Below are 54,155 nucleotides of genomic sequence, written 5' to 3' on the forward strand. Positions count from 1 at the left end.
GGGTGGGAAGCGGCTGTCCGCCTTGGCGGCCTGGAGGCGCGGGGCCGCTAGCCGATCCCGAAATCGCCCCAACTGAAGTCATTGACGTAGATGTTGATCGAGTAGCCAGGCGAGTCGCCTTCAAGGGTCAGATCTTCCTGATAGAAGTAGGTGATGTGGGCCGATGTGATGCCGTCATTGTCATCGTCGTCAGTCACAACGAGGCTCAACCGCCAATACTCGACGCCCGAACCATGTACCGACCATGAGTGCCTCTCCAAGATGCCGGGTTCCTCGGAGAAATTGTAGTCGCCCACGCCGCACAGCCAGTTTACATTCTGACCCATGTGACCGTCGATGAGGCTCTCGAAACCGCTCACGGTCACGTCCCACGGACCAAAGCCATTGTTCCTTTCCTGAAGGGAGAGAACCTCGGTCTCGAACACGACGATGTCGGAGCCGCTGCCGCCGACGAAGTCATAGGAACCGACATTGTCCTCGTGAGGCGTCGCCACGGTTACTGTGTCGTCGCCGTCGTGGCCATAGACCGTGCCCTCCTGATCCCCCGCGTAGTAAATGAGGTCGTCCGCCACCGTGGAAACCAATGCTTCGAAGTCGACGTAGTCGTAGTAGTTGTTGGCACGGCCCTCGATGAAGATTTGGTCGTAGCCTTCGCCGCCGCTGACGCCAGCGTTGGGGCCGCCCCCGACCGACATGAACTGGCCGAAATCGGCCTCGACGGGGGGCCTGATCGTACCGTCAGGAATGTAGGCGTCGGTATTGAGGTTCGAAGGTACCGTGGTGCTGCCGAACAGATAGAGGCTGGTAACCGACTCAACCGTCAGGACTTCACCGGGCATCGAATCCTGCATCGTCTGTCGTGCAAACGGACCCATCGTCGCGGACACCGAAATGCCGGACGTCCGGCTCCGACGCGATGGTGTTTTCAGCTGTGCGGTAGCGCCGGTCCCAACTCATCGTGACCTCGACGGCCTGGCCCCAAGTCACGCACTCCGGAATAATGTTCGATGGGCGAGCGCGGCCAACCGTGCAGCAACCCGGGTTCTCCGCCAGCAATCGAGCACCGTTGCCGTACGGAACGACCGGGTGATATTGCAGCTCGGTGTCGCCATTGGGCTTACGAACCACGACCTGAACCGTATGATCGTTGTGAGCGACGTAGTCCGCGACCGTGTCTATATAGAACTGATCTGGATGCCTCGGTTGGGCACGGCATGACGCCAGCAGGACCGCGGCCAGCAGGGCCAAGGGCAGTATCGGTCGCTTTCGAAGCACACCCATGCCACCCACCATATGACTACGGTGACGATCACTCGGGCGAGGAAGCCGGTCAAGACCGATTGATGATTAACGAGGGTCGCCGCCCAAACTGACCGTCCAGTAGCCGGGCGAAGGGGGGCAAGCGAATACACGGCCGCCGGAGACCTGCCGGAACGTCCGCTACGGGTCGGGAGCCGACAGTCGCCTTTGGGTGGAAGGCGGTCACTCGTCCGCCAGGGGCTGCCGGTTCGACGCATTGACGTTCGCGAACCACCACATGAGCACGCGATCCCCCGCCAGCGGCCTCACGCTTGCGGAGGTTGACGGTGGCTGGAGGAACTCTGCTGACAGCCGGATGTCGAGGGCTACCAGTGCGACATCTTCTCCGACCGCCCCGTTGCAGGTTTCGGCCGGATTGACGCGGTTGTAGGCTTCAATGCGGGCCCGATGCGTCAGCGCGGGCTCGTCGAAAACGACGGGCGGTCCCGCCAGGCGGCGGACCGTCAGCATTCCGCACTCGCCCTCGAAGACGATCAATTCGCCCCGAACGGTCATGCGGCTATCTGCGTCAAACCCGGAGACGTGATCGACCAGGAATGGATCAACGGCAGGCGGAGCTTGCCAGTCTCGATAGTCGTAGGGCCGCGCCCCTACGCGCCCGGAGAGGCCGAGGGCCAAGGCTCCGCCAACTGCCAACACGCTGAAGCATCCAGATGAGCCGTGCATCGAATCGAGCTTATGCCCCTCGATGTTCCGTCCGCAACGGGTCGGGAGCGGACACCGCTTCAGGGCCGCCTTGCGAGCCTGGCCCGCGCGGTCGCTGATTGGCATGCGGCCTTTTCGCGGTTCGGGCCTATGATCACGAGGACGCCCCCGGTCACCCGCCCTTCCGGCGGCCGGCGTCGCGGGATGACGGTCATGGCCAAGGGTCAAGCACGCAGCAACAAGGAAATCCGCAAGCCGAAGGCGGAGAAGCCGAAGCCGGCGGTGGCGGTGGGGAGCTCGCCGTTCACCCAGGTTCCGGGGAAGAAGTAGGCGCCAGCCTGCCGGCCGCTCAGTCGCCGGCGGCGGCGACCAGCCGCGCCTCGCACTCGGCGACGCCCGCCGCCACTCCTTCGGCGGCGTAGAGGTCGCGGGCCTCGGTCCAGACGGCGAGCGCCTGGTCGGGACGCCGCAGCTCGTCGAGCGCGAGGCCCTTGAGGCGCACGGCGTTCGCCAGGTCCAGCGGCTCGCCCTTCGCCCGATAGACGGACGCGGCCTGCTCCGCGTGGGCGAGGGCCTCGGACGGCCGCCCGGCCTCGCGGTCAATGTCGGAGAGATGGCGCAGGGCGTGAGCCTGAAGCAGCGGCAGGCGGGCCTCGCGGCTCAGCGCCGCCGCCCGGGCGTAGCCGTCGCGGGAGTCGGAGGTCCTGCCCTCCTCGCGCGCCCGGCGGGCCAGGGCGAGATGGGTCTCGATGGCTTGGGTCATGGCCGCCTCCGCAAGCGGCCGATGTAACACGTTCCGACATCCGCCGCGCGCCGGATCGCATGGGATCCTCCACCCCTCCACCGCTTCGCGGTCCCCCTCCCCATTCGCTTCGCGAACAGGGAGGAGACAGGGTCTAGTAGGCGTGGCTCTCGGCCGGGCGTTCTTCCAGATGGCCGTCCTTGAGGGCGAAGACGCGGTCCATGTGACCGGCCAGCTCCATGTTGTGGGTGGCGATCAGGGCGGCGACGCCGGTGTCCTTGACCAGGCGGTGCAGGGCCTCGAACACCGTCTGGCTGGTGGCGGGATCGAGATTGCCGGTGGGTTCGTCGGCCAGCAGCAGGCGCGGGCGGTTGGCCAGGGCCCGGGCGACGGCGACGCGCTGCTGCTCTCCGCCCGACATCTGGGCCGGCTGGTGGGTCAGGCGTTCGCCGAGGCCGAGGGCGGTGAGGACCTCGGAGGCGCGGGCGCGGGCGTCGGCCTGGCTGTAGCCGGCGATGCGCAGCGGCAGGGCGACGTTGTCGCGGGCGTCGAACTCGGCCAGCAGGTGGTGGAACTGGTAGACGAAGCCGATGCGCTGCAGCCGCAGGTGGGTGCGGGCGCGCTCGGGCAGGTCGCCGACCGGTTCGCCGTCGATGCGGATCTCGCCCGAGGTCGGGTGCTCCAGCAGGCCGGCGGCGTGCAGCAGGGACGACTTGCCGGAACCCGACGGGCCGATCAGGCCGACCACCTCGCCCGGCATGACGTCGAGGTCGACGCCCTTGAGCACGGTCAGGGGACCGGCGGCGGAGTCATAGGTGCGGGTGACGCCGCGGACCGAGAGGACGGGGGTCCCCTGCCCTTTGGCGGCGGTCTTGCGGAGGGCCTTACTCATAGCGGAGGGCCTCCACCGGATCCATTTTCGCCGCGCGCCACGAGGGCAGCAGGCTGGCCACGCAGGACATGAAGACGGACCAAAGGGTGACCCAGATCACGTCGGCCGGGTCGACCTCGGCCGGGATGGCGTCGAGCATATAGACCTCGGCGTCGAACAGCTTCACGCCGAACAGGCCCTCGAGGAAATGCTGGATGTCGGCGATGTTCAGACAGAACAGCAGGCCGAGGACCAGGCCGGTGACGGTGCCGGCCACGCCGATGGCCGCGCCCGCGATGAAGAAGATGCGCAGCATCGACGACTGGCTGGCCCCGACCGTGCGCAGGATGGCGATGTCCTTCGTCTTGTTCTTCACCAGCATGACGATGCCGGAGATGATGTTCAGGGCGGCGATGGCGACGACGAGGCCGAGGATGATGCTCATGGCCACGCGCTCGACCTTCAGCGCGCCCCAGAAGGCGGCCATGCGGTCGCGCCAGTCGCTGACGATGGCCCCGGAGCCGGCAGCCCGCATGACGGGGGCGCGCAGGAGCTCGACGCGGTCGGGCTCGGCCACCTTCAGCTCGATGGCGTCCCAGGCGGACTCGCGGCCGAAGAAGAGCTGCGACTGCTCCAGCGGCATGAAGATGAACAGCTGGTCGAAGTCGGTGGTGCCGGAGGTGAAGACGCCGCCGATGCGGTAGGTCTTCTCCAGCCCGCCGAGGTTGCCGAAGGCGCTGGTGGCGCCGGTCGGGGAATAGAGGGTCAGGGGATCGCCGACGCGCAGGCCCATCATCTCCGCCAGCGCCTTGCCGACGAGGATGTTCTCGCCGCCGTAGGGGCCCTGGCCGAAGGAGCGCTTCGCCTCTTCCGACAGGCTGGCGTAGACATAGGTGTTGGCGGCGAGGTCCTCGGGACGGACGCCGCGCACGGCGGCGGGGTTGGTCTGGCCGGCGCCGCGGACGAGGCTGTAGCTGGTCATCACCGGCACGGCGCTGTCGACGCCGGGGACGGCGCGGATGCGCTGCAGGGCCTGGTCGCGCTCGGGGGTGTCGAGCAGCTGGCCCTGGACGAACATGTGGCCGTTGAAGGACAGCATCCGGTCGAGCAGGGTCGAGCGGAAGCCGGCCATGATGCTCATGACCGTGATCAGGGCCATGACCGCCAGGGCGATGGCGACGTAGGAGATGATGGCGATCAGGGCGATGCCGCCCTCGCGCCGCCGCGCCCGCAGGTAGCGCAGGGCGAGGCCGAACTCCCAGGCGGAGAAGGGACCGGCGGGTTTGACCGGCTTCACCGCGGCTGCCGGGGCCAAGGACGGGGCGTCCGTCATGCAGTCAGCCTCGCCATGGCTTCGTCGAGGGGCACGGAGACCTTTTCGCCGGTGGCGCGGCGCTTGAGCTCGACGACGCCGTCGGCGAGGCCCTTGGGCCCGATGGTCAGCTGCCAGGGCACGCCGATCAGGTCCGCCGTTGCGAACTTGCCGCCCGGGCGCTCGTCGGTGTCGTCGTAGAGGACGTCCCTGCCGGCGGCCTCGAGCCTGGCGACGGCATCCTCGCAGGCGGCGGAACAGGCTTGATCGTTGGCGCGCAGGTTGATGACGACGACGTCGAAGGGGGCGACGGCGTCGGGCCAGATGATGCCGCCCTCGTCATGGCTGGCCTCGATGATGGCCCCGAGCAGACGCGAGACGCCGACGCCGTAGGAGCCCATGTGGACGGGCGCGTCCTTGCCGTCGGGACCGGCGACGAAGGCCTTCATCGGGGCGGAGTATTTGGTCCCGAAATAGAAGATGTGGCCGACCTCGATGCCGCGCGCGGAGAGGCGGTCGCCTTCGGCGGTCTCGCTCTCGAAGCGGGCGGCGTCGTGCATCTCTTCCGTGGCCGCATAGAGGGAGGTGCGGCCGTCGACGATGGCCTGCAGGTCGTCCCAGTCGACGTCGGCGCCGGGGGCGGGCATCTCGACCAGCTTGCGGTCGCAGAAGACGGCGCTCTCGCCGGTGTCGGCGAGGACGATGAACTCATGGGACAGGTCGCCGCCGATCGGGCCGGTGTCGGCGCGCATCGGCACGGCCTTCAGCCCCATGCGGGCGAAGGTGTTCAGATAGGCCACGAACATGCGGTTGTAGGCGCGGCGGGCCGAGGCCTCGTCGATGTCGAAGCTGTAGGCGTCCTTCATCAGGAATTCGCGGCCGCGCATGACGCCGAAGCGCGGACGGCGCTCGTCGCGGAACTTCCACTGGATGTGGAAGAGGTTGAGCGGCAGCGATTTGTAGCTCTTCACGAAGCCGCGGAAGATGTCGGTGATCATCTCCTCGTTGGTGGGTCCGTAGAGCAGCTCGCGCTCGTGCCGGTCGGTGATGCGCAGCATCTCGGGGCCGTAGGCGTCGTAGCGGCCCGACTCGCGCCACAGGTCGGCGAGCTGGAGGGTCGGCATCAGCAGCTCGACGGCCCCTGCCCGCTCCTGCTCCTCGCGCACGATCTGCTCGATCTTCTTCAGCACCCGCAGGCCCAGCGGCAGCCAGGCGTAGATGCCGGCGGCCTCCTGTTTGATCAGGCCGGCGCGCAGCATCAGCTGGTGCGAGACGATCTGGGCGTCCGAGGGCGCCTCCTTGAGGGTGGGCAGAAAATAGCGCGACAGGCGCATGGGTCAGAATCCGGCGTGGGAGGCGTGGGACACGAGCTTTAGCCGGGACGGCGGGGCGAAAGCTAGGCGGTCGGCGTCAAACGCGCGGATTGGCCTACGGATGCGGCAGTCCGATGCCGTAGCGGGCCGCGAGGTAGGGGACGATGGCGTGGTCCTGGAGGAAGCGGCGGCCGGTGGCCTCGCTGGTCCGGGCCTCGGGCCAGTCGAAGGTCTCGTCCAGCACCAGCAGCGGGCACGACTGATTGTCCTCCCCGACGAGATCGATCACGGGCAGACGGGGGCGCGAGAAGCCGAGCCGGGTGATCTCCAGCTGATCCCCGAGCGCGGGATAGAAGGCCAGAACCCCCTCGATGAAGGCTCCGGCCGGGCAGAACCAGGGGCCGCCGAGATCGTCGTGCCAGCTCGGGTCGATGAGGAACAGGCGGTCGGTCATGGCGGCGTCCTCAGGCCGGCGGCGCCAGGTTCGGCAGAGGCATCCAGCCGATGTAGACCAGGACCATGATCAGCAGCCAGACGAGCCCCGCCACCCAGCTGGTGGTGATGAATTTGCGCTTCAGGTCGGGCTTGAGCGGCGCGCCCCACTGGCCGCCGTCGGTCGGCCGCTCCTGGTCGGCCTGGTTCATGCCCAGCGGAAGGATCGCGAACAGCGAGACCCACCAGCAGACGATATAGACCGCCAGCATGGTGACGGGACCGATCGGCATGCCCATCAGTGGCCCCCTTCCTTCGGCGTTTCCATCAGTTCGACCAGCACCCCGCCCATGTCCTTCGGATGGACGAAGATGATCGGCGTGCCGTGGGCGCCGATGCGCGGCTCGCCCGTGCCGAGGATGGTCGCGCCCTTCGCCCGCAGGGCGTCGCGGGCCGCGAGGATGTCCTCGACCTCGAAACAGACGTGGTGCTGCCCGCCCTTCGGATTCTTCGCGAGGAAGCCGTGGATCGGCGACCCGTCGCCGAGCGGCTCGATCAGCTCGATCTGGCTGTTCGGCAGGTCGACGAAGCAGACCCGGACGCCCTGGGCCGGGAGGTCGAACGGGTCGTGCGCCTTCGTGGCGCCGAGCAGGTCGCGGTACATCGCGACGCTGGCCTCGATGGACGGCGTGGCGACACCGACGTGGTTCAGTCTTCCGATCATGGGCAGGACTTAGCCGGTCTGGCGGCCCGGGAGAAGGCCGCCCCGGCGCGACCTTCAGTCCTGAACCTGTCCGAACGCCGACCGGTCGCCCGGGCCGGTCTCGACGGTCCGGCCTGCGACGGTCCAGCGCAGCGCCCGCACCTGCAGGCCGACGGCCCCGGCGGGCAGGCGGGCCTGCAGGTCCAGCCCGGCTCCGGGATCGAGCCGGCCGGCGCGTGCGCTGACCGGCGCCCCGACCGGCCGTCCCTCGCGATCGTGGAAGCGGAGGCGGACCGCCACGTCGAGGTACAGGGCGTCGGCGGCGTTGGTGAGGACGCCGCGCCAGGTGCGGCCGCCCAGCGGCTCCCTGATCGCCTCATTTCGGGTGAGCAGGATGCGGACCCGATCGGCGGCCATCAGAACGGCCGCCGTCCGGACGGGCGTCCGGGAGGGATGGCGCGCATGGACCAGCCCTGCGATCCCGGCGATATTGTCCATTGCCTTGCCTCCATGCATCGGTGAGGCTCGCACCCTGCCTGCGCGCCCGGTGAGCGGCATGAGCAACTCCTGAGGTCTTGCTGAAAGATGGCGCCCGGACGCTTCCGCTTCGAACGCTTCGCCCTTGACGTCCGCAACCGCCAGCTGAAGCGGGACGGCGCCCCGGTGGAGCTGAACGGCCGGTATTTCGACGCCCTGGCCCTGCTGGTGAGCGAGCACGGCAGGCTGGTCTCGAAGGACCGATTCCTCGAGGAGGTCTGGCGCGGCGTGCCGGTGACCGACGAGGCCCTGACGCAGTGCGTCAGGACGTTGCGGCGGCAGCTGGGCGACGAGGCCGCGCATCCGCGCTTCATCGAGACCGTGCCCAAGCACGGCTACCGGTTCATCGCGGCGGTGGAACAGGAGGAGCCGGACGCGGCGAGGCCGGGCGCGATCCGGGCGACACCGACGGAACCGCCAACCGCCGGGACCGCCCCCTGGTCGCGCTTCGGCCTGCTGGGCGGCGCGGGGATGGCCGGCGGCGGTCTCGCCGGCGTCTTCATCGGCCTGTTCTACGGGTTCGGCGCCGCGCCCGGGCCGCTGCAGACCGGCGCCGGGGCGGCGTCGGTGCTGCTGGTGCTGGTCTGCCTGTGCATCATCCTCGGGCTGATCGCGGGCGCGGGGGTCGGGTTCGGCATCGCCGCGGCGGGGTTCGCCCCGGGCCGGTCATGGCGTTGGACCATCGTCGGCGGCGCGGCCGGAGGGCTGCTGACCGGTGCGTTCGGGAAGCTGATCGGGCTCGACGCCTTCAACCTGCTGTTCGGCCATTCGCCCGGCGCGATCACCGGGGCGGCCGAGGGGGCGTTGATCGGGGGCGGGCTCGGACTGGGGGCGTGGCTGGCGAGCCTCGTCCCGGGTCCGCCGAGGCTGGCGCCCGGCTTCGCCGCGGGCGGACTGGCCGGCGCCGCCGCGGGGGCGGCCGTTCCCCTGCTGGGCGGGCGGCTGATGGGCGGCAGCCTCGACCTGCTGGCCCGCCGCTTCCCCGAGTCCCGGCTGAGCCTCGACCAGATCGGCGCGGTGTTCGGCGAGGCGGGCTTCGGACCGGTCAGCCAGGTGGTCACCGGCGGGATCGAGGGCCTGCTGTTCGGCGGCTGCGTGGTCGGCGCCATGATGCTGGCGCGGCGTCTGATGGCGGGCGGCGGCGCGACGCGGCCCTAGGGTTCCACGTCGCCCGGACCGACCGCGTCCGCGACCAGCCGGCGCCAGACGGGGTCGGTGTCGTCGACCAGGTCCACGTCCTCGAGCAGGGCCACGGCCCCGCCGCCGTCGGGAAGGATCAGGCCCAGCACCTCCATGTCCTCGCCGTCGGGGCCGAGATGACTTTCGGCCTGCACAGCCACCGCGGCCTGCTCGCCGTCGGCCTCCCACCAGATCACGGGCTGGGGCAGTTCCATCTGGATGGTGCGCGGATCGTCGGTTTCGGCGAGGGCGAAGATCGCCCGCTTCGCCTGGACGTCGTCGAGCGTGGCGACGGCGCCGGTGAACGCCTTGAGCCGGGACCAGTCGTCGACGTCGAAGCCGCCGCCGTCCTCGTCCGAAAGATCGTCATCCCCGCTCATGGAAGTCTCCTCTTGCCCGGGAACGTCCGCATACGAGAAAGGGGCCGGCGACCCAAGCCGCCGGCCCCCCGATTTCCTGTCCCGAGGGACGACGCCTTACTGGCCGCCGGTCATCTGGGCGACTTCGGTGGCGAAGTCCGGGCCCTCGACCTTCTCGACGCCTTCGCCGAGGGCGAGGCGGACGAAGCCGGCCAGGTGCAGGCCGGGCGCGCCCAGTTCCTTGCCGGTGTCGGCGACCAGCTGTTCGATGGTCACGTCCGGGTTCATCACGAACGGCTGCTTGGTCAGCACCACGTCCTTCTGGAATTTGGCGATCTGGCCGTCGACGATCTTGGCGATCATCGCTTCCGGACGGCCTTCTTCCTTGGCCTTCTCGGTCAGGACTTCGCGTTCCTTCTCGATGGCGGCCGGGTCCAGATCGTCGGTGTTCAGCGACAGCGGCGCCGTCGCGGCCACGTGCATGGCGATCTTGCGGCCCAGCTCGCGCAGGGCGGCCTTGTCGCCGCCGCCGTGCAGGGCGACGAGCACGCCGATGCGGCCGAGGCCCGGCGACACGGCGTTGTGGACGTAGGAGGCGACCACGCCCTCGTCGACCGACAGGCGGGCGGCGCGGCGCAGCTGCATGTTCTCGCCGACGGTGGCGATCAGCTGGGTGACCTCGTCCTGGACCGTCTTGCCGGCTTCCAGTTCGGCGCCGTGCAGGCCCTCGACCGTGGCGTGCTCGAGGCCCAGTTCGGCGAACTTCTTGGCGGCGTTCTGGAACAGCTCGTTGCGGGCGACGAAGTCGGTCTCGGCGTTGAACTCGATGGCGGCGCCGATCTCGCCGGCCCCGACTTCCTTCGAGGCGACGGCGACCAGGCCTTCGGCGGCGACGCGATCAGCCTTCTTGGCGGCCTTGGACAGGCCCTTGGCGCGCAGCCAGTCGATGGCGGCGTTGATGTCGCCACCGGTTTCCTGGAGGGCCTTCTTGCAGTCCATCATGCCGACGCCGGACTTGGCGCGCAGTTCCATCACGAGGGCGGCGGTGATCTCGGCCATGGGTAGTCTCCTTGGGTATGCGTATGCGGGAACGGCCGGGCTCCGCTGAGCCCGGCCGCATAGTCAGTTCGCCGTCGAGAGGCGGAGGTCGATCAGACCTGGGCCGGCTCGGATTCGACGGCGTCGTTGGCTTCCGAGGTCGCTTCCTGGGCGGCTTCGTCGGCGACGGCCGGTTCGGCGGCGGCGATCATTTCCTCGGCGACGGCTTCCGTGCCGGCCGGGGCGGCCTCTTCAGCCTTGGCCTTGGAGGCCTTGGCTTCGCGCAGCATCGGCTCGTCCGGGTTGACCGCGGCGCCGAGGTCGACGCCCGAGGCCGAAGCGCCGGCCGCCAGACCGTCGAGGACGGCGTCGGCGATCAGGTCGCAGTAGGTCTGGATGGCGCGGGCGGCGTCGTCGTTGCCCGGGATCGGATAGGTGATGCCGTCCGGGTCCGAGTTGGTGTCGAGGATGGCGATGATCGGGATGTTCAGCTTGCGGGCCTCAAGGATGGCGATGGCCTCCTTGTTGGTGTCGATCACGAACATGATGTCGGGGATGCCGCCCATGTCCTTGATGCCGCCCAGCGACAGCTCGAGCTTGTCCTTCTCGCGCTGCAGGTTCAGCAGCTCCTTCTTGACCCGGCCCTCGCCGCCCGACTCGAGCAGGCCTTCCAGCTCGCGCAGGCGGGCGATCGAGCCCGACACGGTGCGCCAGTTGGTCAGGGTGCCGCCGAGCCAGCGGTTGTTCATATAGTACTGGGCGCAGCGCTGGGCGGCCTCGGCGACCGGATCGGCGGCCTGGCGCTTGGTGCCGACGAACAGGACGCGGCCGCCCTTGGCGGCGACGTCGCGCACGGCGACCAGGGCCTGGTGCAGCAGCGGGATGGTCTGCGACAGGTCGATGATGTGGATGTTCGAGCGCGAGCCGAAGATGTAGCGCTCCATCTTCGGGTTCCAGCGGTGCGTCTGGTGACCGAAGTGCGCGCCGGCTTCGAGCAGCGAACGCATGGAGAATTCAGGCAGAGCCATGAGGGGTAGTCCTTTATCCGATTGATCCGCCGCAGGCGCTGTAAAGGCCGGAGCCCTCGGATCGGAGCGAACAGGATTTCTCCCTGACCGCGCCACGCCTGCGTGTGAAGTGGGCGGGCTTCTAGGCGGGTTGGATGCAAAAGGCAAGCGGCGCGGTCACAGCGAAGCCAGCCAGCCGGCGAGGCCGGCCGCCAGCAGGACAAGCGGCGGCGCGTACCCGCCCTTGAGCCAGTAGAGGGCCGCGAGCGACGCCGCGGCGATGGCGAAGGGCAGAACCGACGGAACGGCGGGGTCGTAGAGGCCGGCGGCGAGGGTGACGACGGTGGCGGCGATGATCCCGACCACGGCCGCGGCCACGCCGTCCAGCGCCACCCGCACCGCCGGATCGGCCACCATGGCCTCGAGCCTGTCGTAGAACACCATTGAGAAGGCGAAGGCCGGGAGGAAGACGCCGGCGGTCATGGCCAGGGCGCCCGGCAGGCCGCCGGCCGCATAGCCGGCGAAGGTGGCGAAGATGATCAGCGGCGCAGGCAGCACATTGGCGAGGGCGACCCCGTCGAGGAAGGTCCCGTCGCCGATCCGGCCGCCTCCGACCAGATCCTGCCGTACGAAGGGAATGGCGGTGTAGGCGCCGCCGAAGGTGAGCAGGCCGGCCTTCAGCCCCGAACCGAACAGGGCGAACCAGCCGCCGTCCGCCGCAGCCGCCATCGCCGGGGCGAGCGGCCGCAGCCATGGTCCATCCCGAAGGATCCAGACCGCCAGGGCCGCCACGGCGCAGAGCAGCAGGGTCGCCGCCAGGCGGGGCCGCCGCGCCCTGACGAGACCGTACAGGACGGCGCCGGCGGGGAGCACGATCCAGAACGGCGCCGCCAGGAGGGTGGCCGCCGCCGCCGCCGCGCCGATGATCCACAGCCACGGCTCGACCAGCACATGCCGGCCGATGCGGTGGGTCGCCCGGACGATCAGCGCGACCACGGCCGCCTGCGCACCGGCGAGGACCACGCCCGCCGCGCCCCGGTCCACGCCGAAGCGGAAATAGGCCCAGGCGCAGAGCAGCATAAGGACCAGCCCCGGCAGCATGAAACCGAGCCCGGCCAGCAAGCCGCCCAGACGCCCCCTGGCGCGGATGCCGAGGTGGACGCACAGCTCATGCGCCTCGGGCCCGGGCAGGGCCTGCATCACGGCCAGCAGCCGGTTGAAGGCGGCGCCGGAAATCCAGCGCTCCCGCTCCACGAGTTCGCGCCTGACCATGGCGATCTGGGCGACCGGGCCGCCGAACGCGGCGAACCCGAAGCGGAGAAAGCGCAGGAACAGCGCGCCGTGGGTCATCGGCGGCGGTCGGATGTCATCGTCCTCGGCCATCGAACGACGATGCCCGCGTTCGACGCCGACGTCATCCGCCACCCTCGCCACGATCGCATAACAGCGCTATTGTTCCGCTTGGGAGGGACTTCGCATGAGCATCCGGAACCACGCGTTCGCCGGGGGCGTGATCGCGGTGGCGGCCATGGCCGGCGTCGCCACCTCGCAACAACAGCCGCCGTCGCCGGTCGCCGCCACCCAGGTCAGCCTGCCCCGATCGCGCGTCGACAACGCCGCGCTGGCGCAGGCGCGGCAGGATCCCGTGGCGGCCCGGCTGCGCGGCGTGCTGGCGCAGAGCAAGGCTCCCGACTTCATGCAGCGGGTGAACGCGTCGGCTGTGCCGGTGCTGGCGCCCGCCGATCCGGCCCTGCTGGCCACGGCGGAGTTCAGCGGCGGCGACCGCTTCTACATGCTGACGGTCCAGCGCGGGGAGCAGATCGTCGAGATCTACGGCACGACCAAGGCGTTCCAGTCGCCGCTGGGCGGGCCCGCTCCCCAGGCTCCCCAGGCGACCGCGCCGGTTCCGGGAACGGCTCCGGGAAGGGCTCCGGCGACCCGGGCTCCCGTCACGGCGGCCCGGGGCCCACGCATCGCCGCGGCCCGGGTTCCCGACGCCGCCGCCCGCGCGGCGGCCCAGGCGCAGACCCGCGGCCTGACCAACCTCCGCACCGAGCGGACCGAATATGGCGTCGACGTCAGCTTCAACCGGTTCGGCGCCGCCTACAGCGTCAGCCTGATCTGCGAAGGCGCGCCGAATTGCACCGAGGCGGATGCGGTCGCCTTCGCGGCAGGGCTGCAACTGATCGGCGGGGGCGCGGCGTGAGGCGGCTGGCCCTGGCGGGGCTGTTGCTGACGCTGACGGCCTGCGCGCCGGGCGGCTGCCAGCAGACGGGCTCGCCCGAGACCGGCGATCCCAACCCGGTGGAAGAGCCCCTGCCCGGCGATCCCGACGTTCCGCCGGCCGAGCCGGAAACGCCCCCGGCGCCCGAACCCGCCACCTGGCCGCACGAGCCGGGAGGCGGCCTCTATCCAGGCTCGGGCACGGGGGCGACCGACGCGACCCTGTGGGCCGCCGGAATGCGCTTCCCGATCGAGGCGGCGCCCGCCTACGCCAATTCGCAGGTCTATGGTTACGGCGGCTTCGCGGCGCCGGGGCCCGGCGGCCAGTGCGACGCCCGCAACTACGCCTATCCGTGGCGCGACAATTTCTGCGAGACGCGCTCGTGGACCAACGGCATGTGCCCGGCGGGCAAGGGGCACCAGGGCCAGGACATCCGACCGGCCACCTGCGAGAAGAAGGTCCACTGGGCGGTCGCCGCCGAGAACGGGCGGATCACCTCGATCGGCAGCTACACCGTCACCCTGCTGGGCGATTCCGGGCGCATCTATCGCTACCTGCACCTCGATATGGCCGGGGTGAACGCCCTGTTCCCGACCCCCGCATCGCGCGATGTCACGCGCGGCCAGCACCTCGGCAAGGTGTCGGCCGACTTCGGCGGCAACGCCACCACCATCCACCTGCATTTCGAGATCAAGGCGCCGGTGGCCAGCGGCGGCGGGGCGACGGTGATGTTCGTGCCGACCTATTCCAGCCTGGTCGACAGCTATGGGCGGTTGCTGAACAGCGCGGCCTAGGTTCCGCGCGGCCTGGCGCGGGTGGTGGGTTCGGCCTGCGTCGGATCCTCCGGCCAGGGATGGCGTGGGTAGCGGCCGCGCATCTCGGCGCGGACGGCGGCCCAGCTGCCCTTCCAGAAGCCGGGCAGGTCCTTCGTCACCTGCACCGGGCGGCGCGCGGGTGAGAGCAGGCTGAGGGTCAACGGCACGCGGCCGCCGGCTACCGTCGGGTGGGCGGTGACCCCGAAGAGCTCCTGGACGCGGATGTCGACGCGCGGACCGCCCTCGGCCGCGTAGTCGATGGCGGCGGAGCCGAGCGGGGTGTCCAGCCGGGCGGGAGCCAAGGCGTCGAGAGCGCGCTGGCGGTCCCACGGTATCAGGGCGCGGACGCCTTGTTCGAGGGCGGCGTCGGGGATGGCGTCGAGCGACTGGACGCCCTCGAGGAGTGGCCAGAGCCAGGTCTCGCGGGCGGTCAGAAGGGCTTCGTCGGAGACGTCGGGCCAGCCTTCGTCGAGGGTGCGCAGGAAGGCGAGACGGGCGCGGAGGGCCGAGGCGCGCTCGCCCCAGCGCAGGGCCTCCAGGCCGTCGCGGTCGACCTCGGCCTGCAGGGCGGCCGTGACCTGCGCCCGGTCGGGCGTGCCGGCGATCCGCTCGTCGACGACAATGGCGCCGAGGCGGCGGATGCGCTTCAGGACCATGCGCCCGGACGGCTCGCGGGTCAGCCGGTCCTCGATCTCGATCCGGTGCTCCAGCGCGGCGGGATCGAGCGGCGCGGCGAGACGGATGCGGTCGCGGGCGCCCCCTCCCCCGAGCTCGGCCACGGCCAGCCACGGCTCGCGGGCGAGGAGGTCCGTCGGATCGAGGAAGGCGCCGCGACCGGAGGCCAGCAGAAACTCCCCGGGCTTGCCGCGCGCCCTGGCCACGCGCTCGGGGAAGGCTTCGGCCAGGACGGCGCCGGGTTCGGGCTCGCCGCCCTGCCCGCCCCCGGCGGCGCGGGTCCAGCGGTCGGCCAGCTTCAGGGCGTCGCGCGCGCGCTGGGAGCGGTCGCGCTCCAGGCCGCGGAGGCGCTCGCGAAGGTCGGGATCGGTCCCGCCCAGCCCCGGCTCGGACAGGACAGCGGCGATGCGCGCGCCGAGGGCCGCCGCGCCGGCGTCGCCGGCCGCGGCCGCCATGTGAGCCAGACGCGGCGGCAGGGCGATGCGGGTCAGGCGGCGCCCGTGGCCCGTCAGCCCCCCGGTATTGTCGAGCGCGCCAAGCCGCTGCAGCACCTTGCGGGCCTCGGCGAAGGCGCCGGCGGGCGGCTGGTCAAGCAGGGCGAGACCATCGGTGGAGCGGGCGCCCCAGCGCGCCAGGTCGAGAGCGAAGGCGGTCAGGTCCGCCTCGAGGATCTCCGGGCGCTGGTGCGGGACCAGGCCGCGGGTCTGTTCCTCATCCCGGAGGCGATAGCAGACGCCCGGCTCCGTGCGTCCGGCCCGGCCGCGGCGCTGTTCCGCCGAGGAGCGGCTGACGCGGACGGTGGCGAGGCGGGTCAGGCCGCTGGAGGGCTCGAAGCGGGGCACGCGCGACAGACCGCCGTCGATGACCACCCGCACGCCCTCAATGGTCAGGCTGGTCTCGGCCACCGAGGTCGCCAGGACGACCTTGCGGCGCCCCGGCGAGGCCGGTTCTATGGCCCGGTCCTGCACCGCCTTGTCGAGCGCGCCGTAGAGGGGGACGACGTCGACGGCGGGATCGCGCAGCCGTTCGGCCAGCCGCTGGGCGGTGCGATGGATCTCGCCCTGCCCCGGCAGGAAGGCCAGCACCGATCCGGTCTCCTCGCCGAGCGCCAGCAGGACGGCCCGGGCCATGGCGTCCTCAAAGCGTTCGGCGGGGTTGCGGCCGAGGTAGCGGGTCTCGACCGGGAACATCCGGCCCTCGGCCTCGATCACCGGCGCGTCGCCGAGAAGGCTGGAGACGCCGGCGATGTCCAGCGTCGCCGACATGACCAGCAGCCGCAGGTCTTCCCGGAGCAGGCCCTGCGACTCGCGGGTCAGGGCGAGGCCGAGGTCGGCGTCGAGGCTGCGCTCGTGGAATTCGTCGAACAGCACCGCGCCGACGCCGTCGAGACCGGGGTCGTCGAGGATCATGCGGGTGAAGACGCCCTCGGTGATCACCTCGATCCGTGTCTTCGGCCCGATGCGGCTCTGCAGACGGGTGCGATAGCCGACCGTGTCGCCGGTCTGTTGGCCCAGGGTGGCCGCCATGCGCTCGGCCGCCGCACGCGCCGCCAGCCGCCGGGGCTCCAGCACCAGTATCCTGCCGCCCGGCAGCCATGGCTGGTCCAGCAGCGCGAGCGGCACGACGGTTGTCTTGCCCGCGCCGGGGGGCGCCGCGAGCACGGCCGCAGGGGCGGCGGCAAGCGCGGCCTTCAGCGGTTCGAGGACGGCGTGGATGGGCAGCATGCCCTGCGCTCTAGCCGCAACGGAGGGGTTCACGAAAGCGTCGCGCCGCCTTCACCCTTCGGAAACCTCGTTGCCAGCGCGGTAATGCGCCGCTAGCGTCCGCGCCAAGCCGCAGAGGGCGGCATGAAGTCGGAGGGGAATTTATGTGGCGCGTTAAGTCGCTCGACGCGATCCTGGCCACGGCCGAGAGGAAATCGCTACATCGCTCGCTGGGCCCGGTTCAGCTGACGCTGCTCGGCGTCGGCGCGATCATCGGCACGGGGATCTTCGTCCTGACCGCCGCCGCCGCCCAGAAGGCCGGCCCGGGCATGATGTGGTCGTTCGTGATCGCGGGCGCCGTCTGCGCCGTGGCTGCGCTCTGCTACTCGGAACTGGCCTCGATGGCTCCGGTCTCGGGCTCGGCCTACACCTACACCTATGCCGTGATGGGCGAACTGCTGGCCTGGATGGTCGGCTGGGCGCTGATCCTCGAATACGCCGTGGCGGCCTCGGCCGTGTCGGTCGGCTGGTCGGGCTATGTGCTGGGCCTGATCGAGAATGCGATGGGGTTCGACTGGCCAGACCTGCTGCAGGCGGGACCGGCCTGGACCATGAACGGTTTCATCCCCACGCCTGACTTCTCGGTCGGCATCGTCAACATCCCGGCCATCGTCGTGGCCCTGGCCGTGACCCTGCTGCTGATGATCGGCACCACGGAAAGCGCCCGCGTCAACGCCATCCTGGTGGCCATCAAGGTCGCCGCCCTGACCGCCTTCATCGTCCTGACCCTGCCGGTCATCAAGGCCGCCAACTTCCAGCCGTTCGCGCCCAATGGCTTGTTCGGCGAGTCGTCGGGCATGGGCATCATCGGCGCGGCCGCGTCGATCTTCTTCGCCTACGTCGGCTTCGACGCCGTTTCGACCGCGGCGGAAGAGACCAAGAATCCGCAACGCAACGTGCCGATCGGCCTGATCGGATCGCTGGCGATCTGCACCATCTTCTACCTGCTCGTCGCGGTCGGCGCGGTCGGCGCCCTCGGCGCCCAGCCCGTGCTCGGCGCCGCCGGGGAAGCGGTGCAGCCGGGTTCGGCGGCCTTCATCGCCGCCTGCGCCCTGCCCGAGAACGCCGGCCAGCTGGTCTGCTCGAACGAGGCTCTCGCCCACGTTCTGCGCGAGATCAACTTCCCGGCCGTCGGCAACGCCCTCGGCACCGCCGCCATGCTGGCCCTGCCCTCGGTCATCCTGATGATGATCTATGGCCAGACCCGGATCTTCTTCGTGATGGCGCGCGACGGCCTGCTGCCGGAAGGCCTGGCCAAGGTCCACCCGAAGTGGAAGACGCCTTACATCGTCACCCTGTTCACCGGCATCGCGGTGGCCATCGCCGGGGCCCTGTTCCCGGTCGGCCAGCTGGCCGACATCTCGAACTCGGGCACGCTGTTCGCCTTCTTCATGGTGTCGGTCGCGGTGATGATGCTGCGGGTCAAGGAGCCCAACCGGCGCCGTCCGTTCCGGACCCCGCTGGTGTGGATCATCGCCCCGCTGTCGGCGGCGGGCTGCGCCTTCCTGTTCTGGAACCTGCCGCACGACGCCAAGATGGTGCTGCCGATCTGGGGCGGCATCGGCCTGGTGATCTATCTGCTGTACGGCATCCGCAAGAGCCACCTCGGCCGCGGCATCTTCCAGGTGCCGGAACTGGATCCGGACGCGCCTCCGGGACCGGTGCCGCCGATGCCCGGCGCGTCGTCGCCGACGGACGACCACAACAAGCACTGATCCCCGGATCGGTCGCAGCAAAGGCCCGGGAGCAATCCCGGGCCTTTCGCTTTTCCACGGCCTGCCCTAGAGGCTGTCGGCAGAACCTGCGGATGTGGCGGAACTGGTAGACGCACTGGATTTAGGTTCCAGCGCCGCGAGGCGTGGAGGTTCGAGTCCTCTCATCCGCACCATCCTGCTTCGTCCCGCCGGGCTTCGCAGGACAGGTCCCCCCCAGACAATCGGGCCAAGCTGGATGCCCTGCGAGGCCCTGGCGCAGCAGGGCTGCTCTCGACCTGCCGCGCAGGGGGCCGCTCCGATCGCCGATTATGTTCTTGCTTTGTTCCCCTCTGGTGCTACCCTGCCTTCATGGCTGAAGCAGCGAAGGGTCGGGGGGCGCGGTCGAATGCGACCGGGCGGTTCGAACCGGAGACCGTGGAAGCCTTCGACGACGGCTGGACGAGCGACGATGTCGAGGCGGCGCCGCTGCGCACCACCCTGACGCCCGAGCACGCCCGGACGATCATCGCCAGAAACACCAGTCCGGATATCGGCTTCGACCGGTCCATCAACCCCTACAAGGGCTGCGAACATGGCTGCATCTACTGCTACGCCCGTCCGTCCCATGCCTGGATGGGCCTATCCCCGGGCCTGGATTTCGAGAGCCGGATCTTCTTCAAGCCCGAAGGCGCGCGTCTGCTGGAGCAGGAGCTCTGCAAGCCGCGATATGTCTGCAGGCGCATCCACATAGGCGGCAACACCGATCCCTATCAGCCGGTCGAGCGTGAACTGAAGTCGACCCGCTCGATCCTTGAGGTGCTGCAGCGGTTCCGCCATCCGTTCAGCATCATCACCAAGTCGGTGCTGATCGCGCGCGACGCCGACATCCTCGGGGCCATGGGGCGCGAGGGGCTGGCCTCGGCCTTCGTCTCCATCACCACCCTCGATCGGGGCCTGGCGCGGGCCATGGAGCCGCGCGCCTCGACGCCGGCGAAGCGGCTGGAGGCCATCAGTCGGCTGGCCGAGGCGGGCTGTCCGGTCGGCGTCGGCTTCGCGCCGGTGATCCCGGGGCTGAACGATCACGAACTCGAAGCGGTGCTGGAGGCGGCGGCGAAGGCCGGCGCGACCTCGGCCATGTATGTGACGCTGCGTCTGCCGCTCGAGATCAAGGACCTGTTCCGCGAATGGCTGGCCGACGCCCGGCCGGAGCGCGCGGCCAGGGTGATGTCGCTGATCCGCCAGACCCGCGGCGGCCGCGACTACGACCCGGACTGGAACCAGCGCATGAAGGGGACCGGCCCGGTGGCCGAATTGATCGGCGCCCGCTTCAAGGCGGCGGTGAAGCGCTATGGACTGGATGGACCGAGACACGCGCTGGACGAGAGCCGCTTCCGCGTGCCGCCGGAGATGAAGAGGCAGTTGGACCTGTTCGCCTGAAACCGGCTGGACCGGAGCGGAAGGGCCGCGCGGCCGTTGAAGCACCGCTTGCGAGGCCCATGTTCGCCCGCTCACGAACGGAGGTCCCGGCCCATGGCGAAACGGCCGACCAGCGCCCGAAAGACCCTGAACGCGGCCAACCTGGCCGCCCTGGGGGCCGAACGGCTGGCCGCGATGCTGGTCGAGGTGGCGGGCGGAGACGCCATCTGGAAGCGCCGACTGAAGATGGAGCTGGCCTCCGAACTCGGCGCGGCCGATCTGGCCTTCGAGATCGACCGCCGCCTGGGGGCGCTGTCCACGAGTCGGACCCGGGTATCGTGGCGCAAGCGGCCGGAACTGATCCGCGACCTGCAGGCGCTGCGGCTGATGATCGCCGAACGTCTGGTTCCACTCGACGCACGGCTGGGGCTGGACCGGATGGTGGCGTGGTTCGACCTCTATCCGGCGCTGTCCCTGAGGGTGAAGGACCCCAGGGACGAACTGGGCCTGATGTTCGATGCGGCGACGCCCGCCCTCGCCGCCGCTGCGGCCGCGGCCGGCGCCGAGGTCGCGGGGCCGATCCTGGCCGAGGCCGTGCTGACGCGGCTGTCGGACTGGGGCCGCTGGATGGGCCGGACGGCGCCCGGTCTGGACAGGTCCGTCGCCCGCCGCCTGCTGTCCGGACTGACGGCGGGGCGACCGACGCCCACGGGGCGGCTGGCGCTGGTCGTGCGAAAGCTGGCGGACCGCGCGGAGGATTTCGAACTCTGGGCCGCCACCATCCCGGAAGCCGACCGCGCCCGTCCGGAGATCGGCGCCGAGATCGCCCGCCGTCTGGCCGCGGCGGGCCGCGCGGGAGAGGCGCGCGCCGCGCTGGAGGCCGCCCGCGCGCCGGCGGCGCCGTCTCGCCGGGGCCGAACCGTCGGCCCTGCGCCGGCCCCGCCGGACGCCTGGCTGACCGCGGAGATCGCGGTTCTTGAGAGCGAGGGCCGTTCAGAACAGGCCGCCGCCGCCCGGTGGGCCCTGTTCGAGCGCTCGCTCGACGCGGACCAGCTGCGCACCCTGATCGGGGCCCTGCCAGACTTCGAGGACGTGGCCGCGCTCGACCGCGCCCACGCGATCGCCGCGGCCTGGCCGGACGCCGACAAGGGACTGGCCTTCCTGATGAACTGGCCCGCCCATCGGGAGGCGGCGGAGATGATCCTGGCGCGGGCCGGATCGCTGCGGGGGACTGCGGAAGAATTCCCGCTCTGGGCCGGGCGGCTGGCCGGCCGCTATCCGGTCGCCGCGATTCTGCTGCTGCGCATCCGGATCAGGACGCTGGTGCAGCTCGGCGCCGCGCCGGAGGCCGCGCTCCTGGTCGCCGAAGCGGCGGCTCTGGCCGAACAATCCGACCTGCCCGCGGGCGTGCCGGATCATGCGGCGTTCGCGGCCGGGCTCGAGATCGAGATCCGCCGGTCGAGGTGGGGACGGCGGTGACTGTCTAGCGCCGGAACACCCCGACCAGCTCGACATGGGCGGACCACAGGAACTGGTCGACCGGGGTGACGCGTTCGAGCCGGAAGCCGGCGTCGATCAACACACGGGCGTCGCGGGCGAAGGTCACGGGATTGCAGGAGACGCCGACGACGGTGTGGACCTTCGTGGCCCCGAGCTGGGCGGTCTGGTCGCGGGCGCCGGCCCGGGGCGGATCCAGCACCACGGCGTCGCAACCGCGCAGATCATAGGGGGCCAGGGGGCGGCGGAACAGGTCGCGGGCCTCGGCCGTGACCGCCTTCAGTCCCCGGGCGGAGCCGATGCCGGCCCTGAGGGCGGCGATGCCGGCGGCCGAGGCGTCGGCGGCCAGAACGGGCGCGACCGTGGCCAGCGGGAAGGTGAAGGTGCCGGCGCCGCAGAACAGGTCGGCGATCTTCTTCGCCCCGCGCACGGCCTCGACGGCGCGCGAGACCATGGCCGCCTCGGCCTCGGGCACGGCCTGCAGGAAGCCGCCCGGCGGCAGGGGGACGGTGGCGGGACCGAAGGCGACCAGCGGCTGGCGGGACATGACCAGCGTCTCGCCGGCGAGGCTGAGCCGGGCGAGATCGGCCGAAGTCGCCGCCTCGATGGCCCGCATCCGGGCGTCGCGGGACAGGCCGCCGCTGCGGCGCTCGACCCCGGTGACGTCGACGTCGAGCCCGGTCAGGGTCCAGGTCACATGCAGGGTCGGGGCCGATTTGGGATGTTCGAGGAAGGCCTCGGCCACCCGCGCCAGGGCCGGGATGGCCGCGACCAGGCGCGGATCGGCCACCGGACAGGCGCGCACCTCGACCAGCCGCCAGCTCTTCCGCGCCTTGAAGCCCAGCACTACGCGGCCGTCGTCGCCGCGGCGCGCGTGCAGGGCAAGGCGCCGGCGCGTCCCCGGCGGCACGGCCACCGTGGCCTCGATCTCCGTCTCGATCCGCTCCCGTGCCAGCGCCAGACGGACCTGATCGCGCTTCCACTCCAGATACGGTCCCGTGGCCCAGTGCTGCAGCGAACATCCGCCGCAGTCGCCATAGTGGGGCGAAACCGGCGCGATACGGTCGGGGCTGGGCGCGAGCAGTTCGATGGACTCGGCCCGGCCGTCGCGGACCTCGGCCCGCACGATCTCTCCCGGCAGGGTCAGGGGCGCGAACACCGGGCCGGCGGGCGTTTCGGCGATCCCGTCGCCCTGCCCGCCTACGCGCGTGATGGTCAGCGTTTCCGTCATCGCGCGCTTCTAGAGGTTCCGGGCCCCGGACGAAACATGGGCAAACCTGAACGAAGATGAACGGCGCGCTCAAAGGCCGTTCAGCTTCGGGGCCTTAACGATGAATGCAACAGACCGGGGCGCCGTTCGTTCGGGCTCCATCTCTGCAACAGAGTTCAGGATCGACCCCGATGTTCGCCCGTCTGACCGCCATCACCACCGCCGCCGCCGTCGGCCTGCTGGCGGTTCCCGCCACGGCCTCGGCCCAGGCCTACAGCTACCAGGGTGACCGCTACGGCTCCTATGAGCAGCCGTACCGCTACGACGACCGCTACGGCTATGACGACCGGTACCAGTATGACGACCGCTACCGTGACGACCGCTATCGGACCTCCTGCCGGAACGACCGCCAGGCCGGTGGCGCGGTGATCGGCGCCGGCATCGGCGCCGTGGCCGGCTCGCAGCTCGCCGCGCGGGGCCGTCGCACCGAGGGCAGCGTGCTGGGCGGCGTGCTCGGGGCCGTGATCGGGGCCGGCGTGGGCGGCAGCTCGGGCCGCGACTGCGACCGCTACTACGGTCAGTCCGACTACCGCTACGACGACAACCGGTACGGCTATCAGTCATACGACCGCTACGACGACGGCTACCGGTACGACGATCGCTACGACGACCGCTACCGCTACGGCCAGACCTATGAGTACGACCGCAGCTACAGCAGCCGCTACCAGTCGGGCTATGGCCCGGATTCCTACGGCTGCCGCACCATCGAGACCCGGGCCCGCACCCGCGATGGCCGTCTCGTCACCCGTTATGAGCAGTCCTGCCCGGACCGCTACTGACCGAATCGCGTCGCCGATTATTTTTCAGCCCCCCTGTCGATCGGCGGCGTGACGGAGACCCCCGGTGGAGAAATCCATCGGGGGTTTTTCCTTTTGGACGAGGGGCGCCAACGCTCGCGACGCGGTCGGTCGCTGTTTGGTCCATGACAGCGCTCAGGCCCGGCGGCGCGCCCAGAGCAGGAATTCGACGTTGCCGTCGGCGCCGGTGATCGGGCTTTCGGTGGTCGCCTGCACGGACCAGCCACGGCCTTCCAGCCATTCGCAAACCGAGGCCACTGCCGCCCGGTGCGCGTCCGGATCCCTGACCACGCCCTTGCGGTTTCCGCCGCCCGGCCGGTCGGCCTCGAACTGGGGTTTCACCAGGGTGACCAGGTCGGCGTCCGGGGCCGCGAGCGACAGGGCCGCCGGCAGCACCTTCGCCAGGCCTATGAAGCTGGCGTCGCAGACGATCAGCTGCGGCGGCTCGGGAATCAGGTGGGGGCCCAGGTCGCGGGCATCGGTGTGTTCGAGGTTGAGCACGCGCGGATCGGCGGCGACACGGGGGTGCATCTGGCCCGAGCCGACGTCCACGGCATAGACGCGCGCCGCGCCGTGCTCGAGGCAGACCTCGGTGAAGCCGCCGGTCGAGGCGCCGATGTCGAGCACGATCCGGCCTTCCACGGCCACCGGCCACAGCGACAGGGCGTGATCGAGCTTCAGGGCCCCGCGGCCGACCCAGCGGTGCGCATCGGCGTAGGTCACGACGGCATGGCCGGCGACGGGCTGAGACGCTGTCCTTGCCGGCGCCCCGTCGACGGTGACCCCGCCCGCCTCGATGGCGGCCTTGGCCTTCGCGCGGCTCTCGGCAAGGCCGCGCGCGACCAGAAGCTGGTCGAGCCGGCTCTTCGTCACCCCACCGCGTCCAGACGGGCGAGAGCGGCCTGGAGCTTCGCCTTGCCGGCCTCGGCCTCGGCCAGCTTCTCGCGTTGCTCGTCCACGACTTCCGGCGCGGCGCGGGCGACGAAGTTCGGGTTGCCGAGCTTCTTGTTGACGTGGCCGATATCGCTGTCGAAGGCGGCGATCTCCTTCTCCAGCCGGGCGCGTTCGGCGGCGAGATCGATGATCCCGGCCAGCGACAGGGCGGCCGTGGCCCCGCCGGAGACGAAGGTCACCGCGCCGGTCGGGGCCGTCGCGGCCACGCCGATCTCCGACACACGGCCAAGCGTCAGGAGCAGGTCGCGGTGGCGCGCGATCCGGTCGGCGGTCGAGGCGTCCGGCGCGATGAAGGCCAGCGGCGGCTTCGCGGACGGCGGCACGTTCATCTCGGCGCGCAGGCCGCGTATCCCGGTCACCAGATCGACCAGCCAGCCGATCTCGGCCTCGGCGGCGGCGTCGACGAAGGCCTCCGGCAGATCCGGCCAGGCGGCGCCGATCAGGCTCGGCTCTGTGCGCGGCGCACCCTCGGACGCGAGCTTGTCCCACAGCTCCTCGGTGATGAAGGGCATGACCGGGTGCATCAGCTTCAGCGTCTGGTCGAGCGTCCAGGCGGTCATGGCGCGGGTCTCGGCCTTGGCCGCCTCGTCGGCCCCGGTGAACACCGGCTTGGCCAGCTCCAGATACCAGTCGCAGAAGACGTTCCAGACGAAGCGGTAGAGGGCCGCGGCGGCGTCGTCGAAGCGGCCGCCCTCGATCGCCGCGGACACTTGGCGCTCGGCCTTGGTCAGCTCGCCGCTGATCCAGCGGTTGATGGTCTGGTCGACCGCGGCCGGATCGAAGCCCTCGACGCGGCGCGCCTCGTTCATCTGCGAGAAGCGCGCGGCGTTCCACAGTTTTGTGCCGAAGTTGCGATACCCTTCAATGCGTTGGCGCGACAACTTGATGTCGCGCGTGCCCGACAGGATGGCCATGGTGAAGCGCAGCGGGTCGGCGCCGAGCTCGTCGATGATGGTCAGGGGATCGATGACGTTCCCCTTCGACTTGCTCATCTTCTGGCCCTTCTCGTCGCGGACCAGGCCGTTGATGATCACGCGCCTGAACGGAACCTCATCCATGAAGTGAAGTCCCATCATCATCATCCGGGCGACCCAGAAGAAGATGATGTCCGCAGCAGTGACGAGGTCCGAGGTCGGATAGAAGCGGCGCAGGTCCTCGGTGTCCTTCGGCCAGCCCATGGTCGAGAACGGCCACAGGGCCGAGGAGAACCAGGTGTCGAGGACATCCTCGTCCTGGGTCAGCGGGGTCTCGGCGCCATAGTGGTGGCGCGCGGCGGCGCGGGCGTCGTCCTCGCTCTCCTCGACGAAGATAGTCCCGTCCGGCCCGTACCAGGCCGGAATGCGATGGCCCCACCAGAGCTGGCGCGAGATGCACCACGGCTCGATGTTGCGAAGCCATTCGAAATAGATCTTCTCGTAGCTCTTCGGCTCGAAGGTCGTGTCGCCCTGCTCCACCGCCTTGATGGCCGGCTGGGCCAGGGTGTGGGCGTCCACGTACCACTGATCCGTCAGCCAGGGCTCGATGACCACGCCCGAGCGGTCGCCGTGCGGGACGACGTGGCGGGTCTTCTCGATCTCCTTGAGCCAGCCTTCCTCCTCCGCCCGGGCGACGATGGCCTTGCGGGCGGCGAACCGGTCCATGCCGCAGTATTCGGCCGGCACATCGGGCGTATCGGCGTTGGTGATGCGAGCGAAGGCGTCGAGCACGTTGAGGGCCTCGAGCCCGGTGCGCTTGCCAACGCCGAAGTCGTTGAAGTCGTGGGCCGGGGTGATCTTCACCGCGCCGGACCCCTTGGCAGGGTCTGCGTAGGCGTCCGCGACGATCGGAATGCGGCGGCCGGTGATCGGATGATCGATCAACTTGCCGACCAGACCCGCGTAACGCTCGTCGTCAGGGTGCACGGCCACGCTGGTATCGCCCAGCATGGTCTCGGGCCGGGTCGTGGCGACGACGATGTAGTCGCGAGTTTCCCATTCGGTGGCCTTGCCGTCATCGTCGAAGGCGACCGGGTGTTGATAGGTGACGCCGTCGGCCAGCGGATAGGCGAAATGCCAGTAGTGACCGTCGACCTCGCGCTGCTCGACCTCGAGGTCCGAGATGGCGGTCTGGAAATGCGGATCCCAGTTCACCAGCCGCTTGTCGCGGTAGATCAGGCCTTCCTTGTGCAGCTGGACGAAGACCTTGCGGACCGCGATCTGCAAGTCGGGATCGAGGGTGAAACGCTCACGCGACCAGTCGCAGGAGGCCCCGAGGCGACGCAGCTGCTGCTGGATCGAGCCGGCGCTGGTCGCCTTCCACTCCCAGACCTTCTGCACGAAGGCGTCGCGGCCCATGTCGCGGCGGCCGACGTTGCCCGCGGCCGCCAGCTGGCGCTCGACCACCATCTGGGTGGCGATGCCGGCGTGGTCGGTGCCGGGGAGCCACAGCACGGCCTTGCCGGTCATCCGGTGATAGCGGGCGAGGATGTCCTGCAGGGTGTTGTTCAGCGCGTGGCCGATGTGCAGCGAGCCGGTCACGTTCGGCGGCGGAATGACGATCGAATAGGCCTCCGCGGCCGTGTCCTCGTCCCGGTCGGTTCTGGGGGCGAAGACGCCGCTCTCTTCCCACATCGCGTAGAGGCGCGGTTCGGCGGCTTTGGGATCGAAGGTCTTGTCGAGCATGGGGTGGTCTTACACGAAAGAGAAAGGGCGGCCCCGACTGGAGCCGCCCCGGAATGATCTAGCCTTGATCAGGTCGCAGGTGAAGCTAGCCGGCGGAGCGGGCGATGCGTTCGACTTCCTTGCGTACCTGGGTCTCGACGATGCCCGGCAGGTTGGCGTCGAGCCATTCCTTCAGCATCGGGCGCAGCAGCGCGCGGGCCAGTTCGTCCAGCGTGGGGCCGGAGGGCGTCGAGGGTTCCATGGGCTCGGACTTCTTCAGGGATGAGGCCAATCCGGCAAAGGCGGACGCGGCGCTGGCCGCGGCGCTGTCGCCGACGAGGGTGTCGTAGCCGGTCGGCGCCGTCGGGGCAGCCGTATCGGCGGCGGTCGCCGGCTCGGGCGCGAAGGCCGATTCGCTGACCGCCTCGACCGGGAACGGGTCGACCTCGGTCCCGGCGGGCGAGACGTCGAGATCGCCGATGCTCTCGGCCGCAGGGGCCTCATAGGTGTCGGTCAGTTCGAGCACGTCCTCCTCCGAGGAGACCGGCTCCTGCATCGCCGGCGTCTCGTCCATCATCGCGGGCGAGACTTCGATGTCCTCGTCGGCCTGCACGGGCTCGTCCCCGGCCGGGGCGGCGGCGGGAGCGGTTTCGGCCGGGGCGGCGGCCGTTTCGGCCGGTGCGTCGTCTTCGGAGATGATCCGGCGGATCGACGCCAGGATCTCCTCCATCGTCGGTTCCTGGGCGGTCTGGTCGGTCATGTCGAAACCCCGAGGCGCGCGCGTCGAACGCACAAGGCAAATGGTTGGGCGGCGCGGGGCCACGGCCCCTACCCCCTCAATGTCGTCGCATCTCAGCCCGCTGGAATCAACGGGCGTTTTTCGCGTCACAGGTTAACGAAGCGGTCGCGGGTCGCCCGTCGGGCGATCCGCCGCCGGCTCAGTTCCGCGGCGCGGTCTGGACGATCTCGGACTTCAGCTGCTGATCGATCGGCGCGTCCGGGGCGTCGTTGGCGGGCATGATGGGCGGCGCCACGATGCGGTCGACGGCCTCGAGCAGGCCGTCCCACGGCAGGGCCCCGCGGTCGCGCACGCGGTCGTAGTTGTCGGCGGGATCATAGAGGGTCAGGGTCGGGTCGAGGTCCGCCCCTTCGAGACGGCCCATGGCCGCCAGAAGGTTGGCCTGGGCGACGTATTCGTTGCGGCGGGCGCTGGCCAGGGTGATCTCCGCGTTGCGCAGCTCCAGTTCCTGGTTCAGCACGTCCAGGGTGGTGCGCAGACCGACCTGGGCTTCCTGGCGGACGCCCTCGGCGGCGACGGTGGCGGCGCGGACGGCCTCGGTCCCGGCCTCGAGGCTGGAACGGGCAGACAGCGCCTGGGCATAGGCCGAACTGACCGAGCGCAGGGTGTCGCGGCGCTCGCCCTCGACGTTGATCTGGGCGACGTTGGCCCGCTCGAAGGCCTGGGCGACGCGCGAACTGTTCAGACCTCCGGTGAAGAGCGGCACCGAGATGCTTGCGCCCGCGGTCAGGCGGGTGGTGTCGCCGATGTCGCCGATTCGGTCGAAGTCGTCGTTGGAACCGCCGTACGAGGCCGTGAGGCGCGCCGAGGGCATGTATTCAGCCTTGGCGGCGGCGACGTTGGCCTCGGCCGCTCGCAGGCTCCAGCCGGCGGAACGGATGCCCGGATTGTCCTGCAGCGCCACTTCCAGGGCGGCGTCGAAGTCCGTCGGCACGCCCGGCAGCACCGGCATCGGCGCCAGATCCGTCGGCGACTGGCCGACCACTGCGGCGTAGGACGCGCGTGACACCGACAGTTGGGCCTGGGCGTTGGCGAGATCGGCCTCGGACTGGGCCAGGCGCGCCTCGGACTGGGCGACGTCGGTGCGGGTGATTTCGCCGACCTCGAAGCGGGCCGAGGCCTCCTCGAGCTGGCGCTGGAGCACGCCGAGATTGGCCTGGCGGATGCGGAGGATTTCGGTGTCGCGGAGAACGTCCGCATAGGCCTGGATCACCGAGGCCAGCACGGTCTGCTCGATGTCGCGCAGATCCTCGCGCCCGGCCAGGATCTCGGCTTCCGCTGCGGTGATGCCGTGGCCGATTCGGCCGCCGCTCCACAACGTCTGCGACAGGCCGATGCTGGCCGAGGCGCTGTCGCCCTCGAACCCGGCGGCGTCACCGTAGGCCTGGGTGTGATTGCCGCTGATCGTGACGTCCAGCTGGGGGCGCAGACCCGAGCGGGCCTGGACCACGGACTCATCCAGCGCCCGCTGGTTGGCGCGCTGGGCCAGCAGCGACGGGTTGGTCTTGTAGGCCAGGGCGATGGCTTCCTGCAGCGTCTCGGCCCAGGCGGGCGCGCTCAGGCCGGTGACGACGGCGATCAGGGCGACCGAGGCGAGCGCGCGCGAACGTTTCAGCATGACTGTTCCTGCCTGGCGCACGCGAGGATGCGCACGCCCTTTGTATCCCATAGGCCTGATGCGGGACGGTTTCCTCCCGCGCCAGTTAAGATTTTTTCACGCGACCCGAAAGGCCGACTACAGGGCGAAGGCCGGCTCCGGCGCAAGGGCGCCGAGCACGGGCGGCGCCGAATCGAACAATTCGCGCCGGGACAGGCCCGAGGCGCCCTTCACATACAGGACGGCCTTGCCGGCGGGGCCGGAGCGCTCGACCACGGCGAGACGGCCGCCGACCTTGAGCGCGGCCAGCCAGGCGTCGGGCCGGACAGGCGCGGCGGCCTCGGAAACGATGATGTCATAGCCCTCGCCCACGGGGCGGGTGAACGGCGCGAGGACGCCTTCGACGCCCGCCTCGGCCAGGGCCGGAGCCACGATGTCGAGAACCTCCGCATCGGCTTCCTGCGCGGTGGCAGAGAGCCCCATCTGCGCCAGCACGGCGGCGGCATAGGGCCCGGCGATGGCCAGGGCCGTCTCCCCGGCGCGGGGTTCCAGCGCCATCAACAGTTTGGACAGGTCGCGGGGCAGCATCAGTCGCCGGCCGTTGGCGATCTCGGGCTCCATCTCGGCGTAGGCCGCGAAGGCGCGATCGGCGGGGAGGAAGCGCTCGCGCGGGACGGCGAGCAGCGCGGCCTGGAGGTCGCGGTCAGTGACGTCGTTCACCCGGACCTGACTGTCCACCATGATCTTGCGCGCGGCGGCGAAATCCATCTGTCGATCGTCCCGAATAGGCAAGGCGCGGTAACGCGCCGGAAATCTCGCGCGCTTATAGGTCTGTGCGTTGCGGGCGACAATCCGATCTGGTAGCGAACGCCCCTCGCGATGGCGAGGTCGCCCCCGATGGTGTCGGGGACGGCCCAGGGCCTGATGGCGGAGTGGTTACGCAGAGGACTGCAAATCCTTGCACCCGAGTTCGATTCTCGGTCAGGCCTCCATCGCGATTTTCGGACAGATCAGACCGGTGCGGTCATCCAGCCGATGACGGTGGCCGCGCTCACCGTCGCGGCGACGATGGCGATGGCGACCGCGACACGCGCGTTGCGGTTCACGAAGAACAGAATGCTGTCGAACATGACCAACTCCCCCCGGACCAAGGCACAGCGCCACAGATCGCGGCGTTCATCAAGGTATACGAAGGGTTAATCGCGGATTGGTGAACGGTTCTCGCCTATCGGGTGAAATGATGCAGGGCGATGGCCCCTGCAGTCGCCACATTGAGGGAATCGAAGCCGCCGGACATCGGAATGCCGACGGTTTCGCAGCGTTCGATCAGTTGAGTCGGCAGGCCGGGCCCCTCTGCGCCGAGGACGATGGCGGTCCGCCCGCCCCGGGTCGCCAGATGCAGCGGAGCCGCCGACGCCGGGGTCATGGCCAGGACGCGGAACCCGGCCGCCTTCAGGCCGTCGACCATCTCGTCCGCTGGCATTCCCGTCGCCATCGGCGTTCGCAGCACAGCGCCGACCGAGACGCGGATGGCCTTGCGGTAGAAGGGATCGCAGCAGCGGTCGTCCAGCAGCACGGCGGCGGCTCCGAAGGCCGCGGCGGCCCGGAATATGCCGCCCATGTTGTCGTGGTTTCCGATGCCGCAGGCCAGCACCACGACGGCGTCGTCGGCAAGGCCGGCGAGCACCTCCGCCAGCGGCCGCGCGACGGGCTTCTCGCCAAGCGCCAGTATGCCCCGATGGAGGTGAAAGCCCGCCACGCGGTCGAGCACCGGCTGCGGGGCCGCATGGACCGGCGTGTCCGGCGGCAGGGCGGCCAGCAGGTCCGCCAGGGCGGCGAGCCGCTTTTCGGCGATCAGGGCGGCGACCGGCCGGCACAGGGAGGCCGGCGAGGCGAGCACCCGCAGCACCACCTCCCCCTCGGCCACGAACAGGCCCTGCCGGCCCGTCAGGTCCCGCTCGCGGATATCCAGGAAGGCGGCGACGCGGGGGTCCAGCGGATCGTCGATGGGGATTGCGGCCAATCGGATATTTCCCGTTGCGTGAGCCTGACTCGCGCTGCTATAGCGCGCGCCTTCCCGAGAGGAAGTGTTCCGCGGTAGCTCAGTGGTAGAGCAGCCGACTGTTAATCGGCTGGTCGTAGGTTCGAATCCTACCCGCGGAGCCACTCTCCCTCCCCCTCCCGACCACAGCGCAGAAAAAAGCCCGACGCGAGCGCCGGGCTGAAGTCGTTCGGTGATGGTGGGTGTCCTCGAACAAAGGAAGACGCTCCCTCGATCAGCTGAATTGGTTAACGGCGCGTAAACCCTCCTATGGCGCCCCGAGATCAGGCAGCCAGGTCGCCTGGCGGGCGCCGCCCGGGCCGGTCCAGGCGACCCGCCAGCCTGAGCCGATCCGTTCCACCGCCAGCCCGCCCGCGGGCGAGCCGGGCTCACCAGGCCAGTTGAAATCGCGGCCGGCGACCTGGATCTGATCCGGGCCGTCGTGGGGGGCCAGCATGACGCTCCAGCGCCCTTGGGCGTCCGGGTCCACCTGCACGGTTTCGCCGCCGCTGCGCACCTCTATCTGCGCGAGTCCGGGGGCCCGGCCGGAGGCCAGGCGCATGCGCCCGTCGCTGTCGACGGCGCCCAGGACCGGGGCCGCGTCGAGCCGGCGCGTCGGGCCGCCGGGACGAAGCACGACGATCGGGCCCTGCCCGGCCGCCAGGATCAGCAGCCGGTCCGGCGAGGGCGCCGTGTCCTGGCCCACCTGTGTTTCCGGCCGGAGCAGGAGGTGTTCGGCGGGCGCCGGCAGTCGAATCTCGAACCGCCCGCTCGCGTCGGCGGAGGCCGCGAAGGCCCCGCCCCCGTCGCTGCGCAGCACGACGCGCGCGTCCGGCTCGGCGAGGCCGGACGCCACGAGGGCGGAGCCGGCCCGCTCCACACGCTGGATCACCGGCGGACGGGTCCAGTCGCCGGCCGCCTCCGGGCTCGCCTTGTCCTGTTGGGGCGGTTCCGGAGAACAGGCGACCACGCCGCCCGCGAGCACCGCCGCGACCATGGACAACATCGCCCGTTTCATCCTGTCTCTCCGACCGTTAGGAGTGTCGCCCCAGATAGCGCGGCGGCGCGCCCGCTGTCTTTCACTGTCTTCAAGAGGCCTCATGTCGTCGCCCGTCACCATCCAGCCGTTCGACGGCAAGTCCGTCTGCCTGTTCTGCGGCTCGTCCGAAACCGTCCGTCCCGAATATCTGGCGGCGGCGCGGGCGTTCGGGGAGGAGACGGCCAGGGCGGGCTGGCGGCTCGTCTACGGCGGCGGCGGCGTGGGCCTGATGGGGGCGTCGGCGCGGGCTGCGCACGCCGCCGGCGGGCGGGTTCTGGGGGTGATGCCCGGCTTCCTGCGCAGCCGGGAGCGGCTGTTCGACGAGGTCGAGACCCTGGTCGTGCCGTCGATGCACGAACGAAAGACCATCATGTACGACCAGTCTGACGCCTTCGTGGTCGCGCCGGGCGGCGTCGGCACCCTGGAGGAAGCGATCGAAGTGCTGTCGTGGAAACGCCTCGACCTGCACGCCAAGCCGGTCATCTTCTTGAATCTGAATGGCTTCTGGGACTCGCTTCTGGCGGTCATGGACCACAGCATCGAGGAGGGGATGACCCCGGCGACGTTCAAACAGGCGTGGCTGGTTTGCGACACCGTGTCGGCCGCAATCGAGGCTGTGCGCGCCTCGGACGAGATGCCTCACTTGCAACATGATCAGCGATAAGTAATCACTGGTCAGTCAGTGGGTCGTGCGTCTCTTTTGAAAACGCCGCTTGACAGTTGCGTATGAAAACGGACACTGGCGTCGCCGGGCGGATCCACGCCCATTCCAGTTTCGGAGACCTCCCCATGCGTGTTCTGCTTATCGCCGCGGCCATGCTCGTCGCCGCCCCGGCCATCGCCCAGGCCCCCGCTTCCAGCGCGGTGCTCGCCGACGCGGCCAAGGCCCCGGCCGCGCGCACCATCATCGACGGCGCCACCTGGCGCTGCGAGGGCGCGACCTGCACCGCCACGGGCGGCGCCAACCAGCCCGCCACGCGCGCCTGCCGCCGGGTCGTGGCCCGCTTCGGCCCGGTGACGGCGTTCAGCTACAAGGGCGTCGAATTGACGACGGAACAGATCGCCGCCTGCAACGCCTGACGGTCCGAGGCTTCCTGGCAAGAACAAGGGCCGCCCTTTTCGAGGGGCGGCCCTTTCCTTGTCCGGCGATGAGCCTCAGGCGGTCTCGCCGGACAGGCGTTTGACGATGCGCTCCCGGCCGATCAGCGGCGTCAGGGTGGCCATGTCCGGGCCGTGTTCCTGGCCGGTCAGGATGTGGCGCAGCGGCATGAACAGAGCCTTGCCCTTCGCTCCGGTGCGTTCCTTGACGGCATTGGTCCACACGGACCAGGCGTCGGGCCCGAGGCTCGGCGGCAGGACCTCAAGCGCCGCCGCGGCAAAGGCCGGATCATCGATGACGGGTGTGACCGGCCCGCTGATGATACGTTCCAGATCAACGACGTCCGAGAACTTCTGAAGGTTCGGGCGCAGGGCGTTCCAGACAGGCTCGCCCAGATCGCAGCCGATCGCGGCGAGCCTCGGCCGGGCCGTCGCATAGTCCATGGCGTGCAGCGCCTGGGCGTTCAGGCGGTCGAGGTCGGCGGTGTCGTAGCGGGCCGGCGAACGCCCCATCTTCGAGAATGAGAAGGACGCGCCGAGGGCTTCGATCGAGGGTGCGACCTCGAGCGGATCGGAGGTGCCGATGCGGCCGAGATGGCTGGTGATGGCGATCGGCTCGTAGCCCTGCTCGCGCATCTCGGAGATGGACAGGGAGCCGAGCCGCTTGGACAGGGCCTGGCCGTCGGCGCCGACCAGCAGCGGCATATGGGCGAAGGCCGGCACCGGGCCGCCGAGCGCCTCGAATATCTCGATCTGTGCGCCGGTGTTGGTGACGTGGTCCTCGCCGCGGATCACATGGGTGATGCCCATGTCGATGTCGTCGACCACCGACGGAAGGGTGTAGAGGAACAGGCCGTCCTCGCGGATCAGCACGGGGTCGGACATCGAGGCGGTGTCGACCTCGGCGTGGCCGCGCGACAGGTCTTCCCAGGCGACGCGCTTGCCGTCGAGCTTGAAGCGCCAGTGCGGCCGGCGGCCCTCGGCCTCGTAGGCGGCCTTTTCGGCCTCGGTCAGCTCCAGGGCCGCACGGTCGTAGACGGGCGGCAGGCCGCGCGACAGCTGCACCTTGCGGCGGCGATCCAGCTCTTCCGAGGTTTCGTAACAGGCGTAGAGGCGTCCGGAGGCCTTCAGGCGGGCGGCGGCTTCCTCATAGCGGTCGAACCGCTTCGACTGGTTGTAGCGCTCGTCCCAGACCAGGCCGAGCCAGGTCAGGTCATCCTCGATACCCTGCTCGAACTCGGGCGTGGAGCGCGCCAGGTCGGTGTCGTCGATGCGCAGGACGAAAGACCCGCCCTGCCCGCCGATCCGCGCGTTGCGGGCGAACATCCAGTTCACCAGCGCGGTGCGCACATTGCCTACGTGCAGCTTCCCCGTCGGCGACGGGGCGAAACGAACCTTGACGGACATGGAGCGACCTTGAAAGCGAGGCGCGGTAGGTCGCGCTCGCAGCCGCCCAAGTCAAGGCGTGGCGGCCGCTCAGTCGTCGCGGTGGACACGCTCGCGGCGTTCGTGCCGTTCCTGGGCCTCGACCGAGAGGGTCGCGGTCGGGCGGGCTTCCAGCCGGCCGAGGCTGATCGGCTCGCCGGTCTCCTCGCAGTAGCCGTAGGAGCCGTCCTCGATGCGGCGCAGCGCTTCGTCGATCTTGGAGATCAACTTGCGCTGGCGGTCCCGCGTCCGCAGCTCGAGGGCGCGGTCGGATTCCGACGACGCCCGGTCGACGAGATCCGGATGATTTTCCGTCTCGGCCTTGAGGTTGACGACCGTACCCTTGGACTCGCGAAGGATTTCGTCCTTCCAGGCCAGGAGCTTGGCCTTGAAATAGGCCTGCTGCCGTTCGTTCATGAACGGCTCGTCCTCGGAGGGCCGATAAGTGTTCGGCTCGCTCGCAGACGCCAATGCGTTCATCGCACTCACGCTCTCAACAGCGCCCCCCTGTGGCGCAGTGCTGCGTATAGGGATGGCGAAGAGTCGCGGCAACAACGCTCGCGCGAGCGTGACCGACGATTGATCGGGTCGGCGCGCGAGCGTGACATTTCTTCATCACCCGAGGCTTGCCGAGCGCGCTTTTGCGAAAGATTTCGCCGACTTATGCTGCGCTGCGGCGAAGATCGGCCTTGGCCAGCTCAACCGCGGCCCGCAGATCGATCTGGGCCAGCAGACTGTTCAGGCCCGGATCGGCGTCGATCGGCCGCTCTTCTCGCAGGCCCCGGCCGAGGCGCTCCAGCGTCGCCTCTCCGGCCTCGCCGGCCAGCAGCGCCAGCTTCAACTCGTCCAGACGATCCAGCAGGCCGCCGCCCCGGCGGATGGCGCGCCGCCGCCGCTCGGTGGCGTCCTCGACCCCCTGCAGCGCCATCAGGGCCGACACGCCCGCCACGCCGGTCGTGGCGGCCGCGGCCGTCGCCGCTCCAGCCGCCGCGCCGCCCCCGACCGGGGGCACGGAGAAGCCGCCTGCCGCTTTCGTGGGGCGAGGTCCCTGGGAGGAGGACGGGCCTGAGGGGCCGGTGACCTTCATGGATTGCGACTCCAGAACATGCCGGACCTTCGTCGGCTCCGGGTCACCGTTTGGTTAACGCCCCGGCAGTTTCTGCCGCATGACCAAGGCATGCCGCACCAGCAGAGACTGAATTGACTGGGTTTTCCGGTTGGCACGGTGCTGGCATCGCAGCAGGCACAACAGTTCGCGGACACCGTACCGATGCAGAAACTGCTCGCCTCCCTCCTCACCGCCGCCGCCCTGGCGGGATTCGCGGCCCCCGCGATGGCGCAGTCGCGGATCAAGGATATCGCCGCTATCGAAGGCGTCCGCACCAACCAGCTGGTCGGCTACGGCCTGGTGGTTGGTCTGAACGGCACCGGCGACAGCCTGCGCAACTGCCCCTTCACCCGCCAGTCGCTGGAGGGCATGACCGAGCGGCTGGGCGTCAATATCCGCGGCTCGAACGCCAACTCCAAGAACATGGCCGCCATCATGGTGACCGCCGAACTGCCGCCGTTCGCCACGCCGGGCGCGCGCATCGACGTGAACGTCTCGTCCATGTGCGACGCCAAGAGCCTGCTGGGCGGCACCTTGCTGGTGACCAGCCTGCAGGGCGCCGACGGCGAGGTGTATGCGGTGGCCCAGGGTTCGATCCAGACGGGCGCGGTGTCCGCTTCGGGAGCTTCGGGCTCGTCGGTCACGCGGGGCGTGCCAACGGCGGGCCGCATCGCCTCGGGCGCCACGGTGGAGCGCGAAACCGGCTTCCACCTGGCCAATATGAACGAAGTCCGCCTGACGCTGCGCAACCCGGACTTCACGACGGCCCAGCGCGTCGCCGCCGCCATCAACCAGGTCTATCCGAACGCCGCCCTGGCCGAGAACGGCACCGTCATCGCACTGCGCGCGCCGGGACAGATGGGCATGGCGGGCTTCATCAGCCGGGTCGAGAACCTGCCCGTCGCCGTGGACGCGCCGGCCAAGGTGATCATCGACGAGGTCAACGGCGTCATCGTCATGGGCGACGCGGTGCGGGTCTCCACCGTGGCCATCGCCCAGGGCAACCTGACCGTCTCGGTGCAGGAGACGCCGATGGTCAGCCAGCCCGAGCCCTTCAGCCGTGGAGGCGAGACCGTGGTCGTGCCGCAGTCGGACGTCTCGGTCGAGGAGGAGCTGGGCCGGCAGATGCGCATCGTCGGCGGCGGGGCGTCCCTCTCCGACCTCGTCAACGGCCTGAACGCCCTCGGGGTCAGCCCGCGCGACATGATCAGCATCCTGCAGGCCATCAAGGCGGCCGGTGCGCTGCAGGCCGACATCGAGGTGATGTGAGCATGAGCGACCTCGCCGTCTCCCCCGCCCTGCTCCAGCCGACGCCGTCCGCGCCGGCGCCCACCGCCCGGATGCGCGACACCGCCGAGGCCTTCGAGGCCTCCTTCCTGGCACAGATGCTGAAGCCGATGTTCGAGGGCCTTTCGACCGACGGACCCTTCGGCGGCGGCGAGGCCGAGGGCACCTGGCGCGGCTTCATGATCGAGGCCATGGCCAAACAGACCGTCAAGGCCGGCGGCATCGGCCTGGCCGACCAGGTCGTCGCCCAGATGCTGAAGATGCAGGAGCAGGCTCAATGACCGGAACCGCCGAACTGAACGCCACCGCCCGGGTGCGGCAGCTGATCGATCTGACGGAGCGGCTGACGGCCAGCCTCGGCGCCGAAGCCAGGGCTTTCGAGGCGCACCGGCCGCAGGACGCCGCCGCCACCCTGGCGGGCACGCAGGATATGGCAAACGCCTACCGCCGGGAGTCGGCGCAGGTGAAGGCCAACCCCAGCGTGCTGGCGGCGGCTCCGGTGGCCGAGCGCAAGGCCCTGATCCGTGTCACCGAAGCCTTCGAGGCGGTCCTGAGCCGCCACGCCCGCGCCATCGAGGCGGCGCGGATCATCTCTGAGGGTCTGGTCCAGACGATCGCCGCCGAAGTCGCCGCCCAGCGCGGCAGCCCGTCGGCCTATGGAGCCAGCGGTCGGGCCAACGCCGGCGACGGCCGGGCCGTAGCCTTCAATCGCACCGCCTGAGCTCCAGCGTCCGCTGAACCCCGATCGCCCGCAGGAAGTCCGGATCGTGGCTGACCACGATCACGGCCCCGTCGTAGGCCGTCAGCGCCGTCTCGACCGCCGTTATCGAGTCCAGGTCGAGGTGGTTGGTCGGCTCATCGAGGATCAGCAATTGCGGAGGCCGGGTTCCGGTCATCACGCAGGCCAGGGCGGCGCGCAGGCGCTCGCCGCCGGACAGGGTTCCGACGATGCGCTGCGCCGCCGTGTTGCGGAACAGAAAGCGGGCGAGCGCCGCATGCGCGTCGTTGGGCGTCGCGTCCGGGTTCAGGCGCCGCCAGGCGTCCAGCAGGGTTTCGTCGGGCCTGAGCAGCGCCGCTTCCTGATCCAGCAGGGCAGCCGGCACGGGACGCTCGACCGCGCCACTGCCCGGGTTCAGTTGACCTGACATCAGCCGCAGGAGGGTAGACTTGCCAGCGCCGTTGGGACCGGTGATCGCCACCCGCTCCGTACCGGTGATCCTCAGCGAAACCGGACCGACGATGCGCCGGCCGCCCGGCGCGTCCCAGGCGGCCTCGTCCAGCACCAGCACCGTCTTCCCGGGGGCGAGACCGGTCGAGGGCATGGGAATGGCCATCGCCCTGACCCGTTCGACCCGTTCGCGCGCCTCGTTGAGCTCGGTCTCCGCCGCCTCGGCGCGACGCCGGGCCAGCAGATCTTCCCGTGCGCCCGAATTCTCGGCCCGCTCGGCCATCGCGCCCAGAAGGATTTTGGGCTCCGACTTCCTCGCCGCGAAGGCGCGTCCCGCCTTGTCGCGCCGCGCCTTCCTCTCCAGCGACTTCTGGCTCTCGCGCGCAGCCTGGGCGGTGTTCCTTTCAGCGACGTCGAGATTGCGTTCCGCCGCCGCCCGCTCCGCCGCCTTGCGCTCCGCGTAGAGGTCATAGTTCCCGCCGTAGGTTGCGGCGCCGAGGCCGGACAGCTCCACGATCCGGTCCATGCGGCGGAGCAGGGCGCGGTCGTGACTGACGACGACGACGCCGCCCTTCCAGCGGTCCAGCAGGTCGGCGACGGCCGCGCGGCCCTCGACGTCCAGATGATTGGTGGGCTCGTCCAGCACCAGTAGGTCAGGCTGCTCGAGAAGCAGGGCGGCGAGACGGACACGGGTCTGCTCGCCTCCGCTCAGCGTCGCCGCCGGACGATCGGGGTCAGTCCCTTGCAGACCGACGTCGGCGAGCGCCGCTTCGATCCGGCCCTCCAGCATCCAGTCGGCGGCGGCGAGATCGTCCGGGCCGCCCTCCCCTGCCAGCACGCGGCGAACAGCCGCCATGGCCGGCGCGACGCCGAGAAGGTCGAGAATGGTTTCGCCGGCGCCGGGCTCGCGCCTCTGCTCCAGCCAGCCGACCTTCCCCGCGCGCGAGACCGAGCCCTCGACAGGCTCGATCAGGCCTGTGACGAGACGCAGCAGCGTGGTCTTCCCGACGCCGTTGCGGCCGACGAGGCCCGTGCGCTCGCGCCCGAAAGCGAGGCTGAGGTCAGAGAATAGGGTGTGGCCGTCAGGCGTCCGGGCCGCGACGCGATCGAGCGTCACGAATGCGGATGGGGACGGGCTTGGGGCGAGGCTGGGTGAGGACATGGACCAACGCGAGCAGCGAAGCGGAAAGGGCGAAACCAATTCCCAGTGCGCTGATCATGTTCGTCGGGCCTCCAGTGAACTCACTCGAAATGACAGGATGGGCGCCAGACCCGGGCTTCGCAAGCATTTTCGACGGTTGGCGCGAGTGACGAAGCCGTTACCGGCGCTCGCCGGCGCCGTGGCTGCGACGCCGCGGACGCTGGCCTGAGGCGCATTCGCGCCCTACATGGCGAGCATGAGCCACGCCGCCGACCCCCAGGACGCCGCCGGCCGCCGCGCGGCGATCGTCGAGCAGATCCGCGCTGAAACCGGCATCGACGAGAGCATGATCGCCCGGCTGGTCGACGGCTTCTACGATCGGGTGCGCGCCGATCCGCTGATCGGCCCCGTGTTCAACGACCGTATCGAGGACTGGGCCCCCCACCTGGAGCAGATGCGGATGTTCTGGTCGTCGGTGGCGCTGATGAGCGGCGTCTATCACGGGCGGCCGATGCCGAAGCACCTTCCCCTGCCGGTCGACGCCCGTCACTTTGATCGCTGGCTGGAGCTGTTCGAGGCCACCGCGCGCGACCTGTGCCCGCCCGCCGCCGCCGACCATTTCATCGAACGGGCCCGCCGCATCGCCGAGAGCCTCGAGCTGGGCATCGCCGGGGCCAACGGGGTGCTGTTGGGCAAGGGCGAGCGGTACCTGCGGCCGACCGAAGCCTGGACGCCGGCCGAGGCCTAACTGGCCGCCACCGGTATTTGCACTGGCGCCGCCGTCCCGGGCTTCATGCGGGCGTTGACGTTGAAGCTCTCGACCTTCCACGCCTCACCCTCCTTCACAAAGGTGGTGTCGGTGCGAACAACCCGGTCCGGATAGTCGTACTCCTGGGCCAGCGAATAGCGCTGGCCTCCCGTGCCGGCGTACGACCGCCATCCGAGCGGTTTCGGCTCCGGCGCGGCGCCGGCCGGAGCGAACGACCGGATCATCGGCAGCTGAGCCCTCACGGTCGCGGGGTCATTGCCGGAAGACATCCGGGCCAGCAGGGCGTCGTCGCGGCCTTCGACCAGATCGCCGTACAGCGCCTGCGCCTGAGCTGCCCGCTCGGCGTCGCCCTCCATGCTCGGCATCGAGCACGCCGCCAGGGCGCCGACGGCCAGCAGTCCCAGGAGCCTTCTTCGGTGCATGATCTGTCCCCCCGTCTGGACGCTACTCGGACACAACCTCGTCGCCAATCCACCGAAGTTCGGAGGCCCGGGGCGGGCCTGCTGCCAGAAACTGTCAGCAGGCTGGCATCGCGAGAGGTTTGTTCCTACAATGTTCTTGCTGAATCCCGCGAACCAATCCCCATATAGCGCTGTCGCGCCGGAGCTTGCCCGGCCCTTCCGCGTTCCCGGACTCCCAAGCCTTCAGGCCTCATGACCGAAAAGCACAACTTCATCCGCGTGCGCGGCGCGCGCGAGCACAATCTCAAGGGCGTCGACCTCGACATCCCGCGCGAGCAGCTGGTGGTGATGACCGGCCTGTCCGGATCGGGGAAGTCCTCCCTGGCCTTCGACACCATCTACGCCGAGGGACAGCGCCGCTACGTCGAGAGCCTGAGCGCCTATGCCCGCCAGTTCCTCGAGTTGATGGGCAAGCCCGACGTGGACCTGATCGAGGGTCTGTCGCCCGCCATTTCGATCGAGCAGAAGACCACCTCGAAGAACCCGCGCTCGACGGTCGGCACGGTGACCGAGATCCACGACTACATGCGCCTGCTGTGGGCGCGCGTGGGCGTGCCCTATTCGCCGGCGACCGGCCTGCCGATCGAGAGCCAGACCATCTCCATGATGGTCGACAAGCTGGCCGCCCTGCCAGAGGGCGAGCGCATCCTGCTGCTGGCCCCGGTCGTGCGCGGGCGCAAGGGCGAGTACAAGAAGGAGATGGCCGAGTGGCAGCGCTCGGGTTTCCAGCGGCTGAAGATCGACGGCGAGTTCTACGCCATCGAGGACGCGCCGACGCTGGACAAGAAGTTCAAGCACGACATCGACATCGTCGTGGACCGGATCGTCACCAAGGCGGGGCTGGAAAGCCGCTACGCCGACAGCCTTCAGACCGCCCTTGGCCTGGCCGACGGCATCGCCGTGGCCGAGTGGGCCAATGTCGCCGAGGGCGAGAAGGAGCCGCGCCGGCTGACATTTTCGGAAAAGTTCGCCTGCCCGGTCTCCGGCTTCACCATCAGCGAGATCGAGCCGCGGCTGTTCTCGTTCAACAATCCGTTCGGCGCCTGCCCCGTCTGCGACGGCCTGGGGGTCAAGCTGGCCTTTGACGCCGATCTCGTCGTGCCGGACCGCGACAAGACCCTGCACAAGGGGGCCATCGCCCCGTGGTCGCGCGGACCGTCGCCGCTCTACACCCAGACCCTGCAATCGCTGAGCCGCCACTACGGCTTCTCCATGGACAAGCCGTGGCGCGAACTGCCGGCGCAGGCGCAGCAGGTGATCCTGCACGGCACCGGCGCCGAGAAGATCAAGTTCCGCTACGACGACAACGCCCGCACCTATGAGGTGTCGAAGGTCTTCGAGGGCGTGCTGCCGAACCTGGAGCGGCGCTGGCGCGAGACGGACAGCGCATGGGTGCGCGAGGAACTGGGCCGGTTCCAGTCCGAGACCCCGTGCGAGGCCTGCGGCGGCAAGCGGCTCAAGCCCGAGGCCCTGGCCGTCAAGGTGGCCGGCACGGACATCGCCGAGGTGTCATGGCTGTCGATCAGGCACGCCCACGAGTGGTTCACGGGGCTGGCCGACAAGCTGACCGACAAGCAGATGGAGATCGGGCGCCGCATCCTGAAGGAGATCACCGACCGGCTGCGCTTCCTCAACAACGTCGGCCTCGACTATCTCAGCCTCTCGCGCGCCTCGGGCACCCTGTCCGGCGGCGAGAGCCAGCGCATCCGCCTCGCCTCCCAGATCGGTTCGGGTCTGACGGGCGTGTTGTACGTGCTGGACGAGCCCTCGATCGGCCTGCACCAGCGCGACAACTCGCGCCTGCTGGAGAGCCTGCGCGGCCTGCGCGACCTCGGCAACTCCGTGCTGGTGGTCGAGCACGACGAGGAGGCCATCCTGACGGCCGACTATGTCATCGACATGGGGCCGGCCGCCGGCATCCACGGCGGCGAGGTCTGCGCCCAGGGCACGCCGGCCGACGTCATGGCCAACCCGAACTCCCTGACCGGCAAATACCTGACCGGCGAACGCGAGATCGAACTGCCGCCCGAGGGCCGCCGGCCGGTTGACCGCAAGCGGATGCTGAAGATCAGCGGCGCCACCGGCAACAATCTGAAGAGCGTCACCGGCGAGATTCCCGGCGGCCTGTTCACCTGTGTCACGGGCGTCTCCGGCGGGGGCAAGTCGACCTTCACCATCGAGACCCTCTACAAGGCCGCCGCCCGCCGCCTGCACAACGCCTCGGACGCCCCGGCTCCCTTCGACCGGATCGAGGGGCTGGAGATGTTCGACAAGGTCATCGACATCGACCAGAGCCCGATCGGCCGCACCCCGCGTTCCAACCCGGCCACCTACACCGGCGCCTTCGGGCCGATCCGCGACTGGTACGCCGGCCTGCCCGAGTCAAAGGCCCGCGGCTACGGCCCCGGCCGCTTCTCGTTCAACGTCAAGGGCGGCCGCTGCGAGGCCTGCCAGGGCGACGGCCTGATCAAGATCGAGATGCATTTCCTCCCCGACGTCTACGTCACCTGCGACGTCTGCAAGGGCAGGCGCTACAACCGCGAGACGCTGGAAATCGTCTTCAAGGGCAAGAGCATATCCGACGTTCTGGACATGACGGTCGAGGAAGCCGCCAGCTTCTTCAAGGCCGTGCCCTCGATCCGCGACAAGATGCTGACCCTGAACCGGGTCGGTCTCGGCTACGTCAAGGTCGGCCAGTCCGCCACCACCCTGTCAGGCGGCGAGGCCCAGCGGGTCAAACTGTCCAAGGAGCTGTCGAAACGGGCCACCGGCAAGACCCTCTACATCCTCGACGAGCCGACCACCGGCCTGCATTTCGAGGACACGCGCAAGCTGCTCGAGGTGCTGCAGGAGCTGGTCGACAACGGCAACACCATCGTGGTGATCGAGCACAATCTCGACGTCATCAAGGTGGCCGACTGGCTGCTCGACTTCGGCCCCGAGGGCGGCGACGGCGGCGGCGAGATCGTCGCGGTCGGCACGCCCGAACAGGTCGCCGCCAATCCGAAGAGCTGGACCGGAAAATACCTCAAGGAGGTGCTGGACCGGCACGAGGCGCGGCGCAAATCCCGGGTGGCGGCGCTGGCCGGCTCCGTCGAACCCAAACCCGCCCGCGTGAAGAAGAGGGCCTAGGCGGCGGGGTCTCCGGCGACATCGACGACGCCGTGATCCTTGCTGCGCCCCCTGAAGATCAGGATGGCGGATCCGATCAGCAGCACGGCCGTGGTGACGACGCTGCCTTCAGGCCCGAAGGCGGCGCCGGTGATCCACCAGGGCACGGTGGTCCGGGTGCCCAGATCGACGATCAGGGGCGTGGTTTCGATGACCTGACCGGAAACCTCGAGCCCGAAGCCGAGGCCCAACAGCCAGTTCCATGCGGCATGCCAGCCGCAGACGCCCCACAGGGAGCCCTCGCGCGCCGCATACATGCCGATGAAGACGCCGAACAGGATCACGTTCAGCACGCCGGTCAGGAGTTCGGGCGACGGTTCGATATTGAGCGCGTGCAGCAGGCCGAACAGGACAGAGCTCAGGCCCAAGCCCCAGGCGAGGCCGTGGCGCGATGCGATGACCTGCATGAGCCAGCCGCGGGTGAGTATTTCCTCGGTCGAACCCTGGATCACGAAGCCCAGCATCAGGACCACAATGGGAAACAGGGCGGCGCCGACATTGGCCGCGGCGAAGGCTCCGCCCGCGTCGACGCGGTATCCGCCCAGCGCCCAGATGATGCCGACCACCGCGACGAGAAACGCCAGACCGACGGCGTAGCCGCGCAGAAAACGCTTCGGCCCCGAGCCGTTGAATCCGATCGTCGCCAGCCCCCTTCGCTCGAACAGCGTGACCCACAGGATGACGATGCCCGCGGTGAAGGCGAAGGAGGCGAGCGTGAACGCGGTGCCCTGCCAGCCGATGGCCTCCCCTTGCGGGGAAAGGAAGCCCAGCAGAACGCCCGGCACGGCGCCTGCGATCTGGCCTGTGACGATGAAGACGACCGCGAGCACCAGGGCCGCGACCGTCCAGGTCCGGCGGTGGCGCGGCTTGCGCGGGGCGTAGAGTTCGATTCCCGTCATGAGTCCCTCCAGGTCGCCAAACCGGCTGCAGGTGTCAGGCGAAGGTATCCGCGCTCGGCTTCATTCCCAGAATGTCGCGGTAGGCGACGGCCGGCGGCGCGAGGAAGATGGCGTACGTCAGGGCCGAGAAGAGGGAGTTGATCACCAGGTTGGCGATGATCGCCGGAGTCAGGAAGGTGGCGATCGAGGTGTAGTCCGCCTGCATCGACTCCAGCATGTTGAAGATGTTGGTTCCGCTGCCCCCGCCCAGTCCCATCATCACCGCCATGGTGATCAGGGCGCCGAGAATCGAGACCACGATGCCGAGGATGCCGGCCACGATGTAGCAGCCCAGCAGCGACCAGAAATGCCCCTTGGTCGCGCCCCACGATTCGAAGATGCGGATGCGCCCTTCGTTGAAGGTCATCGGTCCCGCGAACGAGAATTTGGTCCAGAAGGCCAGGGTGGCGAAGATCATGGCGATGTAGACGAGGATCATCAGGACCACGAAGGCGATCCCCGCGCCGACGCCCTCGCCGCCCATCCCGATGCCGACACCGACGATTCCACCGACGATGCCGAGTAGCAGGACGATGCAGAAGGTCGCCACGATGCCAAGGAGGAAGAGGACGAGAAGCACGACAGCCATGCGCAATTCGGTGGCGCCCAGCCTCAGATAGCCGAAGGCGGACTCGGCGGGGCGAAGCACCGTCCGATAGACCGCCGAGGTGAAGACGGCGAAGACCAGAAGCGCGACGGGCGTCAGGAAGGCGTAGAGCGCGGCCATCTGACCGAGCATCGCGAACGCCTCAGACGGGTCGGCGCTCGATTCGCGGCTCATGGTCATGAACTGGTTCAGCGTTCCGCCGAACATGGCCACCATGCCGACCGATGAGACCAGGCTGATCATCAGCGACGCCGCCGCCCAGATCAGCATCGCCCTGGGCTTCTCGCGCGCGATGCGGAAGCCCTCGAGCGCCGCGTCCATTGCCTGAAATGCCATATGTCTTCCCCCGGTAAGCGCGCCAGCCTAGCCCAGCCCGCGCCTCCCGGCTAGAAGCCCGGCATGACCTCCTCCCCCTCCCCTGTCCATGTCGTCGGCGGCGGCCTCGCCGGCTCCGAGGCCGCCTGGCAGATCGCCAGGGCGGGCGTGCCCGTCGTCCTGCACGAGATGCGCGGCGTGCCCGGCGTGAAGACCGACGCCCACCACACCGACGGCCTGGCCGAGCTGGTCTGCTCCAATTCCTTCCGGTCGGACGACTGGGAATACAACGCGGTCGGCCTGCTGCACGCCGAGATGCGGGCGCTGGACTCGGTGATCATGGCCTGCGGCGACGCCAACCAGGTGCCGGCCGGCGGGGCGCTGGCGGTGGACCGCGAGGGTTTCTCGCAAGCCGTGACGGCGAAGCTGGAGGCGCACCCGCTGGTCACCATCGTGCGCGAAGAGATCGCCGGCCTGCCGCCCAAGGACTGGGACAATGTCATCGTCGCCACCGGACCGCTGACCTCCCCCGCCCTCGCCGACGCCATCCTGAAGACGACGGGCGAGGAGAGCCTCAGCTTCTTCGACGCCATCGCCCCCATCGTCCACGCCGACTCGATCGACTTCGACATCGCCTGGCGGCAGTCGCGTTACGACAAGGAGGGACCGGGCGGGGACGCCGCGGCCTACGTCAACTGCCCGATGAACCGCGAGCAGTACGAGGCCTTCATCGACGCCCTGCTGGCCGGACCCAAGGCCGAGTTCAAGGACTGGGAGAACGTCCCCTATTTCGACGGCTGCCTGCCGATCGAGGTCATGGCCGAGCGCGGCCGCGAGACCCTGCGCCACGGTCCGATGAAGCCCGTCGGCCTGACCAATCCGCGCGACCCCCAGGTCAAGGCCCACGCCATCGTCCAGCTGCGCCAGGACAATGCGCTGGGCACCCTGTTCAACATGGTCGGCTTCCAGACCAAGCTGAAGCATGGGGCCCAGGCAGAGGTGTTCCGCATGATCCCCGGCCTGCAGGACGCCCAGTTCGCGCGGCTGGGCGGACTGCACCGCAACACCTTCCTCAATTCGCCGAAGCTGCTGGACCGCCAGCTGCGGCTGAAGGCCATGCCGCGCCTGCGCTTCGCGGGACAGGTGACGGGCGTCGAGGGCTATGTCGAGAGCGCCGCCATGGGCCTGCTCACCGGCCGGCTGGCGGCGGCCCAGGCGCTCGGCCGAGACCTCGCCCCGCCGCCGCCCGAGACCGCCATGGGGGCGCTGGTCGAACACATCACCGGCGGCCATCTGGAAGGCTCGAAATTCCAGCCGATGAACATCAACTACGGCCTTCTGCCGCCGCTGGAGGCGCCGAAGGTCGACGCCGAGGGTCGGCGGATCAATCCCAAGGACCGCGGGCGGGCGAAGAAGCGGCTGATGAGCCTGCGGGCCATCGAGGCGCTGAAGGCGTGGCGGGACGCGTGAAATCACGTCAAGGTGGAGCCCGCGTCTTAGTGATCACAGAGAGCGAAAATGCGGATTTCAAGGCGCGGAGTCGTGAGCGCGGCGGCGATTGCTCCCTTGATCGCGGCGGTCGCCCCGGCCGGGGCCGCACAGCGCGAAACCGTCCCGGCGCAAATGCTTCTGGCCAGTGAAGGCCGCTACCTCCCCCGCTGGCTGGAACTGACCGATGAGGCGGGCGAACGGGCACGGCTGGAACAGCAGTACGGCGGCGAGCAAGAGTGGATTCCGCACGTCCTGCGCGACGGGATCACCCAATACGCCAGCTTCCTGAGCGCCGAGAAGATCGCCTTCCGGGCGCAAAATTCAAGCACAGCTCCTTTGGAGCCTGACGCCTATGAGGCGGTGGAGGCGGTGGAGGCCATCGCTCGCGCGGCAGCCGACCGGCGCGTGGTCATGCTCAACGAGGCGCACAACGCTTCGCGCCACCGCGCCCTGTTGGGGCGTCTGCTGCCCAGACTGCGCGCGGATGGCTTCACCCACCTCGCGGCCGAAGCCTTCACGCCCGCGGTGGCGACGCTGGCCCGCGGGGATCCGGTGGGCATGGGGGTTGGCTGGTATGTGCAAGACCCGGTCTTCGCCGAGGCGGTCCGGGAAGCGCTGGCGCTCGGCTACCGCCTCGTCGCTTACGAGCAGCGTGAGGAACAGCGCGCGTCCGGATCGCCACTGAGCAACGCAAATTTCGTTTCCCGCGAACAGGCCCAGGCAGATAACCTCGCCGCGGTGTTGGCGCGCGAGCCCGACGCCAAGGTGCTTGTCTTCGCGGGCTATGGGCACATCGCCGAGCAAACCGGCGGGGGGATGTTCGCGGCCCGTTTCAGGCGCGATACGGGCATCGATCCGCTGACCGTGGGCCAGTCCGGCGTCGGCGCCTTCGGGCCGCACGTTGAGGACGCCCCGCCGGTTCGCGCCCTGCTTGAGCGCTTCCGACCCGACGGCGCCGTGGTGCTGATGCCCAAATCGCCCCAGCCGGGGGCGCTGACCGGCGAGGAGACTGACCTGATCGTGCTGCACCCATCCGTCGCGGACGTGGACGGCCGGCCGGGCTGGCTGGCCCGCGACGCCGAACGGCGGCGACAGCCGATCGAAGTCCCGGCTGGCGCCGGCCCGCGGCTGCTTCAGGCCCTCCACCATGGCGATCCCGATCCGGCCATCCCTGCCGACCAATTTCTCGTTCCCAATGAAGGCGGCGCCTCAGTCCTGTGGCTGCGGCCGGGGCGGTATCGGATACGGCTTGAGACAGCGGCCGGGTTCGTGGCGCTGGACGAAATCGAGGTCCAATCCTGAGCGCCCAAAGGGTATAGACGGCGCCCATGCCGCCCTTTGATCCCGTCAAGGCCCTGATCCGCCAGAAGATCACCGACGTCTTCAACGACGCCTCGAAGGGCGAGCGCCCGGTGCTGCGGCGCGCCGACGCCCTGTTTCCACCGGACTCGGTGGCGTGGAAGGTCAACGGCGATGTGGTCACCATGATGATCGGCGGCGTCTCCGGCCTGCTGCTGCAGATGCTGCATCCGGCCGTGCTGGCCGGGGTCTGGGACCATTCCGACTTCCGCGCCGACATGCACGGGCGGCTGCGGCGGACGGCGAAATTCATCGCCGTGACCACCTATGACCACGCGGAGGCCGGGCGCGCCGCCATCGACAGGGTGAACCGCATTCACAAGAAGCTGAGGGGTGTTCTGCCCGATGGAACGCCCTACCGGGTCAGCGATCCGGAACTGCTGGCCTGGGTGCATGTGACCGAGACCATCAGCTTTCTCGACGCCTGGATCCGCTACGCCGAGCCGCGCATGCCGCGGGCCGAGCAGGACGCCTATTTCGCCGAGACGGCCCGGATCGGCGAGGCCCTCCACGCCGATCCCCTGCCCCGCAGCCGGGCCGAGGCGGAGGCCCTGATCCGGTCGTTCCGGCCCAGGCTGCGCGCCGACGCCCGGACGCACGAGGTGGCGGCCATGGTGATGCGGCAGACGGTCGGCATGCCGGCGGTCGATCTCGCGGCGGGGGTGATCATGCAGGCCGGCCTCGACCTGCTGCCGGACTGGGCCCGGGCCATGCACGCCCAGCCGCGCGCCCACCCGCGCGCCCTGCCGACGCGGCTGGTGCGCGGCGGCGCGCTGACGACGGCGCGCTTCCTGCGCTGGGCCTTCGACGGCTCGCCGAACCGCCGCGTGCACCCGGACGATGTGACCGGCTACTAGCCGGCGCCGCCCGCCCCACTGCTGGCTATTCCACGACTGCTATCAAAGTAGCGCTGACAGAGCCGCGCGATAACAAGGGGTTGCCGATTTCTCGAACCGATCTGCCCGCCTGGGGAACGGACGGGCGCATACTGTCGCTCGCGCGCCTTCCTGCGGGAGGGCGCCGGGTCTTTGACAACCGAATCCTTCGTCGCGCCGCCGCCAGGCACGGCCTTGTCCGATGCCGACTCTGCCGACTCTGCCCCCCCTGATCTCCTCGGCGTGAATGCCGACCCTGCCGACTCCGCCACACCGTTTTTTTCGGCGGACGGCTCTCAGGTGGCCTTGCCGTATTCCAGCCGGGCGATGGTGCGGTTGTGGACCTCGTCGGGCCCGTCGGCGATGCGCAGGGTGCGGACCATGGCGTACATCTCGGCCAGCGGGGTGTCGGCGGAAACCCCGGCCCCGCCGTAGGCCTGGATGGCGTCGTCGATGATCTGCAGCGCCATGCGCGGGGCGGCGACCTTGATCTGGGCGATCTCGGACTTGGCGTTCTTGGCGCCGCCGTTGTCCATCATCCACGCGGCCTTGAGCACCAGCAGCCGGCACATCTCGATCTGCGTCCGCGCCTCGCCAACGCGCTGTTCCCAGACGGAGTGCTCGGCCAGGGTCTTGCGGAAGGCGGTGCGCGACAGCAACCGCTGGCACATCAACTCCAGCGCGCGTTCGGCCGCTCCGATGACCCTCATGCAATGATGGATGCGGCCCGGGCCGAGCCGGCCCTGGGCGATCTCGAAGCCGCGGCCCTCGCCGGCGATCAGGTTCTCGACGGGGACGCGGACGTTCTCCAGCACCACCTCGGCGTGGCCGATCGGGCGCTCGTCATAGCCGAAGACGGAGAGCATGCGCTCGACCCGGAAGCCGGGGGTGTCGACAGGGACGATGATCTGCGACTGCTGGGTGTGGACCGAGGCGTCGGGGTCGGTCTTGCCCATGACGATGGTCACCGCGACGTTGGGGTGGCCCATGTTGGTCGACCACCATTTGCGGCCGTTGATGACGTAGTGATCGCCGTCGCGTTCGATCCGGGTCTGGATGTTGGTGGCGTCGGACGAGGCCACCTCGGGCTCGGTCATCAGGAAGGCCGAGCGGATCTCGCCGGCCATCAGCGGCTTGAGCCATTTCTCCTGCTGCTCGGCGTTCCCGTACATATGAAGGACTTCCATATTGCCGGTGTCCGGGGCGTTGCAGTTGAACACCTCGGCCGACCACAGGGCGCGGCCCATCTGTTCGGCCAGCGGGGCGTATTCCAGATTGGTCAGGCCGGCGCCGTGTTCGCCGGGCAGGAACATGTTCCACAGGCCGGCCTCGCGAGCCTGGGCCTTCATCTCCTCCATGACCGGCGGCTGACGCGTGTGGTCCTCGCGAACCTGGGCCCAGTATTCGGCCGAGCGCGGCAGGACCCTGTCCTCCATGAAGCGGCGCACGCGCTCCTGCCAGTGCAGGGCCTTGTCGCTGGGGCGGAAGTCCATGGCGGAATCCTTCTTGGAAAGACAAACGGCGCGGCATCCGTGGGACACCGCGCCGTCGAGGTCGTTGTCTCAGGTCAAGCTCAGCGCTTCAGCAGCGGGGCCAGCTTCTGGGCGATCATCATGTCGCCGGCGATCTTCAGCTTGCCCTGCATGAAGGCCATCATCGGGTCGAGCTGGCCGTTCGACAGGGCCATGAAGTCGTCCCACGACATCGAGACCGTCGCGTCGGCGGGCTTGTCCTCATTGGTCACGGTGTTCGGGACCGAGGCGCCGTCGATGAAGATCTTGCCGGCGTCGCCCAGGTCGATCTTCACGGTCTTGCCCAGACCGGAGTTGTCGCCCACGGCGCCGCGGATGTGTTCGGTGACTTGGGCCAGATCGGCCATGGTGCGTCTCCTGACGAGGTTGAGCCACCGACCTAGACCGCGTGGACGCGCGTGCCAAGATCACGTCAGGTCAAGTTGATGCGACACCGCTGCGATCATGGCCGCCAGTCTTCGGAACCGGACAGCCGTTCGGGTTCGGCCACGGCATCCGGCATGCGATCGTCGCCGGCGGCCTCGCGCCAGCCGGCGCGCCGCCGATCACTCTGACCATCGCTCTGGCCTGACCCTCGGTCGTCGCCCCACCGGCGCCCGTCGTCGCGGCGCCTGTCCCGTTCTTCGCGGCGAGCTTCGCGCTCCTCCCATGCCTGACGATCCAGCGCTTCGAGCCGGGCCCGACGAGCGGCCCGCTCTGCCTGGTAGTCCCTGCGCGGGGCATCGAACCCGAACCAGCGGCCAGCGTCACGGCGGGGCCTCGACGCCTCCGGTCGCGGCGGTTCGGCCGCCACCTCTTCGACGGCGGGTCTCCGCCACGGTGGCGGCGGCAGCGGCGGCAGATCTTCGATCCAGCCCTCGGCCGACGCCCGGATTACATCGGTCAGGGGCGGCGGCGGAGGCGGGACGCCCTGGAAGCCATCGACCAGTTCGCCCACGTCCATGCGCGCGCCGGGGATGATGTCGGGCTCGACGGGATGCACCACCTCTATCCGGAGCCGCTCGCTGGCGGTGACAGGACGCGGCCCCGGCAGGTCGACGGCGCGCAGGCCCACCAGACCAAACGCCGCCGCCGCGAGGGCGGACAACGCCGCCAGGTGCGGCCGGCGAAACCTCACCCGCGCGGGCGGCCTGGAGACGACGGGAGGATCGGAACGAGACTGGGACATGAGAGGCCGCGAGGGGTTGCTCCATCAAATCCCTCAGCGGCGTCGAGGTTCACGAATGTGACCGGCGCCTTCGCTTCACCCCTGGTCGTCGGGACCTTCGGCGTCGGTGTCGTCGATGAGAATTCTCGCCGCGGCCCCCTCGATGTCCTCGTACTGATCGGCGCGAAGGGTCCAGAGGAAGGCGCCCACGGCGATCAGGCCAAGCAGCACCGAAAACGGCGCCAGCAGGAAGATGATGTTCATCGCCCGCTCCTCACTCGAAGCGCGTTGAGCGTCACGACCAGCGACGATCCCGACATCGCCAGGGCGGCGACGAACGGATTGACGAAACCGAGCATCGCAGCCGGCGCCGCGACAAGGTTGTAGAGGGCCGCGAAGCCGAAATTCTCGAGCGCCCGGCGGCGCGCCGACCGGGCCGTATCGATGGCCTCGACGACCGCCATCAGCGCGTCGTTCGTGAGCACCAGGTCAGCGGCGTTCTGGCTCGCCTCGAGCGCCGATCCGGGGGCGATGGCGGCGTGGGCCCGCGCCAGGGCGGCGGCGTCGTTGAGGCCGTCCCCCACCATCAGGACCTTGCGGCCGGCGGCGGTCAGATGGTCGATCGCCTCGGACTTCTCCTCCGGCAGCATGCCGGCCTTCCACGTGGCCAGGCCGACCGTCTCCGCGACGGTCCTGACGGCGCCGACCTGGTCGCCCGACATGATCTCCGCCGTGACGCCCCGGGCTTTCAGCGCCTCGACCGCGGCGGCGGCGTCAGGGCGAACGACGTCGGAGAACTGGAGCCGGGTCTTCTCCGAGTCCTCGAAGCCGAACCACAGCTCCGTCTCGCCGGAACGCAGGGTCGGAACGCCCACAAAGGCGGCCCGGCCAAGCCGCGCCCGCCGGCCGTCGATGACGCCCTCGACCCCGAGTCCGGCGTGTTCGACGACGTTGGCGGCGACAGGTCCGTCTCCGGCGGCGCGGGCGATGGCGCGGGCCATCGGGTGGCTCGAGGCCCGGGCCAGCGGAGCGGCCATGGCGATGACCTCCTGAGGCGCCCCGACCAGCGCCGGCCGCCCCTCGGTCAGCACGCCCGTCTTGTCGAAAACCACGTGGTCGATTTCGGCGAGCCTCTCCAGCGCGGCGCCGGACTTGACCAGAACGCCTCGCCGGAAGAGCCGCGCCGAGGCCACGATCTGCACCGCCGGGACGGCCAGCCCGAGCGCACAGGGACAGGTGACGATCAGGACGGCGACCGCCCTGATCAGCGCTTCGCGGGGATCCAGCCCCAGGGCCCAGCCGCCCGCGAAGGTCGCCAGGGCCGCCGCGTGCACCACCGGCACATAGAGGGCGGCGGCGCGATCCGCGAGACGGACATAGCGCGAGCGCGACTGGGCGCCCGCCTCGACCAGCCGGGCGATGGCGGCGAGCGTGGAGTCTTCCGACCGGGCGCTGGCGCGCAACGTCAGCAGCCCGGTGGTGTTGACGGCGCCGGCGCGGCACAGCTGTCCCGGCCCCACGCGCTCCGGCGCGCTCTCGCCGGTCAGAAGGCTGTTGTCGATCAGCGCCTCGCCCTCCTCGAGCG

At 69.7% G+C, this 54,155-nt stretch carries 54 protein-coding genes and 3 tRNA genes (1 of these 57 running past the window's edge); 21 read left to right on the plus strand and 36 right to left on the minus strand.

Annotation, left to right across the window (positions count from 1 at the left end):
- Positions 1-47: 47 nt before the first annotated feature.
- From VEA62_RS04745 to VEA62_RS04755, 3 genes are all read right to left on the minus strand, one after another.
- Positions 48-839, minus strand: coding sequence for a hypothetical protein (locus VEA62_RS04745; RefSeq protein ID WP_324819087.1), 792 nt, complete (start codon positions 837-839; stop codon positions 48-50).
- Positions 829-1,248, minus strand: a complete 420-nt coding sequence (locus VEA62_RS04750) for a hypothetical protein (protein ID WP_324819090.1) — start codon at positions 1,246-1,248, stop codon at positions 829-831. The genes VEA62_RS04745 and VEA62_RS04750 overlap by 11 nt, the downstream gene beginning before the upstream one ends.
- A gap of 234 nt (positions 1,249-1,482) precedes the next feature.
- On the minus strand, positions 1,483-1,938 hold the full coding sequence (locus VEA62_RS04755; protein ID WP_324819092.1) for a hypothetical protein: 456 nt from the start codon (positions 1,936-1,938) through the stop codon (positions 1,483-1,485).
- Between the two features lie 240 nt (positions 1,939-2,178).
- On the opposite strand from VEA62_RS04755, the gene VEA62_RS04760 reads away from it, so the two are divergent.
- Positions 2,179-2,295 carry a hypothetical protein gene (locus VEA62_RS04760; protein WP_324819094.1) on the plus strand — a complete coding sequence of 39 codons (117 nt, stop codon included), beginning with the start codon at positions 2,179-2,181 and terminating at the stop codon, positions 2,293-2,295.
- A gap of 19 nt (positions 2,296-2,314) precedes the next feature.
- On the opposite strand, the gene VEA62_RS04765 is transcribed toward VEA62_RS04760, so the two are convergent.
- From VEA62_RS04765 to VEA62_RS04800, 8 genes are all read right to left on the minus strand, one after another.
- Positions 2,315-2,728, minus strand: a complete 414-nt coding sequence (locus tag VEA62_RS04765; protein WP_324819097.1) for a hypothetical protein — start codon at positions 2,726-2,728, stop codon at positions 2,315-2,317.
- Between the two features lie 133 nt (positions 2,729-2,861).
- A complete protein-coding gene (locus tag VEA62_RS04770) occupies positions 2,862-3,599 on the minus strand; it encodes an ABC transporter ATP-binding protein (protein ID WP_324819100.1) in 738 nt (245 codons plus the stop codon).
- Positions 3,592-4,911 (minus strand): lipoprotein-releasing ABC transporter permease subunit, encoded by a 1,320-nt coding sequence (locus VEA62_RS04775; RefSeq protein WP_324819103.1) that lies wholly within the window; start codon positions 4,909-4,911, stop codon positions 3,592-3,594. Before VEA62_RS04775 ends, VEA62_RS04770 begins: the two co-directional genes overlap by 8 nt.
- Positions 4,908-6,224: a proline--tRNA ligase gene (gene proS / locus VEA62_RS04780; protein WP_324819105.1), complete on the minus strand. Its 1,317-nt coding sequence runs from the start codon at positions 6,222-6,224 to the stop codon at positions 4,908-4,910. The genes VEA62_RS04775 and proS overlap by 4 nt, the downstream gene beginning before the upstream one ends.
- Positions 6,225-6,318: 94 nt before the next feature.
- Positions 6,319-6,657, minus strand: a complete 339-nt coding sequence (locus VEA62_RS04785) for a DUF3088 family protein (RefSeq protein ID WP_324819108.1) — start codon at positions 6,655-6,657, stop codon at positions 6,319-6,321.
- A gap of 10 nt (positions 6,658-6,667) precedes the next feature.
- Positions 6,668-6,934, minus strand: coding sequence for a DUF1467 family protein (locus VEA62_RS04790; protein ID WP_324819111.1), 267 nt, complete (start codon positions 6,932-6,934; stop codon positions 6,668-6,670).
- Positions 6,934-7,359 (minus strand): methylmalonyl-CoA epimerase, encoded by a 426-nt coding sequence (gene mce / locus VEA62_RS04795; RefSeq protein ID WP_324819113.1) that lies wholly within the window; start codon positions 7,357-7,359, stop codon positions 6,934-6,936. Before mce ends, VEA62_RS04790 begins: the two co-directional genes overlap by 1 nt.
- 54 nt (positions 7,360-7,413) lie before the next feature.
- Positions 7,414-7,836 carry a hypothetical protein gene (locus VEA62_RS04800; RefSeq protein ID WP_324819116.1) on the minus strand — a complete coding sequence of 141 codons (423 nt, stop codon included), beginning with the start codon at positions 7,834-7,836 and terminating at the stop codon, positions 7,414-7,416.
- A gap of 87 nt (positions 7,837-7,923) precedes the next feature.
- On the opposite strand from VEA62_RS04800, the gene VEA62_RS04805 reads away from it, so the two are divergent.
- Positions 7,924-9,033: a transcriptional regulator gene (locus VEA62_RS04805; RefSeq protein WP_324819119.1), complete on the plus strand. Its 1,110-nt coding sequence runs from the start codon at positions 7,924-7,926 to the stop codon at positions 9,031-9,033.
- On the opposite strand, the gene VEA62_RS04810 is transcribed toward VEA62_RS04805, so the two are convergent.
- The 4 genes from VEA62_RS04810 to chrA form a co-directional block, all read right to left on the minus strand.
- Positions 9,030-9,434, minus strand: coding sequence for a hypothetical protein (locus VEA62_RS04810; protein ID WP_324819121.1), 405 nt, complete (start codon positions 9,432-9,434; stop codon positions 9,030-9,032). The genes VEA62_RS04805 and VEA62_RS04810 overlap by 4 nt on opposite strands.
- Before the next feature lie 96 nt (positions 9,435-9,530).
- Positions 9,531-10,472, minus strand: a complete 942-nt coding sequence (gene tsf / locus VEA62_RS04815) for a translation elongation factor Ts (protein WP_324819125.1) — start codon at positions 10,470-10,472, stop codon at positions 9,531-9,533.
- A gap of 92 nt (positions 10,473-10,564) precedes the next feature.
- The gene (gene rpsB, locus VEA62_RS04820) at positions 10,565-11,479 is read right to left on the minus strand and encodes a 30S ribosomal protein S2 (protein ID WP_324819129.1); all 915 of its coding nucleotides are present in this window, start codon (positions 11,477-11,479) and stop codon (positions 10,565-10,567) included.
- Positions 11,480-11,635: 156 nt separating this feature from the next.
- Positions 11,636-12,841, minus strand: a complete 1,206-nt coding sequence (gene chrA, locus VEA62_RS04825; protein WP_324819131.1) for a chromate efflux transporter — start codon at positions 12,839-12,841, stop codon at positions 11,636-11,638.
- Positions 12,842-12,935: 94 nt separating this feature from the next.
- Between chrA and VEA62_RS04830 the strand changes: the two genes are divergently transcribed.
- Together VEA62_RS04830 and VEA62_RS04835 are read left to right on the plus strand one after the other, a co-directional pair.
- Positions 12,936-13,664: a hypothetical protein gene (locus VEA62_RS04830; protein WP_324819134.1), complete on the plus strand. Its 729-nt coding sequence runs from the start codon at positions 12,936-12,938 to the stop codon at positions 13,662-13,664.
- Positions 13,661-14,476 (plus strand): M23 family metallopeptidase, encoded by an 816-nt coding sequence (locus VEA62_RS04835; RefSeq protein ID WP_324819137.1) that lies wholly within the window; start codon positions 13,661-13,663, stop codon positions 14,474-14,476. The genes VEA62_RS04830 and VEA62_RS04835 overlap by 4 nt, the downstream gene beginning before the upstream one ends.
- Here VEA62_RS04835 and hrpB read toward each other — a convergent pair.
- Positions 14,473-16,896 carry an ATP-dependent helicase HrpB gene (gene hrpB, locus VEA62_RS04840; RefSeq protein WP_324819140.1) on the minus strand — a complete coding sequence of 808 codons (2,424 nt, stop codon included), beginning with the start codon at positions 16,894-16,896 and terminating at the stop codon, positions 14,473-14,475. The genes VEA62_RS04835 and hrpB overlap by 4 nt on opposite strands.
- Before the next feature lie 143 nt (positions 16,897-17,039).
- Between hrpB and VEA62_RS04845 the strand changes: the two genes are divergently transcribed.
- From VEA62_RS04845 to VEA62_RS04860, 4 genes are all read left to right on the plus strand, one after another.
- Complete coding sequence (locus VEA62_RS04845; protein ID WP_324819143.1) at positions 17,040-18,650, plus strand: amino acid permease; 1,611 nt, start codon at positions 17,040-17,042, stop codon at positions 18,648-18,650.
- 88 nt (positions 18,651-18,738) lie between these two features.
- Positions 18,739-18,823: transfer RNA gene (locus tag VEA62_RS04850), tRNA-Leu, on the plus strand.
- Between the two features lie 175 nt (positions 18,824-18,998).
- A complete protein-coding gene (locus VEA62_RS04855; protein WP_324819146.1) occupies positions 18,999-20,066 on the plus strand; it encodes a PA0069 family radical SAM protein in 1,068 nt (355 codons plus the stop codon).
- A 93-nt stretch (positions 20,067-20,159) separates the two neighbouring features.
- Complete coding sequence (locus VEA62_RS04860; protein WP_324819149.1) at positions 20,160-21,524, plus strand: DUF6880 family protein; 1,365 nt, start codon at positions 20,160-20,162, stop codon at positions 21,522-21,524.
- A gap of 4 nt (positions 21,525-21,528) precedes the next feature.
- On the opposite strand, the gene VEA62_RS04865 is transcribed toward VEA62_RS04860, so the two are convergent.
- Complete coding sequence (locus VEA62_RS04865; RefSeq protein WP_324819153.1) at positions 21,529-22,773, minus strand: class I SAM-dependent RNA methyltransferase; 1,245 nt, start codon at positions 22,771-22,773, stop codon at positions 21,529-21,531.
- Positions 22,774-22,943: 170 nt separating this feature from the next.
- Here VEA62_RS04865 and VEA62_RS04870 point away from each other — a divergent pair, with 170 nt between their 5' ends.
- On the plus strand, positions 22,944-23,591 hold the full coding sequence (locus tag VEA62_RS04870) for a hypothetical protein (RefSeq protein WP_324819155.1): 648 nt from the start codon (positions 22,944-22,946) through the stop codon (positions 23,589-23,591).
- Between the two features lie 153 nt (positions 23,592-23,744).
- Here VEA62_RS04870 and VEA62_RS04875 read toward each other — a convergent pair whose 3' ends face one another.
- From VEA62_RS04875 to VEA62_RS04895, 5 genes are all read right to left on the minus strand, one after another.
- Entirely contained in the window at positions 23,745-24,482 is a 738-nt protein-coding gene (locus tag VEA62_RS04875) for a TlyA family RNA methyltransferase (protein ID WP_324819157.1), read from the minus strand.
- On the minus strand, positions 24,479-27,223 hold the full coding sequence (locus VEA62_RS04880) for a valine--tRNA ligase (RefSeq protein WP_324819160.1): 2,745 nt from the start codon (positions 27,221-27,223) through the stop codon (positions 24,479-24,481). The genes VEA62_RS04875 and VEA62_RS04880 overlap by 4 nt, the downstream gene beginning before the upstream one ends.
- Positions 27,224-27,308: 85 nt before the next feature.
- Positions 27,309-27,962 (minus strand): DUF2497 domain-containing protein, encoded by a 654-nt coding sequence (locus VEA62_RS04885; RefSeq protein WP_324819163.1) that lies wholly within the window; start codon positions 27,960-27,962, stop codon positions 27,309-27,311.
- A 178-nt stretch (positions 27,963-28,140) separates the two neighbouring features.
- Positions 28,141-29,619 carry a TolC family outer membrane protein gene (locus VEA62_RS04890; RefSeq protein WP_324819166.1) on the minus strand — a complete coding sequence of 493 codons (1,479 nt, stop codon included), beginning with the start codon at positions 29,617-29,619 and terminating at the stop codon, positions 28,141-28,143.
- 117 nt (positions 29,620-29,736) lie between these two features.
- On the minus strand, positions 29,737-30,366 hold the full coding sequence (locus VEA62_RS04895; RefSeq protein WP_324819169.1) for a protein-L-isoaspartate O-methyltransferase: 630 nt from the start codon (positions 30,364-30,366) through the stop codon (positions 29,737-29,739).
- 150 nt (positions 30,367-30,516) lie between these two features.
- Here VEA62_RS04895 and VEA62_RS04900 point away from each other — a divergent pair.
- Positions 30,517-30,590: transfer RNA gene (locus tag VEA62_RS04900), tRNA-Cys, on the plus strand.
- 233 nt (positions 30,591-30,823) lie between these two features.
- Here VEA62_RS04900 and VEA62_RS04905 read toward each other — a convergent pair.
- The gene (locus VEA62_RS04905; RefSeq protein ID WP_324819172.1) at positions 30,824-31,621 is read right to left on the minus strand and encodes an RNA methyltransferase; all 798 of its coding nucleotides are present in this window, start codon (positions 31,619-31,621) and stop codon (positions 30,824-30,826) included.
- Between the two features lie 68 nt (positions 31,622-31,689).
- Here VEA62_RS04905 and VEA62_RS04910 point away from each other — a divergent pair.
- Positions 31,690-31,764 (plus strand) — tRNA-Asn (locus tag VEA62_RS04910).
- A 143-nt stretch (positions 31,765-31,907) separates the two neighbouring features.
- On the opposite strand, the gene VEA62_RS04915 is transcribed toward VEA62_RS04910, so the two are convergent.
- On the minus strand, positions 31,908-32,657 hold the full coding sequence (locus VEA62_RS04915) for a hypothetical protein (RefSeq protein ID WP_324819174.1): 750 nt from the start codon (positions 32,655-32,657) through the stop codon (positions 31,908-31,910).
- Between the two features lie 82 nt (positions 32,658-32,739).
- Between VEA62_RS04915 and VEA62_RS04920 the strand changes: the two genes are divergently transcribed.
- Both VEA62_RS04920 and VEA62_RS04925 read left to right on the plus strand, forming a co-directional pair.
- Positions 32,740-33,342, plus strand: coding sequence for a TIGR00730 family Rossman fold protein (locus VEA62_RS04920; RefSeq protein WP_324819176.1), 603 nt, complete (start codon positions 32,740-32,742; stop codon positions 33,340-33,342).
- Between the two features lie 125 nt (positions 33,343-33,467).
- Positions 33,468-33,758 carry a CC_3452 family protein gene (locus VEA62_RS04925; protein ID WP_324819179.1) on the plus strand — a complete coding sequence of 97 codons (291 nt, stop codon included), beginning with the start codon at positions 33,468-33,470 and terminating at the stop codon, positions 33,756-33,758.
- A 75-nt stretch (positions 33,759-33,833) separates the two neighbouring features.
- Here the strand turns inward: VEA62_RS04925 and gltX are convergent, their stop codons facing one another.
- From gltX to VEA62_RS04940, 3 genes are all read right to left on the minus strand, one after another.
- Positions 33,834-35,183, minus strand: a complete 1,350-nt coding sequence (gene gltX, locus VEA62_RS04930; protein WP_324819182.1) for a glutamate--tRNA ligase — start codon at positions 35,181-35,183, stop codon at positions 33,834-33,836.
- Positions 35,184-35,252: 69 nt separating this feature from the next.
- Positions 35,253-35,681, minus strand: coding sequence for an RNA polymerase-binding protein DksA (gene dksA / locus VEA62_RS04935; protein ID WP_324819185.1), 429 nt, complete (start codon positions 35,679-35,681; stop codon positions 35,253-35,255).
- 181 nt (positions 35,682-35,862) lie between these two features.
- On the minus strand, positions 35,863-36,288 hold the full coding sequence (locus VEA62_RS04940; protein ID WP_324819187.1) for a flagellar assembly protein FliX: 426 nt from the start codon (positions 36,286-36,288) through the stop codon (positions 35,863-35,865).
- A 183-nt stretch (positions 36,289-36,471) separates the two neighbouring features.
- Between VEA62_RS04940 and VEA62_RS04945 the strand changes: the two genes are divergently transcribed.
- The 3 genes from VEA62_RS04945 to VEA62_RS04955 are packed head-to-tail and all read left to right on the plus strand — an operon-like array spanning position 36,472 to position 38,317.
- Positions 36,472-37,578, plus strand: coding sequence for a flagellar basal body P-ring protein FlgI (locus tag VEA62_RS04945; RefSeq protein ID WP_324819190.1), 1,107 nt, complete (start codon positions 36,472-36,474; stop codon positions 37,576-37,578).
- A 2-nt stretch (positions 37,579-37,580) separates the two neighbouring features.
- A complete protein-coding gene (locus VEA62_RS04950) occupies positions 37,581-37,877 on the plus strand; it encodes a rod-binding protein (protein ID WP_324819193.1) in 297 nt (98 codons plus the stop codon).
- The gene (locus VEA62_RS04955) at positions 37,874-38,317 is read left to right on the plus strand and encodes a flagellar basal-body protein FlbY (RefSeq protein ID WP_324819195.1); all 444 of its coding nucleotides are present in this window, start codon (positions 37,874-37,876) and stop codon (positions 38,315-38,317) included. The genes VEA62_RS04950 and VEA62_RS04955 overlap by 4 nt, the downstream gene beginning before the upstream one ends.
- Here VEA62_RS04955 and VEA62_RS04960 read toward each other — a convergent pair.
- A complete protein-coding gene (locus VEA62_RS04960) occupies positions 38,301-39,926 on the minus strand; it encodes an ABC-F family ATP-binding cassette domain-containing protein (protein ID WP_324819198.1) in 1,626 nt (541 codons plus the stop codon). The genes VEA62_RS04955 and VEA62_RS04960 overlap by 17 nt on opposite strands.
- 235 nt (positions 39,927-40,161) lie before the next feature.
- On the opposite strand from VEA62_RS04960, the gene VEA62_RS04965 reads away from it, so the two are divergent.
- Positions 40,162-40,653 (plus strand): group III truncated hemoglobin, encoded by a 492-nt coding sequence (locus VEA62_RS04965; protein WP_324819201.1) that lies wholly within the window; start codon positions 40,162-40,164, stop codon positions 40,651-40,653.
- Here the strand turns inward: VEA62_RS04965 and VEA62_RS04970 are convergent.
- A complete protein-coding gene (locus VEA62_RS04970; RefSeq protein WP_324819204.1) occupies positions 40,650-41,096 on the minus strand; it encodes a hypothetical protein in 447 nt (148 codons plus the stop codon). The genes VEA62_RS04965 and VEA62_RS04970 overlap by 4 nt on opposite strands.
- 231 nt (positions 41,097-41,327) lie before the next feature.
- Between VEA62_RS04970 and uvrA the strand changes: the two genes are divergently transcribed.
- Positions 41,328-44,267: an excinuclease ABC subunit UvrA gene (uvrA, locus tag VEA62_RS04975; protein ID WP_324819207.1), complete on the plus strand. Its 2,940-nt coding sequence runs from the start codon at positions 41,328-41,330 to the stop codon at positions 44,265-44,267.
- On the opposite strand, the gene VEA62_RS04980 is transcribed toward uvrA, so the two are convergent.
- Entirely contained in the window at positions 44,264-45,205 is a 942-nt protein-coding gene (locus VEA62_RS04980; RefSeq protein WP_324819209.1) for a type II CAAX endopeptidase family protein, read from the minus strand. The two genes, uvrA and VEA62_RS04980, sit on opposite strands and share 4 nt — an antisense overlap.
- 34 nt (positions 45,206-45,239) lie before the next feature.
- Entirely contained in the window at positions 45,240-46,187 is a 948-nt protein-coding gene (locus tag VEA62_RS04985) for a hypothetical protein (protein ID WP_324819211.1), read from the minus strand.
- Positions 46,188-46,250: 63 nt separating this feature from the next.
- On the opposite strand from VEA62_RS04985, the gene trmFO reads away from it, so the two are divergent.
- The 3 genes from trmFO (at position 46,251) to VEA62_RS05000 (ending at position 49,873) form a co-directional block, all read left to right on the plus strand.
- Positions 46,251-47,636 carry a methylenetetrahydrofolate--tRNA-(uracil(54)-C(5))-methyltransferase (FADH(2)-oxidizing) TrmFO gene (gene trmFO, locus VEA62_RS04990; RefSeq protein ID WP_324819214.1) on the plus strand — a complete coding sequence of 462 codons (1,386 nt, stop codon included), beginning with the start codon at positions 46,251-46,253 and terminating at the stop codon, positions 47,634-47,636.
- Between the two features lie 72 nt (positions 47,637-47,708).
- Positions 47,709-48,959: a hypothetical protein gene (locus tag VEA62_RS04995; protein ID WP_324819217.1), complete on the plus strand. Its 1,251-nt coding sequence runs from the start codon at positions 47,709-47,711 to the stop codon at positions 48,957-48,959.
- A 26-nt stretch (positions 48,960-48,985) separates the two neighbouring features.
- Complete coding sequence (locus VEA62_RS05000) at positions 48,986-49,873, plus strand: oxygenase MpaB family protein (protein WP_324819220.1); 888 nt, start codon at positions 48,986-48,988, stop codon at positions 49,871-49,873.
- A gap of 314 nt (positions 49,874-50,187) precedes the next feature.
- Here VEA62_RS05000 and VEA62_RS05005 read toward each other — a convergent pair whose 3' ends face one another.
- The 5 genes from VEA62_RS05005 to VEA62_RS05025 all read right to left on the minus strand — a co-directional run.
- Positions 50,188-51,384 (minus strand): acyl-CoA dehydrogenase family protein, encoded by a 1,197-nt coding sequence (locus VEA62_RS05005; RefSeq protein ID WP_324819222.1) that lies wholly within the window; start codon positions 51,382-51,384, stop codon positions 50,188-50,190.
- 80 nt (positions 51,385-51,464) lie between these two features.
- On the minus strand, positions 51,465-51,770 hold the full coding sequence (locus tag VEA62_RS05010) for an SCP2 sterol-binding domain-containing protein (protein WP_324819225.1): 306 nt from the start codon (positions 51,768-51,770) through the stop codon (positions 51,465-51,467).
- Between the two features lie 95 nt (positions 51,771-51,865).
- Positions 51,866-52,510 carry a hypothetical protein gene (locus VEA62_RS05015; protein ID WP_324819228.1) on the minus strand — a complete coding sequence of 215 codons (645 nt, stop codon included), beginning with the start codon at positions 52,508-52,510 and terminating at the stop codon, positions 51,866-51,868.
- Positions 52,511-52,666: 156 nt separating this feature from the next.
- Complete coding sequence (ccoS, locus tag VEA62_RS05020) at positions 52,667-52,834, minus strand: cbb3-type cytochrome oxidase assembly protein CcoS (RefSeq protein WP_324819231.1); 168 nt, start codon at positions 52,832-52,834, stop codon at positions 52,667-52,669.
- Positions 52,831-54,155: the 3' portion of a heavy metal translocating P-type ATPase gene (locus tag VEA62_RS05025; protein WP_324819233.1), read on the minus strand. 850 nt of this gene lie beyond the right edge of the window; the window shows 1,325 of its 2,175 coding nt (coding positions 851-2,175); the start codon falls outside the window, past its right edge — the gene reads right to left on this strand; its stop codon occupies positions 52,831-52,833. The genes ccoS and VEA62_RS05025 overlap by 4 nt, the downstream gene beginning before the upstream one ends.

Source organism: Brevundimonas sp. (assembly GCF_035627475.1).
Classification (GTDB): Bacteria; Pseudomonadota; Alphaproteobacteria; order Caulobacterales; family Caulobacteraceae; genus Brevundimonas.

Excerpts from the sequence above, each read along its gene's own strand:
- VEA62_RS04745 (WP_324819087.1), bottom strand. The coding sequence starts at position 839 with ATGCCCGGTGAAGTCCTGACGGTTGAGTCGGTTACCAGCCTCTATCTG.
- VEA62_RS04760 (WP_324819094.1), top strand. The coding sequence starts at position 2,179 with ATGGCCAAGGGTCAAGCACGCAGCAACAAGGAAATCCGCAAGCCGAAG.
- VEA62_RS04765 (WP_324819097.1), bottom strand. The coding sequence starts at position 2,728 with ATGACCCAAGCCATCGAGACCCATCTCGCCCTGGCCCGCCGGGCGCGC.
- VEA62_RS04770 (WP_324819100.1), bottom strand. The coding sequence starts at position 3,599 with ATGAGTAAGGCCCTCCGCAAGACCGCCGCCAAAGGGCAGGGGACCCCC.
- VEA62_RS04775 (WP_324819103.1), bottom strand. The coding sequence starts at position 4,911 with ATGACGGACGCCCCGTCCTTGGCCCCGGCAGCCGCGGTGAAGCCGGTC.
- proS (WP_324819105.1), bottom strand. The coding sequence starts at position 6,224 with ATGCGCCTGTCGCGCTATTTTCTGCCCACCCTCAAGGAGGCGCCCTCG.
- VEA62_RS04785 (WP_324819108.1), bottom strand. The coding sequence starts at position 6,657 with ATGACCGACCGCCTGTTCCTCATCGACCCGAGCTGGCACGACGATCTC.
- VEA62_RS04790 (WP_324819111.1), bottom strand. The coding sequence starts at position 6,934 with ATGGGCATGCCGATCGGTCCCGTCACCATGCTGGCGGTCTATATCGTC.
- mce (WP_324819113.1), bottom strand. The coding sequence starts at position 7,359 with ATGATCGGAAGACTGAACCACGTCGGTGTCGCCACGCCGTCCATCGAG.
- VEA62_RS04800 (WP_324819116.1), bottom strand. The coding sequence starts at position 7,836 with ATGGACAATATCGCCGGGATCGCAGGGCTGGTCCATGCGCGCCATCCC.
- VEA62_RS04805 (WP_324819119.1), top strand. The coding sequence starts at position 7,924 with ATGGCGCCCGGACGCTTCCGCTTCGAACGCTTCGCCCTTGACGTCCGC.
- VEA62_RS04810 (WP_324819121.1), bottom strand. The coding sequence starts at position 9,434 with ATGAGCGGGGATGACGATCTTTCGGACGAGGACGGCGGCGGCTTCGAC.
- tsf (WP_324819125.1), bottom strand. The coding sequence starts at position 10,472 with ATGGCCGAGATCACCGCCGCCCTCGTGATGGAACTGCGCGCCAAGTCC.
- rpsB (WP_324819129.1), bottom strand. The coding sequence starts at position 11,479 with ATGGCTCTGCCTGAATTCTCCATGCGTTCGCTGCTCGAAGCCGGCGCG.
- chrA (WP_324819131.1), bottom strand. The coding sequence starts at position 12,841 with ATGGCCGAGGACGATGACATCCGACCGCCGCCGATGACCCACGGCGCG.
- VEA62_RS04830 (WP_324819134.1), top strand. The coding sequence starts at position 12,936 with ATGAGCATCCGGAACCACGCGTTCGCCGGGGGCGTGATCGCGGTGGCG.
- hrpB (WP_324819140.1), bottom strand. The coding sequence starts at position 16,896 with ATGCTGCCCATCCACGCCGTCCTCGAACCGCTGAAGGCCGCGCTTGCC.
- VEA62_RS04845 (WP_324819143.1), top strand. The coding sequence starts at position 17,040 with ATGTGGCGCGTTAAGTCGCTCGACGCGATCCTGGCCACGGCCGAGAGG.
- VEA62_RS04855 (WP_324819146.1), top strand. The coding sequence starts at position 18,999 with ATGGCTGAAGCAGCGAAGGGTCGGGGGGCGCGGTCGAATGCGACCGGG.
- VEA62_RS04860 (WP_324819149.1), top strand. The coding sequence starts at position 20,160 with ATGGCGAAACGGCCGACCAGCGCCCGAAAGACCCTGAACGCGGCCAAC.
- VEA62_RS04865 (WP_324819153.1), bottom strand. The coding sequence starts at position 22,773 with ATGACGGAAACGCTGACCATCACGCGCGTAGGCGGGCAGGGCGACGGG.
- VEA62_RS04870 (WP_324819155.1), top strand. The coding sequence starts at position 22,944 with ATGTTCGCCCGTCTGACCGCCATCACCACCGCCGCCGCCGTCGGCCTG.
- VEA62_RS04880 (WP_324819160.1), bottom strand. The coding sequence starts at position 27,223 with ATGCTCGACAAGACCTTCGATCCCAAAGCCGCCGAACCGCGCCTCTAC.
- VEA62_RS04885 (WP_324819163.1), bottom strand. The coding sequence starts at position 27,962 with ATGACCGACCAGACCGCCCAGGAACCGACGATGGAGGAGATCCTGGCG.
- VEA62_RS04890 (WP_324819166.1), bottom strand. The coding sequence starts at position 29,619 with ATGCTGAAACGTTCGCGCGCGCTCGCCTCGGTCGCCCTGATCGCCGTC.
- VEA62_RS04895 (WP_324819169.1), bottom strand. The coding sequence starts at position 30,366 with ATGGATTTCGCCGCCGCGCGCAAGATCATGGTGGACAGTCAGGTCCGG.
- VEA62_RS04915 (WP_324819174.1), bottom strand. The coding sequence starts at position 32,657 with ATGAAACGGGCGATGTTGTCCATGGTCGCGGCGGTGCTCGCGGGCGGC.
- VEA62_RS04920 (WP_324819176.1), top strand. The coding sequence starts at position 32,740 with ATGTCGTCGCCCGTCACCATCCAGCCGTTCGACGGCAAGTCCGTCTGC.
- VEA62_RS04925 (WP_324819179.1), top strand. The coding sequence starts at position 33,468 with ATGCGTGTTCTGCTTATCGCCGCGGCCATGCTCGTCGCCGCCCCGGCC.
- gltX (WP_324819182.1), bottom strand. The coding sequence starts at position 35,183 with ATGTCCGTCAAGGTTCGTTTCGCCCCGTCGCCGACGGGGAAGCTGCAC.
- dksA (WP_324819185.1), bottom strand. The coding sequence starts at position 35,681 with ATGAACGCATTGGCGTCTGCGAGCGAGCCGAACACTTATCGGCCCTCC.
- VEA62_RS04940 (WP_324819187.1), bottom strand. The coding sequence starts at position 36,288 with ATGAAGGTCACCGGCCCCTCAGGCCCGTCCTCCTCCCAGGGACCTCGC.
- VEA62_RS04945 (WP_324819190.1), top strand. The coding sequence starts at position 36,472 with ATGCAGAAACTGCTCGCCTCCCTCCTCACCGCCGCCGCCCTGGCGGGA.
- VEA62_RS04950 (WP_324819193.1), top strand. The coding sequence starts at position 37,581 with ATGAGCGACCTCGCCGTCTCCCCCGCCCTGCTCCAGCCGACGCCGTCC.
- VEA62_RS04955 (WP_324819195.1), top strand. The coding sequence starts at position 37,874 with ATGACCGGAACCGCCGAACTGAACGCCACCGCCCGGGTGCGGCAGCTG.
- VEA62_RS04960 (WP_324819198.1), bottom strand. The coding sequence starts at position 39,926 with ATGTCCTCACCCAGCCTCGCCCCAAGCCCGTCCCCATCCGCATTCGTG.
- VEA62_RS04965 (WP_324819201.1), top strand. The coding sequence starts at position 40,162 with ATGAGCCACGCCGCCGACCCCCAGGACGCCGCCGGCCGCCGCGCGGCG.
- VEA62_RS04970 (WP_324819204.1), bottom strand. The coding sequence starts at position 41,096 with ATGCACCGAAGAAGGCTCCTGGGACTGCTGGCCGTCGGCGCCCTGGCG.
- uvrA (WP_324819207.1), top strand. The coding sequence starts at position 41,328 with ATGACCGAAAAGCACAACTTCATCCGCGTGCGCGGCGCGCGCGAGCAC.
- VEA62_RS04980 (WP_324819209.1), bottom strand. The coding sequence starts at position 45,205 with ATGACGGGAATCGAACTCTACGCCCCGCGCAAGCCGCGCCACCGCCGG.
- VEA62_RS04985 (WP_324819211.1), bottom strand. The coding sequence starts at position 46,187 with ATGGCATTTCAGGCAATGGACGCGGCGCTCGAGGGCTTCCGCATCGCG.
- trmFO (WP_324819214.1), top strand. The coding sequence starts at position 46,251 with ATGACCTCCTCCCCCTCCCCTGTCCATGTCGTCGGCGGCGGCCTCGCC.
- VEA62_RS05000 (WP_324819220.1), top strand. The coding sequence starts at position 48,986 with ATGCCGCCCTTTGATCCCGTCAAGGCCCTGATCCGCCAGAAGATCACC.
- VEA62_RS05005 (WP_324819222.1), bottom strand. The coding sequence starts at position 51,384 with ATGGACTTCCGCCCCAGCGACAAGGCCCTGCACTGGCAGGAGCGCGTG.
- VEA62_RS05010 (WP_324819225.1), bottom strand. The coding sequence starts at position 51,770 with ATGGCCGATCTGGCCCAAGTCACCGAACACATCCGCGGCGCCGTGGGC.
- ccoS (WP_324819231.1), bottom strand. The coding sequence starts at position 52,834 with ATGAACATCATCTTCCTGCTGGCGCCGTTTTCGGTGCTGCTTGGCCTG.